The 56,467-nt window shown below is 66.0% G+C and carries 54 protein-coding genes (2 of these 54 running past the window's edge); 29 read left to right on the top strand and 25 right to left on the bottom strand.

Annotated elements, in window-relative coordinates:
• The 4 genes in view from ACFYRU_RS30425 to ACFYRU_RS30410 are tightly spaced (at most 34 nt apart) and all read right to left on the bottom strand, a layout consistent with a single transcriptional unit that may run on beyond the window.
• Positions 1-1,663: the 5' portion of an ABC transporter substrate-binding protein gene (locus ACFYRU_RS30425; protein WP_387664707.1), read on the bottom strand. 26 nt of this gene lie to the left of the window's left edge; 1,663 of the gene's 1,689 nt are visible here — the first part of the coding sequence; its start codon is at positions 1,661-1,663; its stop codon lies off the left edge, out of view.
• Positions 1,664-1,697: 34 nt separating this feature from the next.
• The gene (locus ACFYRU_RS30420) at positions 1,698-2,657 is read right to left on the bottom strand and encodes a carbohydrate ABC transporter permease (RefSeq protein WP_387664704.1); all 960 of its coding nucleotides are present in this window, start codon (positions 2,655-2,657) and stop codon (positions 1,698-1,700) included.
• Complete coding sequence (locus tag ACFYRU_RS30415) at positions 2,654-3,640, bottom strand: ABC transporter permease (protein ID WP_387664703.1); 987 nt, start codon at positions 3,638-3,640, stop codon at positions 2,654-2,656. The genes ACFYRU_RS30420 and ACFYRU_RS30415 overlap by 4 nt, the downstream gene beginning before the upstream one ends.
• 25 nt (positions 3,641-3,665) lie before the next feature.
• Positions 3,666-6,023, bottom strand: coding sequence for a glycoside hydrolase N-terminal domain-containing protein (locus ACFYRU_RS30410; RefSeq protein ID WP_387664701.1), 2,358 nt, complete (start codon positions 6,021-6,023; stop codon positions 3,666-3,668).
• Between the two features lie 138 nt (positions 6,024-6,161).
• On the opposite strand from ACFYRU_RS30410, the gene ACFYRU_RS30405 reads away from it, so the two are divergent.
• The 3 genes from ACFYRU_RS30405 to ACFYRU_RS30395 are packed head-to-tail and all read left to right on the top strand — an operon-like array spanning position 6,162 to position 10,225.
• A complete protein-coding gene (locus tag ACFYRU_RS30405) occupies positions 6,162-7,478 on the top strand; it encodes an L-fuconate dehydratase (protein WP_387664699.1) in 1,317 nt (438 codons plus the stop codon).
• Positions 7,475-8,203 (top strand): FadR/GntR family transcriptional regulator, encoded by a 729-nt coding sequence (locus ACFYRU_RS30400; protein WP_387664696.1) that lies wholly within the window; start codon positions 7,475-7,477, stop codon positions 8,201-8,203. The genes ACFYRU_RS30405 and ACFYRU_RS30400 overlap by 4 nt, the downstream gene beginning before the upstream one ends.
• 6 nt (positions 8,204-8,209) lie before the next feature.
• Positions 8,210-10,225, top strand: a complete 2,016-nt coding sequence (locus ACFYRU_RS30395) for a glycoside hydrolase family 36 protein (RefSeq protein ID WP_387664694.1) — start codon at positions 8,210-8,212, stop codon at positions 10,223-10,225.
• On the opposite strand, the gene ACFYRU_RS30390 is transcribed toward ACFYRU_RS30395, so the two are convergent.
• Both ACFYRU_RS30390 and ACFYRU_RS30385 read right to left on the bottom strand, forming a co-directional pair.
• Positions 10,215-11,801: an amidase family protein gene (locus ACFYRU_RS30390; protein ID WP_387664692.1), complete on the bottom strand. Its 1,587-nt coding sequence runs from the start codon at positions 11,799-11,801 to the stop codon at positions 10,215-10,217. The two genes, ACFYRU_RS30395 and ACFYRU_RS30390, sit on opposite strands and share 11 nt — an antisense overlap.
• A complete protein-coding gene (locus ACFYRU_RS30385; protein WP_387664689.1) occupies positions 11,798-12,079 on the bottom strand; it encodes a hypothetical protein in 282 nt (93 codons plus the stop codon). The genes ACFYRU_RS30390 and ACFYRU_RS30385 overlap by 4 nt, the downstream gene beginning before the upstream one ends.
• Before the next feature lie 78 nt (positions 12,080-12,157).
• Here ACFYRU_RS30385 and ACFYRU_RS30380 point away from each other — a divergent pair, with 78 nt between their 5' ends.
• Positions 12,158-12,733, top strand: coding sequence for an RNA polymerase sigma factor (locus tag ACFYRU_RS30380; protein WP_387664687.1), 576 nt, complete (start codon positions 12,158-12,160; stop codon positions 12,731-12,733).
• Positions 12,726-13,892 (top strand): hypothetical protein, encoded by a 1,167-nt coding sequence (locus ACFYRU_RS30375; protein WP_387664684.1) that lies wholly within the window; start codon positions 12,726-12,728, stop codon positions 13,890-13,892. The genes ACFYRU_RS30380 and ACFYRU_RS30375 overlap by 8 nt, the downstream gene beginning before the upstream one ends.
• On the opposite strand, the gene ACFYRU_RS30370 is transcribed toward ACFYRU_RS30375, so the two are convergent.
• Genes ACFYRU_RS30370 through ACFYRU_RS30360 form a run of 3 tightly spaced genes read right to left on the bottom strand, consistent with a single transcriptional unit; the run spans position 13,874 to position 15,222 of the window.
• On the bottom strand, positions 13,874-14,452 hold the full coding sequence (locus tag ACFYRU_RS30370; RefSeq protein ID WP_387664681.1) for a GNAT family N-acetyltransferase: 579 nt from the start codon (positions 14,450-14,452) through the stop codon (positions 13,874-13,876). The genes ACFYRU_RS30375 and ACFYRU_RS30370 overlap by 19 nt on opposite strands.
• A 10-nt stretch (positions 14,453-14,462) precedes the next feature.
• On the bottom strand, positions 14,463-14,912 hold the full coding sequence (locus ACFYRU_RS30365) for an Lrp/AsnC family transcriptional regulator (RefSeq protein WP_387664678.1): 450 nt from the start codon (positions 14,910-14,912) through the stop codon (positions 14,463-14,465).
• A 25-nt stretch (positions 14,913-14,937) separates the two neighbouring features.
• Positions 14,938-15,222: a hypothetical protein gene (locus ACFYRU_RS30360; RefSeq protein WP_387664675.1), complete on the bottom strand. Its 285-nt coding sequence runs from the start codon at positions 15,220-15,222 to the stop codon at positions 14,938-14,940.
• Positions 15,223-16,457: 1,235 nt separating this feature from the next.
• On the opposite strand from ACFYRU_RS30360, the gene ACFYRU_RS30355 reads away from it, so the two are divergent.
• On the top strand, positions 16,458-18,386 hold the full coding sequence (locus ACFYRU_RS30355) for a BTAD domain-containing putative transcriptional regulator (protein WP_387664672.1): 1,929 nt from the start codon (positions 16,458-16,460) through the stop codon (positions 18,384-18,386).
• Between the two features lie 497 nt (positions 18,387-18,883).
• Here the strand turns inward: ACFYRU_RS30355 and ACFYRU_RS30350 are convergent, their stop codons facing one another.
• From ACFYRU_RS30350 to ACFYRU_RS30335, 4 genes are all read right to left on the bottom strand, one after another.
• Positions 18,884-20,743 carry a BTAD domain-containing putative transcriptional regulator gene (locus tag ACFYRU_RS30350; RefSeq protein WP_387664670.1) on the bottom strand — a complete coding sequence of 620 codons (1,860 nt, stop codon included), beginning with the start codon at positions 20,741-20,743 and terminating at the stop codon, positions 18,884-18,886.
• Positions 20,715-21,911 carry an NAD(P)/FAD-dependent oxidoreductase gene (locus tag ACFYRU_RS30345; RefSeq protein ID WP_387664667.1) on the bottom strand — a complete coding sequence of 399 codons (1,197 nt, stop codon included), beginning with the start codon at positions 21,909-21,911 and terminating at the stop codon, positions 20,715-20,717. The genes ACFYRU_RS30350 and ACFYRU_RS30345 overlap by 29 nt, the downstream gene beginning before the upstream one ends.
• A 172-nt stretch (positions 21,912-22,083) precedes the next feature.
• On the bottom strand, positions 22,084-22,785 hold the full coding sequence (locus ACFYRU_RS30340) for a hypothetical protein (RefSeq protein ID WP_387664665.1): 702 nt from the start codon (positions 22,783-22,785) through the stop codon (positions 22,084-22,086).
• Between the two features lie 168 nt (positions 22,786-22,953).
• A complete protein-coding gene (locus ACFYRU_RS30335) occupies positions 22,954-24,195 on the bottom strand; it encodes a C40 family peptidase (RefSeq protein WP_387666053.1) in 1,242 nt (413 codons plus the stop codon).
• 297 nt (positions 24,196-24,492) lie between these two features.
• On the opposite strand from ACFYRU_RS30335, the gene ACFYRU_RS30330 reads away from it, so the two are divergent.
• On the top strand, positions 24,493-24,696 hold the full coding sequence (locus ACFYRU_RS30330; protein ID WP_387664662.1) for a hypothetical protein: 204 nt from the start codon (positions 24,493-24,495) through the stop codon (positions 24,694-24,696).
• 6 nt (positions 24,697-24,702) lie between these two features.
• Here the strand turns inward: ACFYRU_RS30330 and ACFYRU_RS30325 are convergent, their stop codons facing one another.
• Positions 24,703-25,164 carry a cold shock domain-containing protein gene (locus ACFYRU_RS30325; RefSeq protein WP_387664659.1) on the bottom strand — a complete coding sequence of 154 codons (462 nt, stop codon included), beginning with the start codon at positions 25,162-25,164 and terminating at the stop codon, positions 24,703-24,705.
• A 258-nt stretch (positions 25,165-25,422) separates the two neighbouring features.
• Here ACFYRU_RS30325 and ACFYRU_RS30320 point away from each other — a divergent pair, with 258 nt between their 5' ends.
• Genes ACFYRU_RS30320 through ACFYRU_RS30280 form a run of 9 tightly spaced genes read left to right on the top strand, consistent with a single transcriptional unit; the run spans position 25,423 to position 33,141 of the window.
• Positions 25,423-26,064 carry a riboflavin synthase gene (locus tag ACFYRU_RS30320; protein WP_387664656.1) on the top strand — a complete coding sequence of 214 codons (642 nt, stop codon included), beginning with the start codon at positions 25,423-25,425 and terminating at the stop codon, positions 26,062-26,064.
• Positions 26,052-26,552, top strand: a complete 501-nt coding sequence (ribH, locus tag ACFYRU_RS30315; RefSeq protein ID WP_387664653.1) for a 6,7-dimethyl-8-ribityllumazine synthase — start codon at positions 26,052-26,054, stop codon at positions 26,550-26,552. Before ACFYRU_RS30320 ends, ribH begins: the two co-directional genes overlap by 13 nt.
• Positions 26,553-26,575: 23 nt before the next feature.
• Entirely contained in the window at positions 26,576-27,025 is a 450-nt protein-coding gene (locus tag ACFYRU_RS30310) for a riboflavin kinase (protein ID WP_387664650.1), read from the top strand.
• Positions 27,012-28,343, top strand: coding sequence for a bifunctional 3,4-dihydroxy-2-butanone-4-phosphate synthase/GTP cyclohydrolase II (locus ACFYRU_RS30305; protein ID WP_387664647.1), 1,332 nt, complete (start codon positions 27,012-27,014; stop codon positions 28,341-28,343). The genes ACFYRU_RS30310 and ACFYRU_RS30305 overlap by 14 nt, the downstream gene beginning before the upstream one ends.
• Positions 28,340-29,425, top strand: a complete 1,086-nt coding sequence (locus ACFYRU_RS30300; protein ID WP_387664645.1) for a hypothetical protein — start codon at positions 28,340-28,342, stop codon at positions 29,423-29,425. The genes ACFYRU_RS30305 and ACFYRU_RS30300 overlap by 4 nt, the downstream gene beginning before the upstream one ends.
• Positions 29,426-29,427: 2 nt before the next feature.
• Complete coding sequence (locus ACFYRU_RS30295) at positions 29,428-30,399, top strand: isopenicillin N synthase family dioxygenase (RefSeq protein ID WP_387664642.1); 972 nt, start codon at positions 29,428-29,430, stop codon at positions 30,397-30,399.
• A 25-nt stretch (positions 30,400-30,424) separates the two neighbouring features.
• Complete coding sequence (locus ACFYRU_RS30290) at positions 30,425-31,078, top strand: LUD domain-containing protein (RefSeq protein ID WP_387664640.1); 654 nt, start codon at positions 30,425-30,427, stop codon at positions 31,076-31,078.
• Positions 31,079-31,102: 24 nt separating this feature from the next.
• Positions 31,103-31,858, top strand: coding sequence for an N-acyl homoserine lactonase family protein (locus ACFYRU_RS30285; protein WP_387664637.1), 756 nt, complete (start codon positions 31,103-31,105; stop codon positions 31,856-31,858).
• A 29-nt stretch (positions 31,859-31,887) separates the two neighbouring features.
• The gene (locus ACFYRU_RS30280; RefSeq protein ID WP_387664634.1) at positions 31,888-33,141 is read left to right on the top strand and encodes a cytochrome P450; all 1,254 of its coding nucleotides are present in this window, start codon (positions 31,888-31,890) and stop codon (positions 33,139-33,141) included.
• Positions 33,142-33,378: 237 nt separating this feature from the next.
• On the opposite strand, the gene ACFYRU_RS30275 is transcribed toward ACFYRU_RS30280, so the two are convergent.
• Complete coding sequence (locus tag ACFYRU_RS30275; protein WP_387664631.1) at positions 33,379-36,117, bottom strand: ATP-binding protein; 2,739 nt, start codon at positions 36,115-36,117, stop codon at positions 33,379-33,381.
• Positions 36,118-36,583: 466 nt separating this feature from the next.
• Between ACFYRU_RS30275 and ACFYRU_RS30270 the strand changes: the two genes are divergently transcribed.
• On the top strand, positions 36,584-37,348 hold the full coding sequence (locus ACFYRU_RS30270) for a hypothetical protein (protein ID WP_387664628.1): 765 nt from the start codon (positions 36,584-36,586) through the stop codon (positions 37,346-37,348).
• A 69-nt stretch (positions 37,349-37,417) separates the two neighbouring features.
• Here the strand turns inward: ACFYRU_RS30270 and ACFYRU_RS30265 are convergent, their stop codons facing one another.
• A complete protein-coding gene (locus ACFYRU_RS30265; protein ID WP_387664625.1) occupies positions 37,418-37,861 on the bottom strand; it encodes a hypothetical protein in 444 nt (147 codons plus the stop codon).
• A 603-nt stretch (positions 37,862-38,464) separates the two neighbouring features.
• Between ACFYRU_RS30265 and ACFYRU_RS30260 the strand changes: the two genes are divergently transcribed.
• Positions 38,465-38,908, top strand: a complete 444-nt coding sequence (locus ACFYRU_RS30260; protein ID WP_387664623.1) for a hypothetical protein — start codon at positions 38,465-38,467, stop codon at positions 38,906-38,908.
• A gap of 62 nt (positions 38,909-38,970) precedes the next feature.
• Here ACFYRU_RS30260 and ACFYRU_RS30255 read toward each other — a convergent pair whose 3' ends face one another.
• Positions 38,971-39,513: an HAD family hydrolase gene (locus ACFYRU_RS30255; RefSeq protein ID WP_387664620.1), complete on the bottom strand. Its 543-nt coding sequence runs from the start codon at positions 39,511-39,513 to the stop codon at positions 38,971-38,973.
• A 674-nt stretch (positions 39,514-40,187) separates the two neighbouring features.
• Between ACFYRU_RS30255 and ACFYRU_RS30250 the strand changes: the two genes are divergently transcribed.
• The gene (locus ACFYRU_RS30250) at positions 40,188-41,747 is read left to right on the top strand and encodes a BTAD domain-containing putative transcriptional regulator (protein ID WP_387664618.1); all 1,560 of its coding nucleotides are present in this window, start codon (positions 40,188-40,190) and stop codon (positions 41,745-41,747) included.
• Here the strand turns inward: ACFYRU_RS30250 and ACFYRU_RS30245 are convergent.
• The 4 genes from ACFYRU_RS30245 to ACFYRU_RS30230 form a co-directional block, all read right to left on the bottom strand.
• A complete protein-coding gene (locus ACFYRU_RS30245; protein ID WP_387664616.1) occupies positions 41,728-42,135 on the bottom strand; it encodes a hypothetical protein in 408 nt (135 codons plus the stop codon). The genes ACFYRU_RS30250 and ACFYRU_RS30245 overlap by 20 nt on opposite strands.
• A 296-nt stretch (positions 42,136-42,431) precedes the next feature.
• Complete coding sequence (locus ACFYRU_RS30240; protein ID WP_387664613.1) at positions 42,432-42,998, bottom strand: OsmC family protein; 567 nt, start codon at positions 42,996-42,998, stop codon at positions 42,432-42,434.
• A gap of 12 nt (positions 42,999-43,010) precedes the next feature.
• The gene (locus ACFYRU_RS30235; protein WP_387664611.1) at positions 43,011-44,237 is read right to left on the bottom strand and encodes an NAD(P)/FAD-dependent oxidoreductase; all 1,227 of its coding nucleotides are present in this window, start codon (positions 44,235-44,237) and stop codon (positions 43,011-43,013) included.
• A gap of 135 nt (positions 44,238-44,372) precedes the next feature.
• A complete protein-coding gene (locus tag ACFYRU_RS30230) occupies positions 44,373-44,873 on the bottom strand; it encodes a GntR family transcriptional regulator (RefSeq protein ID WP_387664609.1) in 501 nt (166 codons plus the stop codon).
• 249 nt (positions 44,874-45,122) lie between these two features.
• On the opposite strand from ACFYRU_RS30230, the gene ACFYRU_RS30225 reads away from it, so the two are divergent.
• Positions 45,123-46,157 (top strand): SDR family oxidoreductase, encoded by a 1,035-nt coding sequence (locus ACFYRU_RS30225; RefSeq protein WP_387664607.1) that lies wholly within the window; start codon positions 45,123-45,125, stop codon positions 46,155-46,157.
• Entirely contained in the window at positions 46,157-46,741 is a 585-nt protein-coding gene (locus ACFYRU_RS30220) for a hypothetical protein (RefSeq protein WP_387664604.1), read from the top strand. Before ACFYRU_RS30225 ends, ACFYRU_RS30220 begins: the two co-directional genes overlap by 1 nt.
• On the opposite strand, the gene sigE is transcribed toward ACFYRU_RS30220, so the two are convergent.
• Together sigE and ACFYRU_RS30210 are read right to left on the bottom strand one after the other, a co-directional pair.
• A complete protein-coding gene (gene sigE / locus ACFYRU_RS30215; protein ID WP_387664602.1) occupies positions 46,684-47,292 on the bottom strand; it encodes an RNA polymerase sigma factor SigE in 609 nt (202 codons plus the stop codon). The two genes, ACFYRU_RS30220 and sigE, sit on opposite strands and share 58 nt — an antisense overlap.
• Positions 47,293-47,511: 219 nt before the next feature.
• Positions 47,512-48,273 (bottom strand): IclR family transcriptional regulator, encoded by a 762-nt coding sequence (locus tag ACFYRU_RS30210; protein WP_387664599.1) that lies wholly within the window; start codon positions 48,271-48,273, stop codon positions 47,512-47,514.
• Between the two features lie 177 nt (positions 48,274-48,450).
• Between ACFYRU_RS30210 and ACFYRU_RS30205 the strand changes: the two genes are divergently transcribed.
• From ACFYRU_RS30205 to ACFYRU_RS30195, 3 genes are read left to right on the top strand one after another with little or no spacing between them, the layout of a single operon-like run.
• Entirely contained in the window at positions 48,451-49,188 is a 738-nt protein-coding gene (locus tag ACFYRU_RS30205) for an MIP/aquaporin family protein (protein ID WP_387664597.1), read from the top strand.
• Between the two features lie 19 nt (positions 49,189-49,207).
• Positions 49,208-49,807: a dihydroxyacetone kinase subunit DhaL gene (dhaL, locus tag ACFYRU_RS30200; RefSeq protein ID WP_387664594.1), complete on the top strand. Its 600-nt coding sequence runs from the start codon at positions 49,208-49,210 to the stop codon at positions 49,805-49,807.
• Positions 49,807-51,504: a dihydroxyacetone kinase subunit DhaK gene (locus ACFYRU_RS30195; RefSeq protein WP_387664591.1), complete on the top strand. Its 1,698-nt coding sequence runs from the start codon at positions 49,807-49,809 to the stop codon at positions 51,502-51,504. The genes dhaL and ACFYRU_RS30195 overlap by 1 nt, the downstream gene beginning before the upstream one ends.
• A 22-nt stretch (positions 51,505-51,526) precedes the next feature.
• Here ACFYRU_RS30195 and ACFYRU_RS30190 read toward each other — a convergent pair whose 3' ends face one another.
• Positions 51,527-52,492, bottom strand: a complete 966-nt coding sequence (locus tag ACFYRU_RS30190; protein WP_387664589.1) for a sigma-70 family RNA polymerase sigma factor — start codon at positions 52,490-52,492, stop codon at positions 51,527-51,529.
• Between the two features lie 132 nt (positions 52,493-52,624).
• Here ACFYRU_RS30190 and ACFYRU_RS30185 point away from each other — a divergent pair, with 132 nt between their 5' ends.
• From ACFYRU_RS30185 to ACFYRU_RS30175, 3 genes are read left to right on the top strand one after another with little or no spacing between them, the layout of a single operon-like run.
• Entirely contained in the window at positions 52,625-53,200 is a 576-nt protein-coding gene (locus ACFYRU_RS30185; protein ID WP_387664586.1) for a dihydrofolate reductase family protein, read from the top strand.
• Positions 53,201-53,227: 27 nt separating this feature from the next.
• Entirely contained in the window at positions 53,228-53,998 is a 771-nt protein-coding gene (locus ACFYRU_RS30180; RefSeq protein ID WP_387664583.1) for an alpha/beta fold hydrolase, read from the top strand.
• 36 nt (positions 53,999-54,034) lie between these two features.
• Positions 54,035-54,472, top strand: coding sequence for a LacI family DNA-binding transcriptional regulator (locus tag ACFYRU_RS30175; protein WP_387666050.1), 438 nt, complete (start codon positions 54,035-54,037; stop codon positions 54,470-54,472).
• A 1-nt stretch (position 54,473) separates the two neighbouring features.
• On the opposite strand, the gene ACFYRU_RS30170 is transcribed toward ACFYRU_RS30175, so the two are convergent.
• Positions 54,474-55,370 carry a family 16 glycosylhydrolase gene (locus ACFYRU_RS30170; RefSeq protein ID WP_387664580.1) on the bottom strand — a complete coding sequence of 299 codons (897 nt, stop codon included), beginning with the start codon at positions 55,368-55,370 and terminating at the stop codon, positions 54,474-54,476.
• Between the two features lie 171 nt (positions 55,371-55,541).
• Between ACFYRU_RS30170 and ACFYRU_RS30165 the strand changes: the two genes are divergently transcribed.
• A complete protein-coding gene (locus ACFYRU_RS30165) occupies positions 55,542-56,231 on the top strand; it encodes an NAD-dependent epimerase/dehydratase family protein (RefSeq protein ID WP_387664578.1) in 690 nt (229 codons plus the stop codon).
• A protein-coding gene (locus ACFYRU_RS30160) for a GNAT family N-acetyltransferase (RefSeq protein ID WP_387664576.1) crosses the window boundary here: on the top strand, positions 56,228-56,467 show its beginning. It continues 279 nt past the right edge of the window; only the first 240 of its 519 coding nucleotides appear in the window; the start codon lies at positions 56,228-56,230; its stop codon lies off the right edge, out of view. Before ACFYRU_RS30165 ends, ACFYRU_RS30160 begins: the two co-directional genes overlap by 4 nt.

Raw genomic sequence — 56,467 nt, 5'->3', positions numbered from 1 at the left:
CCGCCTGCTGGATCTCCAGGTAGCGCTTCAGGCCGAGGCTGTCCAGACCCTTCACGTACGCGTCCCAGTCGGTGTCGAGGTTCTTCGAACCCGTGATGAACTGGAGCGCGTTCTGCTGCACGTAGTTCTGGATGTTGGTCTGCAGGGTCGCCAGCTCGTTGGCCTGCGCCGGGTCGGGCCAGACCTTCCAGAACGGGTAGATCTGTGCCTTGTCCTCGTGGCCGGCGTACAGCTTGGTTGCCTCGAACAACTTACGCTCGTAGCCCGACTGCGAGTAGATGTCGGTGCCGATCGCCTCGGAGTTCCGGAAGTGCGCGGTGTTGTTGTACTGCGCGAGTGCTCCCCAGCCGGAGTTGAGCGGCTTCGACCCCGGCTTCTGCGGGATCTGCTTGAAGATCGGCTTCAGCGACTTGTCGAGCGCGACGTCAGCGGACCCCGGTTGGGTCCAGCCCTTGCCCTCCATCCCGAACTGGCCGTTGATCTGACCGGGATCGGTGAAGATGTAGTCCAGCATCTTGATCGCCTGGATCTGCTGTTCCTGGGTCGCCTTGGATGTCAGGACGAAGGTAGCGCCCGGGACACTCGGGAAGTTGAATCCGGTGTAGTTCTTGCCTTCCGGACCGGTCAGCGGCGGTACGGCGTCGTACTGCTTGTCCCGGCCGTCGGCCGAACCGGTGTTCACGAACTGGCCCGGGTGCAGGACGGTCGCGGAACCGAGGACGACCGAGCCGGCGCGGTTGCCCTGCTGCGAGAGCGCGTCGCCGTTCTGGGTGAAGGCGCCCTTGTCGATCAGGCCTTCCTTGTAGAGCGAGTTGATGTACTTCAGGCCCTCGCGCCAGCCGTCCTTGTTCGCCTGCAGGTCGACCTTGCCGTCCTTGAGGACGAGGGTCGAGTCGTTGTTGCCGCTGCTCGTACCCTGCGGGTCGTAGATGAAGGCGTTCATGAAGTACGGGATCAGGGAGTTCCCGACCGAGGCGCTGAGCGGGATCTCGTCGGCCTTGCCGTTGCCGTTCGGATCCTGGGTCTTGAACGCCTCCAGCACCTTGCGCATGTCCTCGGTCGTCTTCGGCTGCTGCAGTCCGAGCTTCTTCAACCAGGCCGAGTTCATCCACAGCTTGTCCTGGTACGAGCAGTGGAAACAGTCCACCCACTGCGGCATCCCGTAGATCTTCCCGTCCGGGGCCGTCGCCATCGCCTTCCACTCAGGCGTGGAGTCCATCGCCTTCTTGATGTTCGGCGCGTACTGGTCGATCAACTGGTTCAGCGGTACGACCACGCCCTGCTGCGACAGTTTCAGCAGGTCGACCTGGGTGAACTGGTCGACCCACGGAATCAGCAGGTACAGGTCCGGGTAGTCGCCGCTGGCCAGCGAGATCTGCCGCTTCTCCTTGGCCGGACCGCCGTCGAACGTGGTGGTCTGCCACTTGATCGTGATGTTGAACTTCTGCTGGATCAGCTTGGTGAAGTCGTTGGTCGCGAGGTTCCAGTCGGCCGACTGCGGCGAGAACACGCTCAGGGTGACCGCGGGGTTGCCGCTGATCGTCGGCAACGGCTTGTTGCTGGAATCGTTCGAGCTGCCTCCGGAACAGGCCGCGAGGGCGAGTGCGAGGAGGCTGGTGCCGACGATCGCGGCACGCCTCCGCCTACTGAGTTTTACGGACATGAGTTCCTCACAGGAGTCGGGACAAGTCGGAGGATCAGCCCTTGACGGCGCCGATCAGGATTCCCTTGGTGAAGTAGCGGGCGACGAACGGGTAGATCAGCAGCACCGGCACGCTCGCCACCACGATCAGCGAGTACTTGAGCAGGTCGGCGAGCTGCTGGCGCTGGATGACGACGGACGCGTCGACGGCGCCACCACCGGTCGTGTTCAGGATCAAGATGTTGCGCAGCACGAGCTGCAACGGGAACAGGTCCGGGTTCTTCAGGTAGATCAACGCGTCGAAGTACGAGTTCCACTGCATGATCGCGTACATCAACGCGACCACCGCGATCATCGGCTTGGCCAACGGGATCACCACCGACCACAAGAACCGCAGATCGCCGCAGCCGTCCAGCTGCGAGGCCTCCACGAGCTCGTCCGGGATCGCGGTCCGGAAGTACGTCCGGGCGATGATCACCTGCCAGACACCGATCGCCTGCGGCACGATCAGCGCCCAGCGGGTGTCCAGCAGACCGACCGACTGCACCACCAGGTACGTCGGCACCAGACCGCCGGTGAACAGCATCGTGAACAGGATCAGCGTCATCACGACGTTCCGGCCGACCAGCGTACGGCGCGACAGCGGGTAGGCGATCGCGATCGTCATCGTGACACTGACGACCGTGCCGACGACGGTGTAGAACAGCGAGTTCAGGTACCCCTGGACGATCTGCGGGTTCTCGAACACGGCGTGGTAGCCGCGCAGCGAGAACTCCACCGGCCAGAACAACACCCGCCCCGACGACACCGCCTCCGGACTGCTGAACGAACTCGCCACGATGTACAGCAGCGGCAGCAGCACGACCAGCAAGAACACACCCAGCAGCAGGTACACGCAGAACAGGAAGATCCGGTCGGTGCGGGGTTCGCGGATCCGGCGGGCCCTGGCCTCGCGGCGCTCGACCTTCCTGCCCTTGTTGCCCGCGGCCGGTCGTTGTTCGATAAGAGTCGTCATGACCACAGTCCGTTCCCGGTGACCCGCTTGGCGATGGCATTGACGATCAGCAGCAGGGCCAGGTTGATCACCGAGTTGAACAGGCCCACCGCCGTCGCCCCGCTGAAGTCGGCGTTCAGCAGACCCGTCTTGTAGACATAGGTCGCGATGATCTCGGACTCGCTCAGGTTCAGCGGATTCTGCAGCAGGAACGCCTTCTCGAAACCGATCGCCATGATGTTGCCGACAGCAAGTACCAGGATGATCACCGCGGTCGGCAGGATGCCCGGCAGGTCGACGTGCCGGATCCGCTGCAGCCGGGTCGCGCCGTCCACCCGCGCGGCCTCGTGCAGGGCCGGGTCGATACCGGCCAGCGCAGCCAGGTAGATCACCGCGGAGTACCCCGTGGTCTGCCAGACGTCCGACCACACATAGATATGCCGGAAGTAGTTGGGATTGCCGAGGAAGTCGACCGCCGGCACCCCGAAGAACCCCAGGCCCTCGTTGATGAGCCCCAGCCGCGGCGACAGCACCAGGATCGTCATCGACACGACCACGACCGTGGAGATGAAGTACGGCGCGTACGTGACCAGCTGCACGGTCCGCTTGAACAACCCGTTGCGGACCTCGTTCAACGCCAGCGCCAGAATGATCGCAAGCGGGAAACTCGCCGCGACCGTGTAGACCGACAAGATGAAGGTGTTCTTCACCAGCGTCCAGAACACCGGGTTCTGGAAGAACAGGTCGAAGTTCTGCCAGCCCACCCAGGGGCTGCCCCAGATGCCCTTGATCACGTTGTAGCTCTTGAACGCCAACACCGCGTTCGACATCGGGATGTACTTGAAGATCACGAACCAGACCAGCGGTACGACCATCAGCAGGTACAGGGTCCAGTGCCGCGACAGACTGCGCCGCAATCCCTTGATCCCGGGACGTTCACGTCGCCTGCGCCGCCGTACCGGAGTCTCGCCGGCCGGCGGCCGGACTGTCGTCAGTGTTGCCATCGAACCTCCTCCTCGCTGTCCGTGGTCAGGCCGGGTGCACGCGATGACCGACGCCGGCGGTCAGCCGGACGCGCACGCGGTCGTTGCCGTACCGGACCGTTCGTTCCTGATCCCGGTCAGCGGTCAGGACTGCTTCGGTGCCGTCGGCTGTCCAGGCGATGTCGACCACCACGCCGCCGCGCGCCCGGAGACCGGTGACGCGACCGGTCGGCCACGCCGCCGGCAGCGCGGGCAACAGCTCGAGCTCGTCGGTGTGGCTCTGCAGGAGCAGCTCGGCGATCCCCGCGGTGGCTCCGAAGTTGCCGTCGATCTGGAACGGCGGATGCGCGCAGAACAGGTTCGGGTAGACACCCGCGCCACTGCCCGGCCGGCCGGTCGCGGAGTCGTCGGCCGGGCGCAGGAACGCCTGGACCAGACGGTGTGCCGCGGCCGCGTCGCGCAGCCGCGCGCGCAGACAGATCTTCCAGGCGAGCGACCATCCCGTGGCCTCGTCGCCGCGCAGGTCCATGGTTCGCTGCGCGGCCGCGGCCAGTTCCGGCGTTCCCTCCGGAGTGATCGCCTCACCGGGGTACAGGCCGACGAGGTGCGACATGTGCCGGTGCTGCGGATCCTCCTCGGGCAGGTCGGCCGCCCACTCCTGCAGTTGCCCCTGGCCACCGATCGACGGCTCGGGCAGGCGTTTGCGGGCCGTCGACAGCTCCGCGACCAGCGGATCCACGAGGTCCAGCAGACCGGCCGCCTGCTCGACCCGGCCGAACAGGTCGGCGATCAGCACCAGGTCCATGGTCGACGACACCGTCACCGAGGCGGGCTGTCCGTCGGCGGCGATGTAGTCGTTCTCCGGCGAGGTCGACGGCGCCGTACCGAGACTTCCGTCCGGCAGTTCGGTCAGCCAGTCGAGGCAGAACTCCGCCGCACTCTTCAACGTCGGCCAGGCCTCGCCGAGGAAGGCCAGGTCACCGGTGAACTCGTAGTGGTCCCACAAGTGCCGGGCCAGCCAGGCACCGGCCAGCGGCCAGTTCGACCACCGCGGGTCGCCTTCCACCGGATACGTCCAGCACCAGGCGTCGGTGTTGTGGTGCGCCGTCCAGCCACTGCAGCCGTAGCGTTCCGCGGCGGTACCGCGACCTGCCTGGGCGAGCTGATCGATAAACCTCAGCAGCGGCTCGTGGCACTCCGGCAGACCGGTCGTCTCCGCCGGCCAGTAGTTCATCTCGGTGTTGATGTTCACCGTGTAGTTCGAGCTCCACGGCGGACGGAGGATGTCGTTCCAGATGCCTTGCAGGTTCGTCGGCAGGCCGCCGGGGCGTGAGCTCGCGATCATCAGGTACCGGCCGTAGTTGAACAGCAGTGCGGCCAGCGCCGGGTCGTCGGTTTCGTCCGACCGCGCCACGCGCTCGTCGGTCGGCAGTTCGGCGGCCGGCGTCGCCGGCAACTCGAGCGACGAACGCCGGTAGAGCAGTCGGTGGTCGCGCTGATGCTCGGCCAGCAACTCTTCGTACGGGCGGTCCGCTGCCGCGCGTACCGTGCGGTCCGCGAGCGTCCAGCACTCCTCGCCCGTACGGACCGGTGTGGCTTGCGGGCCGTCGTACCCGGTCGCGCTCGAGAGGAACAGCGTGAGTTCGGTGAACCCGTGGATGGTGAGGGCGTCGTTGGTGGCGCTGAGCTCACCGTCGGTCGTGGCCCGCAGCGCGATCGCGGCCTCCATCCCGCGGTCCGGCCCGTCGGAGTACCGGATCGGCTCCGGCACGTCGCGGTGCGGTGGGGCGACGTCCGCCGGCGCCTGCAGCAACAGGCCGAGTCCGCCGTCGACAGCGTGCGGCCGCGACTGCAGCTTCGACGTCAGCCGCGCCGTCAACTCCAGCACGGGTTCGGACGCCGTCAGCCGGACGACCAGCGCATCGGCGGGTGCGCTGACGAAGGCTTCCTGCCGTACGGCGACACCGCCGAGGTCGTACTGCGTCGTCGCCACTGCCGCGTCGAGATCAAGCTCCCGGCCGTATTGAGTCACGTCGTCGGTTTGGGGTGCCAGCTCGAGCAGCAGATCGCCGAGCGGAAGGTACGCCTGCGAGTAGCCGGAGTGAAAGCCACCGGCCAGCTCGTGCGCACGACGGACATCGCCGGCCCACAGCGCCTCCCGGACTTCCTGAACCGCCTCCGCTCCGGTAGCCCCGAGCGGTGTGGACAGCAGGCGCGCGGTCTCCGGACCACCGGACCACAGCGTCTCGTCGTTCAGCCCGATCCGGTCGGTGCCGGTACCGCCGAAGCACATCGCGCCGATCCGGCCGTTGCCGAGCGGCAGCGCCGCCAGCCAGTCCGCTGCCGGCCGGTCGTACACCAGCCGTTGGCCGCCGGTCGGATCAGCGCTCACCAGGTCGCTCATATCCAGCCCTTTGTCGAGATGACGAGGATCGATTAATCCCATGAATTTCCCGGATCGTAGCGCTCGTGAGCGAGGTGGTCCATACTGAACGCCATCCAAGATCCAGAAAGATCCCATCTATTTACAGGTGAGGCCGCCATGCCCCGTATCACCTCGGTCGAGGCCGTCGACGTCCGCTTCCCGACTTCGCTGACCCAGGACGGGTCCGACGCGATGAACAAGGACGGCGACCACTCGGCGGCGTACGTGGTCCTGCACACCGACGCGGACGGCCTGTCCGGGCACGGGTTCACGTTCACGATCGGCCGCGGTACCGATCTGTGCGTCGCCGCGGCGCTGCAGCGCGCCCAGCCCCTGATCGGGCGCGACGTCGGCGAGCTCTGCGACGATCTCGGCGCGGTGTATCGCGAACTGCAGTCGGACACGCAGCTGCGCTGGCTCGGCCCGGACAAGGGCGTCGTCCATCTCGCGCTGGCGGCGGTGATGAACGCGGTCTGGGATCTCGCCGCCCGGCGCGCCGAGGTCCCGCTGTGGCAACTGCTGTCCGAGATGTCGCCCGAGCAACTCGTCGACGCCGCCGATCTGCGGTACCTGACCGACGCCCTGACCCGCGAGCAGGCGATCACCCTGCTGGCTTCGCGAGAAAGTGGCCGTAGGCAACGGATCGCGGAACTCGAGAACACCGGCTACCCCTGCTACACGACGTCGGCCGGCTGGCTCGGGTACTCCGATGCCAAGCTCCGCAGGCTCTGCGAGGAAGCCGTTGCCGCCGGCTACAACTACGTGAAGCTCAAGGTCGGCGCCGATCTGGACGACGACATCCGCCGGCTGCGGATCGCCCGCGAGGTCCTCGGGCCGAAGGTGCACCTGATGATCGACGCCAACCAGGTGTGGGACGTGCCCGAGGCGATCGAATGGGTGAAGGCGCTGGCCGAGTTCGATCCGCTCTGGATCGAGGAGCCGACCAGCCCCGACGACGTCCTCGGCCACGCCGCGATCCGCAAGGCGGTCGCGCCGATCGGCGTCGCGAGCGGCGAGCACGGGATGAACCGCGTGCTGTTCAAGCAGATGTTCCAGGCCGGCGCGATCGACTACTGCCAGCTCGACGCCGCGCGACTGGGCAGCGTCAACGAGATCCTCGCGGTGTACCTGCTCGCCGCCTGGTTCGGGGTCCCGGTCTGCCCGCACGCCGGCGGGGTCGGGCTGTGCGAGCTGGTCCAGCACCTGGCGATCTTCGACTACGTCGCGGTCTCCGGATCGCTCGACCACCGCGTTACCGAGTACGTCGACCACCTGCACGAACACTTCGTCGAGCCTTGCGTGGTGCGGAACGGCGCGTACGTGCTGCCGACGGCGCCCGGTTACAGTGCCGAGATGTACAGGCAATCGCTCGACACCTATCGCTTTCCGGACGGCAGCTACTGGACGGAGCGTGCCGTGGGCGCGTCGACATGAGCGCCGTCAAGCCCGCCGTACCGGAGCGAGCCTCGCAGACCGACGTCGTGGTGCAGAGCATCCGCGAGATGCTGATCGACGGCCGGCTGCTGCCCGGCGGGCGGCTGCCGATCGAGAAGGAACTCGCGCCGGCCCTGGGCGTCTCGCGGAACGCGCTGCGCGAAGGCGTCCGCGCGCTCTCGATCATGGGAGTGCTCGAGACCCGGCAAGGCGACGGTACGTACGTCACTGCGCTCGACCCTTCGATGCTGCTCGCACCGATGGGCTTCGTGGTCGACCTGCAGCATGCCAGCGGCGCGCATCACCTGCACTCGGTCCGGCGGATGCTCGAGACCGAGGCCGCCGCGCTGGCCGCTCTGCAGATCGACGGCGACGCGCTGTCCGCCGCGACGGAACTCCTGCGCCGCAACGAGATCGAGCTGACGCTGGCCGAACCGAACCACGAGACGGTGATCGAGAACGACATCGCGTTCCACCGGATCATCGCCGAGGCCGCCGGCAATCCCGTACTGTCCGCGCTCATCGACGCCCTCGGTGGCCGGACCATGCGCGATCGGCTGCGCCGTTCGATCGCCCAGCCCGGAGCCGACGAGACGGCCCACCGGGAGCACCTGTCGATCCTCGCCGCGCTCACCCTCGGCGACCCCGACCGGGCCCGGACCCGAATGGCCGCCCACCTTTTCACCGTCGAGGACTACCTCCTCGAACGCCGTACGACGGATTGAGAGTCTGTGGACAACCTGCTGCGCTGGACTACGCCCGACCTGACCCTGGCCTTTCTCCTCGACGACGGACCTGTCCGGGTGACGGCTGCACCGGACCTCGAGGCACCGACCCAGCCGCTCGTCGAAGTGGAGGCCGTCGGGTCCGGGCGATCACCGAGCAGCAACCGGCACGTCGACACGGTTCTCGGGCAGCAGTTGCGGTACGTCCGGCACGAACAGACCGCGACGACCCTGCGCATCGTTCAAGAGGCACCGGGTACCGGACTGCAGATCACCAGCGTGTTCGAGTCCGGAGCCGGAGTCCAGGCCTGGACCGAGGCCTCGGTGACCGGCGCGGGTGCGCTCGAACTGACCTTCCTCTCCTCGCTTGTGGTCGGGCTCCCGTCGGTCGACGCCGACCTGTACTCGGCCTCGAACAGCTGGATGGCCGAGTCACGCTGGTCGGTCCGATCACTGCGCTCGGGCGAACTGGCCGACATCGTCAGCGATGCGCACCAGCACGTCGCCAGGAGCCGGCACGCCGAGACGGGTACGAACTCGTGGTCGACCGGAGAGCGACTGCCGATCGGCGTGCTGACCGGCCGGAGCACGCCGTACGCGCTCGGCTGGCAGATCGAGCACAACGGCCCGTGGCACTACGAGCTCGGTGAGAGCCGGCGCGGCGGCTACCTGCTGCTCAGCGGCCCGACCGATCAGGAACACCAGTGGAGCGTCACGATCAGCGCCGACGCACCGTTCGTCACGGTGCCGGTGTCCCTGGTCGCCGGATCGGATCGCGACGGGGTGTTCGGTGCGCTGACCCGCCAGCGGCGCGCGGTCCGACGCGTCCGGCCGGCGGACAACCCGATGCCGGTGATCTTCAACGACTACATGAACACGCTGCTCGGTGATCCGACCACGGAGAAACTCCTGCCGCTGATCGACGCCGCCGCGGAGGCCGGGGCCGACTACTTCTGCATCGACGCCGGCTGGTACGCCGAAGGCGACTGGTGGAACACCGTCGGCGCCTGGCAACCGTCGACCACCCGCTTCCCGAACGGCCTCGCCGAGGTGATCGACCGCATCCGCGACCGCGGCATGGTGCCCGGACTCTGGCTGGAACCCGAAGTGATCGGCGTCCGCTCCCCCATCGCCGCCGAACTGCCCGACGACGCGTTCCTCACCCGCCGCGGCACCCGGGTCTCGGAGTCCGGCCGCTATCTTCTCGACCTGCGCAGCCCGGTCGCGCGCAAGCACCTCGACGAAACCGTCGACCGGCTCGTCGCGGAGTTCGGCGTCGGCTTCTTCAAGTTCGACAACAACACCATGACCGGACCGGGCACCGACAAGGGCGGGACCTCGCTCGGCCACGGTCTGCTCGAACACAACCGGGCGCTGCTCGACTGGATCGACGACCTGCACGCGCGTCATCCCGGCCTGCTGATCGAGAACTGCGCGTCCGGCGCCCAGCGGATGGACTACGCGATGCTGTCCCGGCTGCACCTGCAGTCGACCTCGGACCAGGAAGATCCGTTGCGCTACGCACCGATCGCCGCCGCGGCGCCGGCCGCCGTACTCCCCGAACAGGCCGGCCACTGGGCGTACCCGATCACCGGCACGACCCGCGAGGAGTTCACGTTCGCCCTGGTCAACGGCATTCTCGGCCGCCTGTACCTGTCCGGTCACCTGAACCGGATGACCACGGCCGAGCTCGACCTGGTCCGCTCGGCGCTGGCCGCGCACCGGGTCGTACTGGAGGACCTCGACACGCTCGTACCGACCTGGCCCCTGGGGCTTCCGGGATGGAACGACGAATGGGTCGCGCTGTGCCTCCAGGGCCGCGACACCTCGTACCTGGCGATCTGGCACCGCGGTCCGGGCCCGGCGTCGGTCACCCTCGACCTCCCGACGGCTGAGTTCGCGCCGCACTTCCCCACCGACACCGGCGACTGGACCTACACCTGGGCCGACGGCAAGCTCACCGTCGCGACCCAGGTCGCCGAACCGTCGGCCCGGGTTCTCCGCCTCACTGCTACTGCATGAGGTCGGGCACCTCCTCGGCCAGGATGCGGCCGCGGTCGGCCCGGGCGAGAGTGCGGGCTGCTGGTACGACCGGGTCGGCGGGACGGCGGTGGTGCCAGTCGGTACTGGCCTGGTAGGCGGCGGCGACGGCCAGCAGGCGGTCCTCGCCGTACGGCTTGCCGCCGAGGATGGTACCGATCGGCAACCCGGCCGTGGTGAAGCCGATCGGTAGCGCCAGTTCCGGCAGGCCGAGCGCGTCGAACGGGGTCGGGGAGGTCTGGACGACGACGTCGCACTGCGCGAACAGGTCGTCGAGGACCCGCTCGAGCAGCCTTAGTTTGGCGCGCTGACCGATCAGGTACTCGTTCGCGCCGAGCAGCGCGCCCTGCAGCCAGCCGGTCACGGACACGCCGAAGCCACGCAGGTCCGAACGCAGCATCGGCAGGAACGGCTCGCTCCGTTCGGGCAGCCGTACGTTGTTGAAGGCGGCGTTGGTCAGCAGGTCCCACTCGTCCGGCATGGTGACGTCGACGACCGACAGGCCCTCGATCCCGGCGAGCACGCCGAGCGCGGCGGTCCGGGCGGCAGCGGCTTCCGACGTACCGCTGGTGTACCCCGGAATCACGCCGATCCGCGTCCGCCAGCGCGACCTGACGCGACCCGCCCGGACGATCGGGGTGGCTGCGGTCACCAGGTCGGGCACCGGCGGAAGCCCTTGGGTTCTGGGGTCTTCCGGGTCCTCCCCGGCCATCGTCGTCAGCATGATCGCCGCGTCCATCGCGTCCCGCGCCAGGGTCCCCGGGTGGTCCCGGGTGTAGCTGAGCGGCACGATGCCGTGCAGCGAGACCCGGCCCATCGTCGGCTTCAGCCCGGTCAGGTTCTGCGCGTTCGAGGGCGCCGTGATCGAGCCGCCGGTCTGCGTCCCGACACTCGACGTCGCCATCCGCGACGCGACCGCGGTCGCGGAACCGGACGACGAACCGCCAGGATCCGTACTCGGGTCGGCCGGCGTCCAGGCGTTCACCGTGGTGATCCGGCCGTCCGGAGTGGTCGCGCGAGTCGTTGCCAACGGCCCCATCTGGGTCTTGCCCAGGACGATGCCACCGGCCGCGGTCAGTCGCCGGACCGCGGTCGCGTCGTACGGCGGCACGAAATTCTGGAACAGGTACGAGTTCGCGGTCGTGGTCACACCGGCGGTGTAGTAGTTGTCCTTGATCGCCAGCGGGATGCCGTGCAGCGCGCCACCGCGGCGACGCCCGAGCGACCGGGCCCGCGCCAGCGCCTCGTCGGCCAATACCCGGTTGAACGCCTGGTACGTCGAGTCGAACGCCTCGATCCGGTCCAGATGCGCCTGCACCAGGTCCTCGGGCGTCAGCCGGCCCTTGCGGATCAGCGTGGCGGCCTCGGCGATCGTCAGTTCGGTGAGGTCGACCGACCGAGCGGGGGCCTCGACGAGCGCCGGCGGCTCTGTTGCCGCGGGCGCCGCGTGCGCGATCGACGGCAACGCGACCGAACCGACGGTCGTCGCCGCGGCCAGCGCGCTCGCGCGGTACAGGAACGACCGCCGGTCGACCTGGTCGTCCTGCGGCGCGCTCATCGTGCTTCCCGGACGACGTCGATGGACGGGTACAACGCCGGCGGTGCGGCCTGCTGGGCGAGCGCGGCATCGGCGGCGAACGTGTACGAGCTCAGCGGCAGCACGGTCGTCCGCATGAAGTCCCGCAGGCTCGCGAGCGCCGTGTCCCGGCCCGGGCTCCCGGTCTGCGGATCCGGCGCCTTCCCGGCCGGCAACTGGTCGAGATCGATACCGATCGTGGCCAGCCGCGCCCTGATCATCGCGTCCAGCTCGGCATCCGTCGGCTGACTGAGACCCATCCGAGTCCCCTCCCGGTCGTGGCGGCAACCTTGTCGGGAACATTTATGTCACCCCTGTTCGCACCTGACATTTCCCCGATGTCACCATCACGTTGCAACCGGATGGGCCTGCCGGGACTCGTGCAGGAAAAGAGGTCGATCCAGGGAGTGGTGATGGCGGACGGCGACAGGGTGCGCGAGCTGTACGACGGGTGTTACCGGCGGCTGGTCGGGCAGTTGTTCGCGGTCTGCGGGGACTTGGGCGTGGCCGAGGACGCGGTGCAGGAGGCGTTCGTACGGGCGGTCGAGAAGCCGCGGCGGTTCGCTCAGCTCGACAACCCGGAGGCGTGGTTGCGGACGGTCGCGCTGAACGCCGTACGCCGGCGGTACCGGCGCGCGGCCAAGTTCCAAGGGCTGCTCTCCCGCGTCGACGTTCCCGAGACCGTGGTCGCCGGGCTGTCCGCGGATCGGGTCGCGCTGGTCGAGGCGTTGCGGCAACTGCCGTACGAACAGCGCGAGGCGATCGTGCTGCACCACATCGCCGACCTGCCGGTGGGTGAGATCGCCGTACAGCTGCGGGTTCCGTTGGGAACGGTCAAGGCGCGCCTCTCCCGGGGCAGGGCGCGGTTGGCCCCGCTGGTCCAGGAGTTCGCCGAGGAGGTCAACCATGTCTGAGCTGAAGGAACTGTCCTGGGAGATCCAGGAGACTGTCGAGCCGCCGCCGTTCGAGGTGCTCGAGCGGCGAGGCAACCGCCGGCGTCATCGTCGGCAGGCGCTCACCGGAGCGGGTGTCGTCGGGGTGGTGGCGCTCGCCGTGGCGGCCGCCGTGTTGCCGCTCGGCAACGTGACCGGTACGGAGAAGCCGCCGGCCGCCGCACCGATCCCGGTCGACCAGGCGGCGGAGAAGCTGGTCCACGACAAGAAGTCGGGGGCGTTCGCGGTCGCGTTCGGCACACCGACGCGGTGGGCCTCGGTGTGGTCGTCGCCCGCGCCGGGATACAAGTACAACTGCGCCGCCGTGCTGAGCCGCGACGGGGTACGGACCACCGCGCCGGTGCGCCAGACCGGGTACGTGGTCGTGCGGGACGGCGACGAGGTGATGGCGGTGTCGATGCCGACGAGCATGAAGGGGACCGACCCGACCTGGTCCCAGTCGCTACTGGTGCGGCTGACCGATCAGGGCCGGATCGAGAAGAAGCTGCGCTGGGCTCGACCGACCACCGAGTTCGGCGACTCCGACGTACTGATCGCGTCCGGCACGCTCCGGGCGCTCGATCCCGAGACCGGCATCCTGCGCGAGGTCAAGATTCCCGGCATCGACAACGCCGGCCAGCCGTTCCGCGACTCGACCGGACGGTGGTGGGTGGTCGCCGCCAGGAACAGCGGTGTCGCCAACATCTACTGGACCGACGACCACGGCAAGACCTGGGGTCACTCCGTCATCAGCCCGGGGCGGATGGGCGGCTGGTTGGGCGTCAGCCCGAACGGCAACACGCTCGTGGTCGTCCCCGGCATGAAACCCGGCCAACCGGTCGGCCAGGTGCCGCTGCGGTTGTCCACCGACCGCGGCGCACACTGGACAACAGTGGCGACCCGGGACGCGCCGTACCTACAGTCGCCCGTTGCCTTCGACAACGGCACGGGACTCGCGCTCTACCAGGGCAAGAAGCGCGCACTCCTCCGCCCCGGCGCCGGCAAACCACTCACCCCGCCGACCGACCTGGGCCAGCTCGAAACAGTCGGCGACTTCGTCTACGGCATGCAGTACAACGGCAACAACGTCATCACCAGCACCAACCACGGCAAAACCTGGAACTACTTCGTACCTCGCTGAACCATGATCCAGACCGGTAGCCCTAGCACGTTCACTCGTTCGGCCACCGTCCAGCCTGCACGTTGGTACATCGCAACATTCCTTGGGTTGGACATTTCGAGGTACGCGGGCATACCGGTCTTGGCTGCCTCGTCAAGGCCCGCGGCCATCACCGCTCGGCCCCACCCCCTTCCCGCATGGGCAGGATCCGTCGCCAGGACACTGAGGTACCAATGAGGCGACGGCATCTTGCCGTGCACGATCTCACCGTACGTTTGGAGGCGAGCTGTCGCGCCGGCTGACAGCGTCGGTCCCGGCCGATCCGGCAAGTCCTCTTCCCCGACCTCGGCCGGCCGATCCCACAGCGCGATCGACGACCCGCCGTCGACCACCCACGCCGTTCCCCGCGCGACGCACTTGTCGAACAAGGCACCGGAAAAAGCCGCGACGTCGCGGGCATGGGACGCCCGGACAGGAAACAGGAACCGGAATGCGGCATCGGCCTCGAACACTGTCGCTATCGTCGTCAACACCCGCGCCCGTTCAGCCGGCGACGCCAATACCACCTTGGCTGCGATCACGGTGCCGAGTTCAGTTCCCCGTCGGCGCGTAGACATGCTCGAAGACCAGCGATGTCTCAGTGTTCACGACGATCGGATGCGTCGCGATACGGGTGCCGACAACGTCACGAAGGGCGTGCACCGACTCGGCAGCGACGTGCGCAAGGTAGTCGATCGGGCCAGTGACATGAAACGCGGACAGCACACCCGGCAGTGCGCAGAGGCAGGCGAGAAACTCGTCGGCCTTGCTGCGCGAGTGCGGAGCGGTCCGGATTCCGACAACGGCCTGCAATGGTAGTCCGAGCGCACGGGTGTCTACGTCCGCGTGATAGCCACGGATCACACCGCTCCGCCGGAGCGCCCGGACTCGGCCCAGACAGGTCGACGGAGCGATCCCGACCGCATCCGCCAGAGCGTTGTTGGGCATCCGGCCGTCAGCCAGGAGCAGCCGGAGAATCTGTCGATCGATCTCGTCGAACAAACGAACGTCCAAGGTTCTCAGGCCATCAGGCGACATCTACCGCGGCCGGCGGCTCGACAACCTGTACCTGCACGTGCCAGCCCACGACCAGCTGCCGACGGACGCCGTGCACGTCGACATGCGAGGGGCAGATCCGGCCGTTGATGGCGGCCCGCCACGCCCGAGCCTCGAAATGAGACCCACGAACCTCGACCGTGATGGTGCCGTCCCGTTCGATCAGGGTGTAGTTCATCTTGGCCAGTTGAGGGCTGTTCGCGATCAAACTCCGCACCCAGACCAGGTCGGCGACCAAGCGTTCCATGTCACTCACGTCAGTCCACCTTCAGACTTCCGAGTTTGCCGCTTCTTCGATGCCCCAGGCCGCGGCCTTCTGTCCACAGCTTGACTCGGACCACTGAAGCCGAGCTGCAGACTTCCTGACTCGGGCTAGTTGACCTGAGCGGTCGCGGTAAGCGTCCGGCGTACATCCGCAGTCTCACCGACTGCCAGGGTGTAGCTGTGCTTGGCGAAGGAGTTCGACGGGAGATCTCCACAGGAGAAGGGAAACTCGGCGCTCGAATGAGCGGGATAGGTCCCATAGATGCCAGGTCCGTCGACCGAGACCGTCACGAGATCGGCACCCTCCACGTCCCACTCGAGCACGACCGGCTCTCCTGGGAACGACGTGCTCGGACCGCTGCTCGAACAACTCGGCTTCGACCTGATGCGGAAGCTGGTGATCCTCGCTCGACTCGCCCCGAGTGGGCTACTGGCCGGCGGACTCATCTCGGGACTGCTCGGATTGCCAGCAGGCTTGCTTGCCTTCCGCTCTGCCGAGGGTGTGGCAGCGGAATGTTGCTGTTCACGCGATACAGCACTCTGTACCGGCATCGGCGCCGCAGTGGAGACCTGCGCGGCTCCACCAGCGCCGGAGTGATCGTGCGCAGCACATCCGCAGATTGCCAACAAGCCGACGAGCGATGCGATAGAGATCGCACGATCCAACAACGAACACCTCTACTGAAGATCAGAAACGACGGCCGACACGGGCATCTCACGCTGCCAGAAGTCACTGAAGCCACGCTGATTTCAATCCTGACTCGCTCCGTGGTCCCTGACGGTCCGGCCGAACGATTCCTCTCGGGCAGTGCTCGATCACTGCGCGTGTGAATCACCCTGTGGTCGGCCTGAATGCGTACTGAAGTTCCGTACTGAGCACGGATGCGCCGCCTCCGCTCTCGACGTGTCATCGAGAGACAAGCGATCGCTGGAGGCGAGATGGCCATCTGTTTCAGTTCCGCACCAAGGCCCGCGGCATGGCTGAGGTTCTGTACCGCGCAACGATCGAGGACGTCTCGAGCACTGGTGTCGCATCGAGGAGCCCTGCACTCCGAACATCGCAAATTGCCGAGTCGGCGTTACACGAACCATCGCGGATAGACCGTGTTGGACCGCCTACCAGCAGCCGCCTAAGCCCACACCGCGATTTCGCATCCGCCGATCAATTCGACCCAACCCACAGCCGACTTTCAGTAGTAGCGATCCCCCTGCGATCGAGGAGTCACGATGACAACACTTCCCCGAGGCGATACCCGCCTCGACAGCCAGCCCCAGCACGGCCCGGACCTGCACGTTGCAACCACGCTGGATCTTCCAGACATGTCGGCGCCGGCCGCCGAGGGGGCGAACCTACAGATCAGACTGCTCGGTTCGGTCGACGTTGTCCTCGACGGCACTGTCCGAGACGTTCCTGGAGTCCGGCGCAAGGCTGCTCTTGCAGCTCTCGCGCTGCGCATCGGTCATCCGGTCAGCAACGACTTCCTGATCGACGTCGTATGGTCAGGCGACACTCCTTCCACGGTCGTCAATACGCTGCAAAGCCACATGTCCTACCTCCGCCGCATCCTCCGGCGCCCTGGCTGCATCGTTGCCAGCTCACCTGGATATCGTCTCGACCAGCGACGAGTCGACACCGACCTTCGCGCCGCGGAGCGCCTGATCCAGAGCGCCGAGCAGACGACCGATCTTCGCGAGAAGGCAACGCGCTTGCAGGCCGCATTGGACCTTTGGCGTGGCAAGCCGCTCGACGAGATCGGCGGCCAGCCCTGGATCGACGAGCAGTGCGAACGAATCGAACGGCTTCACTACGAAACCGCCAAGTCGCTGATCGAGACTCGACTCGCGCTCGGCGAACACAGTGCCCTGATCGGCACGGTCGAGGAAATGATCGAGCACCACCCCTTCGACGAGGACCTCTGCAGTCAACTGATGACTGCGCTGTACCGTTCCGGGCGGCAGGCTGACGCCCTCGCGGCCTACCGCGAGCTCCGTATCCGGCTGAACGATGAGCTCGGTATCACCCCTGGCCGTAGGCTCCGCGACCTGGAACAGGCGGTGCTTCGCCAGGACCCGACCCTCGATGCACCGTCGAAGCGGTCCGTCCCGGTCATCACCGCGGCCAGTCAGCTACCACCTGCCGCCACGAGGCTCGTCGGCCGTCAGCAAGAGATCGAGCAGCTCGAGCGGATCCTCGACCGCAGCCACCGCCAACCGCTCGGCACAGCTGCTCCGGTGATCGCTGTTTCCGGAGCGCCGGGCATCGGCAAGACCACGCTCGCGCTCCATTGGGCCCACGGAATTCTGCCGTCGTTCCCCGACGGCCACCTTTTCATCGACCTGCAAGGATTCGATCCTGCGCACCCTCCGCTCACACCGACCCAGGCGTTGCAATCCCTCATCAGCACGCTCGGTCATCCGTCGGACCACATTCCTGACGAGCTGAACGCCCTCGCTGGTCTTTATCGGACCTTACTCAACGGCAAGAAGGTCTTGCTCCTTCTCGACAATGCAAGAAACGCTGACCAGATCCGTCCGCTGCTGCCCAGTACACCGGACAGCCTCGCGATCGTCACGAGCCGAAATGATTTGACGTCGCTCGCCATCACGAACGGCGCTCAGCTGTTGCGGGTCGGCCCGCTCAGTACTACGGCCGGCGTTGAACTGCTGTCCGGCAAGCAGCACCACCCCCTGGCGCACAATCACCGGCCCGCCGCAGAACACATCGTGAAGATCTGCGGCGGTGTGCCCCTGGCTCTCGCGATCGTTGCCGCGCGCCACCACACGCACCCCCATGAGCAGTTGCCTCAGGTCGCCGCCCAGATGTCGTCGCCGGGTGCTGCCTTCAACATGCTGTTGACCGATGATCTCAGCGTCAATCTCTGGGCAAGCTACAACACGAGCTATCAGCGACTGACTTCCACGACCCAGCAGGTGCTTCGGCAACTGACCGCGTCGGACTCGTCCGAGGCCGGCGGCACCGTCAGACTGTCCGCCTCGGTTCCAGCGCCTGTCCATCGAGCTCTGAGCGAGCTCACCAGAGCAAGTCTCATCGAGCAAACGGCTGCGAACTCTTTTGTCCTCTCCCCTCTGTTCCGGGCGTACGCGGCCCAACTGGGCGGCGAAGACTCCGAGTCGATCCTGAAAGAGCCCGCATAGATCCCGCTTTCAAACTGGTTCTACAAATCACATCACTTCGATCAGTAGCCAGTTTGCAACTCTGGGCTGAAGTGGCGTCGGTCCGCGCCTGAAGTAGACCGCGCACCAGAACGCCTTCAGGGCGTCTTCAGGACACTGTGCGATGGTCGTGTCATTCACCCCAAGGGGGAGAGATGGAGCCGGTCGCCTCCGGCTCCATCTCCCTGGCAGGGCCGCGGTCCCCCACCCTCAACCGCAGCCCTGTCAGGTCCTCCCGTGCCAGCGCGCCGGCACAGGAAGTTTCAGTATTCCGCCCGCGTTCGGAGCCCCCTCACCCGTACGACCGCCTCGTTCGTCTCGATAGGTGCGAGTCGTCACACGACTGGTAGCCGGACAATCACGCTTCGCAATCAAAATTTTGGCGACGGGAACTGAAGCGGTCCTGGATTGGGCCTGAAGCGACCTGTCCCTATTCGCAGGTCCGAATCGAATCACTGCGCCGCGGCCATGGCGAACCGTTAGGAGCTCGACGGTCCCTCCGCGCCGAGCTCTGCCGCGTAGCTGAGTACCAGGGAATGGATGCGGTAGCGATCCGAAGCGGCCTGATCTACGAGGCTGGCGCGGACAAGCTCCCCGAGTCCGGCACGGACGACCGAGCTCGGCAGGCCGATGTCCCGCAGGTCTGAGTGGCCGAGCTCCAGTCTGGCCTGCCGGCCGATCGCCGCCAGAACCGCAGCGGCCGCGGTGCTCAGCGTCGCGCAGGACAGATCCAGGCGATGCCGCAGGCTGCTCAGTGGTTCGCCGCCGTCGATGACGTCGAGCGGCTTCCCGCCGAACCGGATTTCGTTGGCGATGTCATCGATCCCGATCCAAGGGTTTGTGTCGATCCGCATAGCGACAATGGCGAGCGCGAGGGGCAGACCGGAGCAGAACCGGATCACCTCGTCCAACTGGGCCGACGAACCTGTCACTCCGCCCTGGTCGCGATGGTTACGTTGGGTCAGAAGCTGCTTGCTGGCGTCAGGAGCGAGGGTCGGCAGCCGGATGAGGCTTGCACTGTGGGTCACGGACAAGGAAGAAACGTCGGCGCGGCTGGTGACGATCGCGACCGAATCCTGTGAGTTCGGGAGCAAAGGCCGAATCTGCTGTGCATCCCGGGCGTTGTCGAGCACCACAAGCACGTTCCGGCTCGCCACGACGGTCCGATACGCCGCCATCAACCGATCGAGGTCGTCCGCAGCTCGGGAATCGTGCCAGCCGAACGAGTGCAGAAAGTGCTTGAGCGCGTTCGCCGGATCCAATGGCGTCGCGCTGACATCGAATCCGCGAAGATCGACATACAGTTGCCCGTCGGGAAAGTCGTTCGCGAGCCGATGCGCCCAGTGCAGCGCGAGGGTGGACTTGCCGACCCCAGGCATGCCAGTGAGCGCGATGGTTGCGGCGCGCCCACCTGACTCGGTGCTCCGGGACCGAAAGAGCTCGGTGTTGAGGGCATGGAGTTCTTGGTCGCGACCGACCACGTCGGCCCCGAGGGGAGGCAGCTGCGCAACCGTCGCCGCCACGCGCGGCTGGGCGGATATGTACAGCGGGCCTGCCGCCAGATCGAGCGCAGGGTCCTGCCGCAGGATCGCCCCTTCGAGATCGCGGATCATCCGTCCCGGCTCGATCGCAAGCTCCTCGATCAGCCTGAGACGCAGACTCCGGAAGACGGCCAAGGCATCGGCTTGCCGCCCCGATCTGTAGAGCGCAAGCATCAGCTGACCATGCAGATCTTCGTCGAACGGCTGGCGGCCGACAAGCTCTTCGATCACCGGGATCAATGAGGTGTGCTCGCCTTGATCCAGTTCCGCATCGACCAGGGCCTTGGTAGCAATGGCGTGGATCCGCGACAGCCGCTCGCCTTGTTCTTCGAGCCAGGGATGACCGGTCAGGCCGCCGAGCGGCCGCCCTCTCCACAAGGACAGGGCCTGCCGGACCAAGGCTGCGCGGGCCCCAGGATCGCAGGTTCCCCGAGCGTCGGCGAGCAGTTGTTCGGCCACCTGGACGTCCGTCGAACTTGGACCCAACCTGAGACAGTAGCCAGGTGGAGCTGCGACGATCGCGCCAGGTACGCCGATCAGCCGGCGCAGGTACGAGACATGGCTTTGCAGGGTGTTCTTGACTGTCGCGGGTACGGAATCGGACCAGACGACGTCGATGAGAAGGTCGATACTCACCTTGTGACCGGCTTGCAGAGCGAGCGCCGCGAGGATCGTCTTCCGGCGGATTCCCGGTATCTCCTGCAGCCGTCCTCCGAGCAACAGTTCGACCGGCCCGAGGAGCCTGACCTGTGTGCCGTCGGCGCTCACGTCACCGCCGCCCGACGAGCGGCGCCTCACCTGCTGATAGTGATGCCAGAAACTCGGCCTCGGCATCAAGCGCAGCCGCGAGCTCGATCTGCAGTTCCACGAAGCGTTCCGGGGCCGGGAATTCGGTCAGCGATCGGGTGAGATCCAGGGTCGGGCGTAGCTGCGCGTCCCGAACCTCCTGATAAGCGGCCATTGCCTCCCGCTCGCTCGTTGCATCGCAGAGACTCCGGTCGAGTGCCGTCCCGAGCAGCTCCGCATCCCGAAACGCATCGGTAATTCCGTGACCGGTAATGGGATCCCGGTGATAACCGGCATCCCCAACGAGCGCCCATCCGCGACCGTAGGGGCGCCGGACGAAGTTCGGTAGATCGGCGGCACCCCTGACCGGTTCCTGGATACGGCCCTGGCGAACTCGGCTGCCCAGCGTCGGCGCCATTGTTGTCAGCTCGTCGACGAACTTCGCCGGTCGTCCAGCGCCCGCAGACCGAAGCCCTTCGACCGTGGCGGACGGCTTGATGATCCACACACACCCTTCGTCGTCGTTCGTGGGGAAGACGCCTGCGTACGCTCCAGGGGCGATATGGAACTCATAGTCGGTCGCGTCCATATCCGCGACATAGGTGTAGAACACGCTACAAGTCGATCGGAAACTCTCGACTAGGTCCGCATCGACCCAGTCGGCAACTCGCGATCGCATGCCGTCGGCCCCCACAACCCAGCGCGCGCCGATCTCCAGCCGAGATCCGTCCGCGGCCCGAGCCACGATCCCCTGAACACGACCGTCGTCGGCACGGACAAGGCCGTCGACGGTGGTGCCCAGCTGGAAACTGGCGCCGGCGGTCGTCGCGGCGTCAACGAGAATCCCGTCGAGGACGGGACGCCGCGGGGCTACCAGGAGGTCGACTCCTGCTCGGTCCTTGATGCGGCGCCGGGTCAGCTCACCCCCTGATCCGAGGGTCGCGTAATGCACGGCCGGTGCACCGCTGGCGATGATCGCGTCGAGCAGGTTCCATCGCGACAGTTGCACCACACCGCCTCGTGCCAGACCATGCGTCGAGAGTGTCTCTGTCGGTAGGTGTGATTTGTCTACAACGACGACGTCGTAACCGCGTCCAGCCAACAACATCGCCAGGGCAGCCCCGGCACACCGGCCGCCGACGACAACGACATCACATGTGAGCTGCTTCAACTCCGCCACGCACCCTTCTGAACGCGCTCGTACCGCATCCGTACAGCGCTGCCGGCACGACCCAAGACTGTGCGCGTGCTTTTCACCACTAGAAGGGAGTCACAAGACGCTAAGCCGCAGCAGCGCTCGAGGATCTCACCAAGCCCTGAAGAGTCGCTGATCCGGCGCTGATCCAGCGACCTCAGACGACGCAGGTACGTTCGACCGAGCGGCGGAGAAACAGCCCCAGAATCAGTCCGTACACCAAATGCCCGGCCAATGTCGCCACGAGTCGGCTCGGTGTCACTTCGAACATCATTTCCTGTCCCCGCGGCAGTGCGACGGCCGTGATCAGCAGACCTGACCAGATTCCGACCCCGTACAAGGTCGACAGAACGAGCGGACGCGCATCGACCAGACCGGGTCGGAAACGGCGGATCACGCCGCAGAACGTGAAGTACGCCATCCCGATGCCTCCGCCGTCCCCGGCGTACCGCCAGAGGTAGCCGAGGAGAGCATTTCGCCCGGGCTGTCCACTCACCCATCCTCCGAGCCTGGGAATGAAGTCCGGCATGACACCGAGCCAGACGAGTGGCAACCGCAAGCAGTCGTAGGCAGCGACCGCCACGAGTCCAGCCAGCAGTCCACGAAGCGCCCACCGGGTTTCGGGCGTACGGCGGCTGAGTAAGAACGCTACGACCAGCACGGCTGGAACGACAGCAAAGACAGCGAGGTCCCTGAGATCCAACAGGCCGGACACATGCAGTGGGATCGACGAGACAGGCAAAGCCCCGACGACGAGCAGGACCGGACTGTGCCAGGTGATACCGGGCCTGTCGGGTTCGCCTCCGTCCACCAGACGTCTCTTGTCGATCAAGTGCGATGCCAACGGGCGCAGCGTCATCGGGCGGCCTCCACAGGTGGGCGGGGCTGCAGTCACCTCTGGCGTTCATTGCGCATCAGTGCGGCAGCTACCCGGGGATCCCGACTGTCCGCCGGTCACTGGGCCGCCGCTGGAGCGTCACTGAGGTCGCTCGGAATATCACGTTCTGTAAGTTGTGCCTGCGAGTGGTCAGGGCTGGATCCCCTGCTGTTGGGGAACAGAACTGGTCGTCGGCGTCGCCGACTCACTTGACGCTGACGGAGTCGGATCCGACGCCGGCGTCGGCGGTTGCGACGGTGGCTGCGACGACGTTGGCGGCTGCGAGGGCGTCGGTGTCGGCTGCGGCTGTGTTGGCGTCGGAGTTGGCGTCGGCGTTGGGGTCGGCGTTGGGGTCGGCGTTGGCGTCGGAGTTGGCAGCGGTTGCGGCTGTGTTGGGGTCGGCCGCGGCGAAGTTGGGGTCGGCGTCGGGTGCGGCGGTTGCGGCGGCCGTGTTGGTGTTGGGCTGGATGATGGGTCCGGGGGTGTGGTTGACGGTGGAGGTGAGCTCGGATGGCTGGTCGAAGGCCGCGCGGGCGGCGGCGTCGGTTCGGCGGGCCTGTTCGATGTGCTCGGCCGGCCAGGAGGGGGTGGCAACTCCAATGCCTGCAGCAACGGATTGCGCCGCCTGGTGGAAGCACCCGGAGCTGACGTCCGCGGCGTGAGCATGGGAAGGGCGTCGCGTGCCGCAGGCTGTCCCGCTGGAATCACCCGGACGGCTCGGATGAGGTTGACGAACGGCACCCTCGTAAGGCGTACGACATCGCCGGTCTTCGGCGCGTGAACGGCGGTTCCCGAACCGGCATACATCATGACGTGATGGACGGTCGCCAGATCCGTCACGTCATAGGCGTAGAACAGCAGGTCACCCGGCAGAAGCGCATCAACTGGTACCGCCACGCCGATTTGTGCCTGCTCTGCGGATGTCCGAGGAATCTCGAGGCCGGCGTACGCATATGCCTGCTGTACCAAACCGGAGCAGTCGAACGCATCCGGCCCAACGGCCCCCCAGAGATAGGGCTTGCCGAGCTGCGCCAGAGCGTAAGACAGTGCACGTTGCGCGGACGTGGCGGCGGTCACCGGACGCGCGGGCAGAGACCGGCCACCGATCTCTGTCGCCGGAGGATGTACGACCCGTGGGCCGCTCTGTGGCTGCTGCTCCGGCGCAGCGGATGGTGGTGAGTTCCTCGGAGCGCGCGGTGTGCGAGAGGGTTTGAGGCTGTCTCGCTCTGCCTGACCGTTCGGGGCTTGCGCCACGACAACACTGCCGAGGGCATTGCGTGCGGGAGGCCGCGAAGAAGCCGCCGAGACATTCGTCAGCTCGACGCCGGTACCACTCTCGAGCGTCAGCGCCCGCCACGGCCCGATGGTCACCCCGAGCGTGACCACGAGCATTGCCATCGCGCGCGCGATCCGCACAGTCGTTCGGTGTCGCTCGGACCCGACAAGATCTTTGTCCATGTAACCGCACCACCAAGCTGCCCGAGTCCAACACATCAGGCCTCGTCCCGGCTTGCAGCATTGCAAATCGCAGCCGAATCGGCCTGAACCAGCCCTGGAACAGAACCCGGAGAATGCATCGCGGATATCAGGATCAGGTCAGCTTTTCTTCACACCTCGAGAGCACGATTGTGATTGAACACACGCCAGGCGGCAGTAACCACAACGCCGCCACCAGCGAGGAGAAAACCCATGGCCAGCTTGATCTTCCAAGGGCCGGACGCCCACAGCGGCCAGATCATGACACCCGCCCGATGCGACCGCTGCGGCGCACGAGCGAACCTCGAGGCCGAACTCGACAATGGTGTCCTCACGTTTTGCCGGCACCACGGCCGTCAGTATTTCCAGGCCTTGCTCACGGCCGGTGCTCGCCTTTTCGAGTATCCAGTGAGCTGATGGCGATCAGTCGCTCAGTCCATCGAGGCAGTTTGCGATCCGGCGCAGTGCAGCCGCCGTACGCTGTGCCTCCGCGCGGCTGTGTTTTCCTGCTCCCGCCAGCCGTACGGCGATCAGTGCCAGCTCGACGGTCACCTGATCCACAATCGCACGCGATGGGCCATGACGTGCCGGCTCCTCGTCGCTGGAAACCTGTTCCAAGATCGCCAGTTCGCGGGCTTCGGGTCCTTGCTGCCCGTCCGTCAGCTGGAAGGTCACGACGTCGCCCCGGCCGATTCTGGATCCCAGCGGAACGGCCGACTCGTGGAAGAAATAGTCCACACCTTCGTCGTTGGTGATGAACCCGAATCGCTTGCGCTGGCTGAACCACTTGACCGTCCCTCGATCAACGGCTGAGTCTGCGTCGAGGTCGGCGGAGAAGTCGGACGTCTCGCTCGAATAGTCTGGAACCAGTTCCGGATCTTGCATGAGGTTGCTCCGCGTGGTGGGTGGAGGGTTGAGCTGTTCCTCACGACGCTACTGACGGTCTCTGAAGCTGTGCTGGACAATAGTTGAAAGGCACACCTCACCTCAGCCTGCTTCAGCGCCGAGTCAGAACCGCTTCAGGACTTGGGGTAACGCTGATGTTCAGCGTCGCCCCGCGCTTCCACAGACCGGCCTCGGCGGCGTTCTCGACAACGATCCGACGAGCGCGGCCGAACCACATCTGTGAGGCGGTTGGTCAGTATGTTCACCGGAATCGTCGAAGAAGTCGGCCACGTCGTGGCGCTCACGACGCAGGACGTCGGCGCCCGGCTGCACGTCCGCGCCCCCACCGTTGCGAGCGAGGCGTGGAGAGGTGACTCGATCGCCGTGAACGGCGTCTGCCTGACGGTGACCAAGCCGGTCACACATGACCGGAATATTTTCACCGCCGACATCATGACCGAGACCTTGCGCTGCACGACGCTCGGATCCCTGCGAATCGGCGATGCCGTGAACCTGGAGCGAGCTGTCCGCGCCGACGGCCGGCTCGGCGGCCATATCGTGCAGGGACACGTCGATGCGACGGCGGCGCTGATGTCCAGACAGAAGTTCTCGCAGTTCCGTCTCATGCAGTTCTCATTGTCTGCGCAGGTCGCGAGGTACGTGATCCCCAAGGCATCCATAACCATCGACGGCGTGAGCCTGACAGTCATCGAAACGACCGATGACTGGTTCACGGTCAGCTTGATTCCGGAGACGCTCCGGGCAACGACCCTCGGCGTCCTCAAGGTCGGTGAGTCGGTCAACCTCGAAGCAGATGTCTTGGCCAAGCACCTCGCGGCGCACGCGGAACGGTTGCTGCCGAGCATCATTCGGACAGGAGGATCCGGATGGCACGACTAGGTGCGCCGACGACAAGTCTTCCTGCTGCTGCAGGGATCAAAGTCGGCATCGTAGGGGCACGCTGGCACGAGGCGATCGTCGATGACCTGATCCGGGGCGCTGAGCTGGCTTTGACCGAGTCCGGAGCGACGGACATCGTCCAGCTGCGCGTCGCAGGCGCATTCGAACTGCCCGTAGTCGTCGCGGACCTCGCCAGAACCGGATTCGACGTAGCTGTAGCACTCGGCGTCGTCGTTCGGGGCGAGACACCCCACTTCGACTACATCTGTCAGGCCGTTTCAATCGGTCTGACAACCATCGCAACCACGTTCGGAGTACCAGTTGGCTTCGGCGTGCTGACTTGCGAAACGGTGGAGCAGGCCCAAGCCAGAGCCCGCTGGCCCGCTCGCGACCAGAACAAGGGGTACGAGGCAACTGTCGCCGCCCTCGCGGCACGGCTGGTTCTCAGCGGCGTCGGCGCGTCCACGCCTTCTCCACTTCACGCTTGAGGTCACGGATCCGGGGGGGCACCATGCCACTTCAACCGCCAGCTGCGTCTGCTGTCCCGCTCACCGAGGTAAGTCTGCGTGGAGATGTCGTCCGCGGTGACGGCCGGGGACGGGAGCTCGGATTTCCGACCGCGAACATCCGCGCTGTGTCACCCTCCGAGGTACCGGCCGACGGTGTCTACGCAGGCTGGCTGCAGGTCTCATCAGATTGGTTCCCTGCCGCCATCTCGGTCGGAGCCAATGTGACGTTCGATCAGGACGACAGACGCATCGAGGCGCACGTCCTGGATCGCACCGATCTGACGCTGACCGGCCGCCACGTGACAGTGCGATTCGATCGCCGACTCCGCGATATGAGGAAGTTTCGCCGCGTCGCAAACCTGATCGAGCAGATGCAACGCGACATAGACATCGCTCGGCGCTTGCTGGCTGAGCACGAGCCCGTACGGGAGAACTTTGATGACCAGATCTGATTCCGCCACCACGGATCGGCACAGGCTCGACAGTATCGACGACGCCTTGACGGACATCTCCGCCGGCCGTCCTGTGATCGTCGTCGACGACGAAGATCGTGAGAACGAGGGTGACCTGACGGTCGCCGCTGAACTGGCCACCCCGGAGACGCTTGCGCTGTTGATCAGATACAGCTCGGGACTGATTTGCGCACCGATGGTCGGCGATGATCTGGATCGCCTGCAGCTGCCTCCGATGACGGTCGTCAACGAAGACCCGAAGTGCACCGCGTTCACGGTCTCGGTCGATGCAAGGAGTGGCGTGAGCACAGGGATATCCGCTCCCGACAGGTGCCACACCGTGCGGGTGCTCGCCGACCCGGACACCCAGGCGACAGGGTTGTCGCGACCTGGCCACGTCTTCCCGTTGCGAGCTGTCAACGGGGGCGTATTCGTCCGCGGCGGTCATACCGAAGCCGCGGTCGATCTCATGAAACTGGCGGGACTCAGACCGGTGGGAGTGATCGGCGAGGTCACGAAAGACGACGGGCGGATGGCGCGGCTGCCCGATCTGCTGCAGTTCGGACGCCGGCATCGGCTGAAGCTCGTCTCGATCGACGATCTGCGCGCATATCGGCGCCGGAACGAGCGCCTGGTCAGGCGAACGACGGAGGCCAAGCTACCGACGCGCCGGGGACCGTTCCGCGTGGTTGGCTATCAGGACCTGATCTCCGGCGTCGAGCATCTTGCCCTCGTCGCCGGCGATATCGGCGACGGCCGTGACGTCCTCGTGCGGATCCATTCCGAGTGCTTGACCGGTGATGCGCTGACATCGATCCGCTGTGACTGCGGATCTCAGCTCGACGCGAGCCTGGACGCAATTTCGCGGATCGGCAGAGGTGTTGTCGTCTATCTGCGCGGACATGAAGGTCGCGGCATCGGCCTGCTCGAGAAGATTCGCGCGTACGGCCTGCAGGACGACGGCCTCGACACCGTCGACGCCAACCTGCACCTGGGGCATCCGCCGGATGCGCGGCGATACGAGGCTGCGGCACATGTCCTTGCTGATCTCGGAATCACCGGCGTCCAATTGATCAGCAACAACCCCGCGAAGAGCGAAGCGCTTCGGGACTGCGGGATCCACGTCGCGGAGGCCATTCGGCTGCCGGCCCACGTCACGCCGTTCAACACTGACTACTTGGTCACGAAACGAGACCGTCTCGGGCATGAGATCGTCGGGCTGCCCGAGAACACGGCGATCGATCGCTTGCAGCAATCGAACGGCGTTGCGCTCAGTACCGCGGCCGACGTCGCGCATCCGATCAGGACGAAGTCATGAGCACGGCGTCGGATGCGATGTGCGATGCGCTCGACCGGCTGAGCAACAGGGGTTACGAGTTCGCCGGCCACTTCTCGAATCACGGTCCGATGGTCGCGGATGCGCTCGTCGCCCTGAACGCTCCCGAGACCGTCGCCCTGTGGTGCGACGCGTACTCTCGCCGCTTGGGCGATCCTCCCACGTCGACGCGCCCGATCGACGACCGCGGCGACGCCTGGCGGCTGGCCCTCGGCGACTTCACCCGCGTCGTCGACTGGAGCGACTACTTCGCGCGCCGGCTGACGGAAGCCGACTGGGAGTCGGTGCTTCGTACCTGGTGGCCGCGGCTTCTCCCCGGAGTGGCCGCCGCCGGGACCCACGGCATGATCCGAACCGCACACGCCGTCAGAGCGCTCGACCGTTGTGAGTCGGTCGCGCCGGAACCAATTCTCGTTGCCGAGCTCGCGCGCGGACTCGGGTACTGGGCGTCGCGGTATCAGACCGTACCTGGCAATCCAACCCTCGCCGGTCCACAGGATGCACTGAGCGCTCTGCGGCTCGTGCCGCACGCGCCCGATGACGCCACCCCCTTAGGACGAGGGATGATGGGTCACCTGCTGCTGACGGGTGGCACATCAGGATTCCTGGCCGCCCTCGACAGCTACGGCAACCGCGAGGACATCAACAGCGCACTCAGCCGGTTGACGGCCGCGGGTGCGAATATCCTCCTCGAGCGAATGGACCTACCTGTCGTCTTTGCCCATCTGGTAACGGCACCGTCAGCGATCCGGTTCGTGCTGCCGCACCTGTCCGCGGAGCTGCATCACCAGACTCTCGTAGAGATCTGGAAGGTCATGGCCGGTATCACAGCGTCATTCGGACAACCGCGCCTGCCACGAGTCTCAACGGTCGATGCCGACTGGTCGGACGACCTCATTGACTCAGCGGTCGAACACGGCGACGAGCACGTCGTCAAACTCGCCGACGCAGGTCTCCGGGAGTACTCACTCAACCCTGATCCGGTCTACGCCCAAGCGGCGTTCCACGCCGCGCGGCACCTCAAACCACTGCGACGAGAACGCCTTGTCGGTAGGAAGGCCTGATCATGAGCAGAACCCGGCTCGAGAGGATCTTCATTCCAAGCATCGACGTCAGCCGCGCGGCGACGTCGGAGACCGCGCGGCTTGCGGCTGCGCAAGACATTGACCGTGCCTGCCGCGAAGCCGGATTCTTCCTTCTGACAGAGCACGGCCTGGGAGGTCTGCTCGAGGATGTCTGGAACACCTCGCAATCGTTCTTCGCCCTCCCGGAGCACATCAAGCGCTCCTGCCGGCCCTCCACCGGCAGCATGCTGGGATATCGGCCACCGCGGAGTCTCCGGGCGTCAACCTCGTCGGCTCCCGATTCCCCGTTCGACCTCAAAGAGCTCTTCTCGATAGGCAACGACCGGCCTTGCCAAGCGGTCGAAACGACGTATCCCGAGTACTACCCCGTCAACGTGTGGCCGGATCAGTTGCCGGCCTTCCGCACCGCGCTGACCGACTACTTCGCCGCGATGCGGTCGCTGGTCGGAGTAGTCGGACGCCTTTTCGAGCTGGCCCTCGGACTTCCCGACGAATTCTTCGCAGCCCGGTCGCACGACCAACTCAGCATGCTGGCGACCATCCACTACCCGCGGCTCGAAGAAGAACCGGAACCCGAGCAGCTCCGCTTCGGCGCCCATCGCGACCGCAGCTGCTTCACCATCCTTTCGACCACCGCGGCAGGACTGCAGGTACAGGACTCGACCGGGCATTGGCATGACGTCCCGTTCGAGCCCGGCGCCCTGATCGTCAACATCGGTCGCATGCTGTCGAACTGGGTCTCCGGGCGATGGACCGCTCCGATGCATCGCGTGGTGTTGCCCACGGACACCACACGGGCAACCGAGCCTCGGCAGTCGCTCGCGTTCTTCTACAGTCCTGATCCCGGTGTCAACCTGGAACCGCTCTTCGGCCCCGCCGCCGATGACGATCACCGGCCGAGCAGCCCGACTGTTGCTGACCACATGCGATCAATGCTCGGTCTTTACCAGTGAACCTCGTCGTGTACGGAGGACCCACATGAGCGCGAATGGTTCGAGAACGACAGTCCACCGCCTCGAGCGCGTGGTGACCGGACTGGCCGCACGCAACGTCGCGGGGCATGTCGTCGACGACGCACCCCAGGCACGAGCGCTGCTGCAGCAGCTGTTGCCTCCCGCGAAGCAGATCTTCACCGCGAACAGCATGACGCTTCGGGATGCCGGAATCCTTGCGGACATCGACGAGTCAGGTGATCCGAGATCGTTGCGAGCGTTTCTCCCCGAGTTCTCCGCTGATCTGCGGACCCAGATGACCAGCCATGTCCGTGAGCAGATCAGAGTTGCCGCCTGTCCACCGGTCGTCGTCGGCAGCCTGCAGGCGATCACCGAGGACGGCATCATGGTGGCGGCCTCTGATCGCGGCACGATCCTCGGGGCGTACGCGGCCGCAGCGGAGCACGCGTTCTGGATCGTCGGCGAACAGAAGGTCGTCCCCGATCTCGAGGCAGCCCTGCTCCGCATCCGGTCGTACTGCCTACCGCAAGCAGCAGATCGGATCCGGACCGCGATGCCGGAGTACTGGAAGCTCGCCAACGCCGACGCCGCGTTCATCGGCCGAATTCTCATCATGGAACGTGAGTTCGTCGCCGATCGCAGCACCGTCATCCTGGTCCGCGACTCACTCGGCGTATAGCGACCGGACGACCAGGAGCAGCCAATGCCTACCCGCGTCTACATCCTCGACAGCGGATCGCTGCAGATCACCGAGGCGCAGATGCTCTGGAACCGCGGGTCACCGAAACGGCTCCGGGTTCCCTGCTATTCGGTGCTGATCGACCACGCTTCCGGCCTGTACCTCTTCGACACCGGGTTCGATCTGGCTGCGGTACAACGGAACTTGCCGAGCACTCGTCCCCGGCAGTCCCCGAACCAATCGCTCGTGCAGCAACTGCGCCTTCTCGATATTTCACCTGATGACATAGGCCACGTCATCAATTCTCACTACCACTTCGATCACTGCGGCGGAAACGCACGCTTCGGCTCCGCAACCTTCGTATGCCATGAGCGCGAGTACGCCGCTGCCTTGCATCCTCACGAGTTCGAGAAGTCCAGCTATATGAACTCGACCTTCCTCGAGCTGCTCGACAGGACGCGACTGACCACGGTGTCTGGCGATGTCGTCCTCTCCGATGGCATCTGGCTCATCGAGACCACCGGTCACACTGCCGGACATTACAGCCTGATGGTTGAGCTCGCCGGCCGTCGGCCGATGCTCTTCACTGCCGATGCGGCGTGGACCGAGCAGAACCTGACCCTCGACTGTATCCCGAGCTTCCATTTCGACCCGTTGGCCGCAACGCGATCGATTGCCCGGCTGCGGAAGTTGGCGGCCGAGTACGACGCCGAGCTGTTCTTTCCGCATGACCCAGTTGCCTTCGAGCAGTATCACAAGGCGCCGATGTTCTACACCTAGCCGCACGCAAGGCGAAGGAGAGTGACCGGATGCTCGACAACACAGCCGTTCAGGTTCACCAACCGACGCGGCCCTACGACCCGTTCGACGGGCCACAGCTGGCCGACCCGTACCCACTTCTTGCCGAGGCCCGCCAGAACGCGCCGGTCTTCTACAGTCCACGGCTCGAGACGTGGGTCGTGACTCGCTATCGCGACATCGCGGCCATCCTCGGCGCTCCGGACAGGTTCAGCTCAACGAAGTCGATCCACAACGTGACTGTCGACCTTCCGCAACCGGTCATCGAGGTACTGTCCGGAGGTATTCCGTACGCCGGTGGGCTTGTCGACATGGACCCGCCCACGCACACGATCGCCCGGCGCCTGTTCAACAAAGCATTCACACCGCGGAACGTGGCCGGGATGACGCAGCTCATCGAAGCGCAGACGCGCAAGCTTCTCGACGAGGCCGTGGCCCCGCCGGTCGATCTCGCCACCCTGCTCTCTCACCCACTGCCTGTCATGATCATCGCGGGTCTCTTCAAGGTTCCGGACGAGAGGCTCCAGGACATCAAACACTGGTCGGACGAGTGGCTCCTGCTCAACGCCCAGCAGGCGTCCGTCGCACGGCTCGTCGCCGCTGCATCGGCTGTCGTGGACTTCCAGCTCTACATCGCCGAACTCATCGAGGCGCGCCGGCTGAACCCCCTACCGGCCGACCTACTGACCGACCTGCTGAAAGCAAATGCCGAGCGGGAGGAACCCGTGGGCATCAACGTGCTGGTCGGAGTGATCATGACGATGCTTCTCGCTGGGCACGAAACGACCAGCGGCTTGATCACGCACTCGATCTACCAGCTCTGCTTGCATCCTGATGCGATGGCTGAGGTTCTTGCAGATCCAGATCTGGTGGACAGCGTACTGACCGAAACGCTGCGGTTCGACCCGCCGACGACGGCGATGTACCGGACCGCGAACGTCGACGTCGAGATCGCCGGCATCCGTCTTCCGGCCGGTTCCCACCTGCACCTGTCGTACTCCGCCGGCAACCGCGACCCAGAGGTGTACTCGGACCCCGACAGGTTCGACATCCACCGAACTGACACCAGCTCGCATCTGGGCTTCGGCCACGGCATCCATTACTGCATCGGTTCGGCACTCGCACTGCTCGAAGGGCGGATCGCGCTGTCGGCGATCCTCGAGCGGTTCGCAGGACTTCGCTTGGCAGCCGGCTACGAACGTCACTCGGTGCAGAGCGCGACCATCCGCGTGACACCTTCCTTGGTGGTGGAGTGGGACTCTTAGGAGGCGGCGGACGGCTCGGAGACTGGCGTTCGTCTCCGAGCCATCAACTGGCCCGTGAGGAAGAGGCCAGGCCACCGGGACGGTGCCGACTCGCGCGGCACCTCGGTGACTACACCGGACCTGGACAGCGAGCGACCAGCATTTCCGCCCACACCGACCGCCCGCTGTCCAGGGTCGCCGGACACACTGCTCGGAGCCGCTGAAGCAACGCTGATGTCGACCTGAAAGTTTGGGTATTCAGGCCCGACCGGAGAGGGCCCGGGTGCGGGCTTCCTGGTAAGGACACCGAAGGCGAGCAAAGGTCGCGGCTATCTGGGGCAGACGGTCATGCTGCCCGCGCAGGATCGCAGCACCGCGGTCGATGATCGTCTGCGCGATCGGATTGCCACGCACAGCGTCTGTTGCCCGGTCCAGCCGTCGCTCGGCAATTGGGAGATCCGCGAGGACAGCAGCCTCAGCCCACATCGCCGCGTACCAAGGACGCCACCGTGCTCCCGTGATCCACTGCCCGGACGGAACGCCCGCGGACGGCCGGAAGACGTCTGGGTCGTCGATGTCGACGACCAATCGCTCCACCGCGGTCTGGGCATCACCTTTGTGCAAGGCGAGCATGGCGTCGAAGATCGGCGCCCACCCCCGGCCCCAACGATCCATCTGATGGGGTTCGATGCCAGTGGCGATGGTGAGGTCTGCCCAGAAAGCTCTCCGATCGTCATCTCCTTGCATGCCATGCACCGTCGAAACCGCGTAAGCGGCCTGGCACAACGCAGCGGCGGCCGGCCGGCCGGCACGTTCCCAGCCGACCCTGAAGAGTTCCCCATTGGCGACGACTCTGTCGAAATGGCCGGCGAACGCGTCAACTGTGATGAGTCTGGAGACGCCGATGTGGTTCTCCCCTTGATAGAAAGGCAGCCTGGCCAACGCATCCGCATGCGATGCCGCCGCATTCAAATCACCGGCCGCCAGAGCAGTGTCGGAGGCCATCAGCAGCGCGTCTCCCAGTTCATAGCCCAGCGCAGCCGTCACAGGCTCCTTCGCGAGTTGTTGCACGCGACGATTGGCAACGTCCATTGCTTCCGTCAGCTCGTGGTTCGCGAGCCTGATCATCGTCAACCGATCGAGGGCTGCGCTGACCAAGAACGGGTCCTCAGATTGCTGAGCCAACTCGACGGCGTCCACGGTCTCGGAGATGGCCTTCGCGTTTCCGAAGTCCCGGGCGACGGCGATCGCCGCCTGGGCATCGGCCGAGCCAGGGTGCAGCGCGTCTGCCCGCGCAACGAGATCCTTTGCTTCGGCGATCGGATGAAACGTTGCCATGATGCCCGGCGTGCGAACGATGTACATGCCCATCGTCGCCAGGTCCCGGGCTGCGCCGTCAAAGTCGCCGGCCAGCTCTGCGAGGTTGGCCGAAGCAGCAAGGAGCTGGAGTGCGTCATCGCCGGCGAACCGCGTCGCGGCCACCCCTGCCGCTTGTCGCAGACAGCCGATCCGCCCTTTATGTGATGCGGATCGGGTGGCCGCTTGCTCGTAGCGGTTCTGAGCCTGGCTGAGATTTCCCCGGGTGAAGAGCAGGTCGGCGTATCGAATGCCCATTTCGGACCTGTCGCAGGTCGACTCGTCCAACCCCTCAGCCCAGTCGAGAGCAGTGGCCACATCGTTCGTCACCCGGTCGAACCGATCGCGCCACGAGTCGTTCCGCGGAGCCTCGTCGAGGACCTGAACCATCGCCTGACACCAGTGCAGGTACCTCCGCCGGGTGTCATCTTTCTCTCCGCTGGCATCCAACTGGTGAACGCCGTACTGGCGGATCGTCTCAAGCGACCGGTAGCGCACCGGCGTTCCTCTGTCGACGACGACCAAGCTCTTTTCTGCCAGGCGAGCTAGTCCGTCGACGACCGCGCCCGTGTTGTTCTCGTATCCGGCGACAACGGAGGCGGCATCGACGTCGAACCACGAGGTGAACAAGGCCGTGCGCCTCAGCAGAGCTTGCTCGAGCGGGGTCAGGAGATCGTAGCTCCAGCCGATCGCGCTCAGTAGAGAATGATGCCGATCCGTCCCGTCGGGTCCGACCGAGAAGAACCGGAGCCGGTCCGCGAGGCCGGCCTCGAGGCCGTCAAGACCCATCGCCGGGTATCGCGCGGCCGCTAGCTCGATTGCTAACGCAGAACCGTGCAGCGCATCGCACAACGCAGCGACTCGGTCCTCGTCCAGCCGTTTCTGCGCTCCTGTCGCAGCGGTTCGATCGCGGAACAGCGCCACCCCGTCGTCACTGGACAGCGGAGGCACTGGAACGGTCCACTCCGACGAGATCAAGAGCCGCGATCGGCTTGTGGCAAGCACGCGAACGTCAGGACAGTCGAGCAGAATCTGCTGCACACAGCCGCGGATTGCGTCCAGGAGATGTTCGCAGTTGTCGAGTACGAGCAACGATTCTCGGGCGGCAAGCGCTGCGATCAGAGCATGCTCCGTCGAGCCGGTGTTGTTGTCGGGGACGCCGACCGCGTCAGCGATCGTTCGCGTCACCAACCGGGAATCCGTGATCTGCGCCAGATCCACGAACCATGCGCCGTCCTCGAAGTCGCCGGCCAGGTCGCCCGCGACGCTCAGGGCAAGTCTCGTCTTGCCGATACCTCCTGGGCCGACGGCAGTCACAAGCCGGTGTCCCGTCAACGACGACCGCAGCTGCGCTCGTTCGGCAGCACGCCCGATGAAGGCTGTCGTCATGGCGGGCATCGCTCGGTCACGGCGAGTCCCCGCCAGCAAACCGGGCGTTGACTCGGCGTACCTGGCCAGGCTCCGACGATCGCGATGCCCCAGTTTGCGGAGCAGAGTTGAAACGTGCGTTTCGACCGTTCGCTTTGAAATAAGGAGCGTATCGGCGATCTCGGCATTGGTCAGATGGTGTGCGATCAGAGCGAGTATCTCTACCTCGCGCATCGTGACGTTGGCGTTGGTCAATCGTTTCGCAGTCGCCACAACCTCAGTGTCCGACCCTGTACAGTACCGTGCAAGACGGTCCCGAAGCTGGCAAACCTTTGCCCTCTCCACACCGAGACCGCCAACCGACTATCCACGACGCCATGCTCACGCTCCCCGAACTTCTCCTTGCGAGTCAACGATAGCCACATCGAGACTGCAGGGTTGGGCATTTTGGCTCCCACGCTATGGATGTCCAGAGTCCGCGATCCACCTAGCACAACCCGCTGAAATAGGGCTGAAGTGATCCTGAATCGCACAGTTCGTCGTGAAGGTGAAGCTGTCGGCGCGCCGTTGCCACGCTAGTCCGAGTGGCTTGTGCGAATCTCGTTCCAAGCGTCGGCGTCGCCTCGCAGACGATTGCTTCCTGCACGGCCGGTTCAGGCGTGCTCGTCTGCGGATAGGGAACTCTGAGATGGATGGATCCAGGTGGCCTGCGACACCAGAAGACCTCGTACGACTGAGGTTGCTGAACCTGGTCGGCGAACTCGGAACAATGGACTGTACCGATGAGCGAGCTCGCCGTGCGAGCGGGCTGAACAGCGCGGATCTGGCGGTGGCCTGGTGCGACCTGTGTCAGCTCGGAGCGGTGATCCTCGACCTGCACGACGGTCGTACTAACGGCGCCGTCCGGTTGTCGACGAACGCCGGGACCGAGTACCGCGCCCGGCTCAGGCGAGTTGCGGATCCGGTGACCCGCGCCTGGACCTTGCGGGGTGCGTTGATCGACTGGCTGGCGTCAGGAACCTCGGGATTCCGGTGCCTTGCCGAGTTCGACCGCGATCCCCGTTCGGTTCTGGAAGGTTTGCGCCAAGCTGAGCACAACGAGCTTCTCGAAACTGCACAGTTCCTTGCCGGCCGCGGTTTGGTGGAGCTGATCGACACATCCGCCTCTCAACTGGCAAAGGTCAAGATCACGGCGGACGGACATACGCTAGCCACTCGCTGGCAGGGCAAGGATAAGGAAGACATCGTCAGTGCGGAGGATCGCCGGGCATTTGATCAGTTCGTCGGCGGACTGCGGCGGCTGGTCACGGCGGACGACATGCCTGATGAGCGCCGCCGTGAAATGATCGTGCTCGTGGACCGACTGGCAACGGCGGCCGACGCCGGTGATCGGCAAGCGCTCCGGAGATACTGGAAACATGCCCGGAGCCCGCTGCAGACTGCCGGGCCTACCTTGGCCTACTACCTCGCTGATACCGCAGTACCACCCGTTCTTTCCGACTAGGTGATCCCCGCGGTGGCGGCTGGCGTCAATCGTCGCCAGCCGTCACCGCAGGTTGTCTTGTCGGAGGAGTCAGATCACTCGCTGCGGATTTGCTCGGCCGTACTTTCCAACCGATGGCACCACGAGCAATAGCAGGGCCAGAAGGTTCGCCAGCCCAGCGACCGCTGCCGCGGCGAAACTGATGCTCGGCAGTACCTCGTGCTCTCGCAGCAGCAGCGGCGCTGCAAGGAGTTGCGTCAGCAGGACGATCGCGAAGGGCGACCGCCGCATCCGCCGGCTTTTGATGGTCCACAGCGTCAGCGCAAGCACCAGGGTTGCCCCACCATCGCAGACGGCGGCCTTCACCAGCAGCAGATGGTATCCGTGTTCGATCTGCCTGCTTAGGGCGGCATCAAGCGGTCCGCCGTCCTGCACGAAACCCGAGAACGTCCTGTACACGTACCCGGTGATCGCAGCTTTCCCGCTGGTGAGCACGGCGATCGCGCCAACTGCTTCGGCAATGATGCCCAGCACAGCGGAAGAAAGCAGAGCGGTCAGGGCTGGTGGACGCCTCGTGGCAATCACACCAGCGCTGGTCGGGTGACTCAAGGTAACTCCCCCTTCGAATTCGATGACACAGGTGGCCCCCGCCTGCTCGGGGTCAGGCGGGGGCCGAAGCGAGCGGTCAGACAGCCGCTCGAGGCGAGCGTTTCACTCGCTTCTGAAGGCCACCTGGAACACCTCTGATGTAACCGGCCACGAACCCGGCGGCGGAGCATGCCGGTGGAACGGGCTTCAGTACGAAGTCAGGCAGTCCGAATATCTTGAGGTCCAGTCCGGTCTGGCCCGATCCTCCGGATCCGGCATGCCGGCCGTGCGCACAAGATCTGAATCCAGAGACGGAGTTACACAAGAATGAAGTATGGAAAGACGACGCTTCTCTGCAGCGCGGCGTTGATCCTGACGGGGTGCGGTCCGTTGACGTTGTCTCACGGGCACCCCCGTGAGGTGGTCACGACCACCGTGGCTGTCCCTTCCGCCACGACCACAGACGCTCCGACGGCTCCCGCGTCATCGACCGAGCCGTCGTCGGGTAGCGATGGAGTTGCCATCACGCCTACCGGGACCGTGCTCCCGGTGGGCAAGACAGCGACCGTGCTGTACCCGACGAAGTCGATGGGGAAGGTGTCGACGAAGCTGGCGACCACTGTCGTGACGGCTGAGAAAGGCTCGATCGACGATCTCAAAGGATTTGATCTCGACGCGCAAGCCAAGCTGAGCGTTCCATTCTACGTCACGATCAAGTTCCGCAATGTTGGCGCGAAGACGATGGATCCGGCCGGTATCTTCGGTTTGATCGAGGCGCACAATGAGGCGGGTGACGAGCTCGGTGAGCTAGATCTCATCGGAGATTTCAAGAAGTGCGACGGGATTCCACCGAAGCAACTCGCGGTCGGGGAATCGTTCACCGAATGCGCGGTCTATATTGCTCCCAAGAATCAGGCTCTCGACAATGTCGTCTTCGGTTTCTATCTCGACACTGAGCGAACCGAGATCACCTGGACCACCAGGCACAGCTAGGCCCGATCGAGTTTTGCGAGACCGCGGACAGTTGCGCTGTCCGCGGTCTCGCGCGTTGGGACTCAGGCGACGACCTGGTTCCACCGGTCCAGCAGACCCGGGAGCTCCGACAACCGTTGTACGGTCACGTCCGGGGTGCCGTCGGTGTGGCCAACCTGATCGGCTGGAATCACCGAATGCGGAACGTGCGCGGCGCGCATTCCGACGTTCTGCGCGCCCCACACATCATCGAACAAGCGATCACCAACGAACAAGCACCGTTCGGGAACCTTTACGCCAACCGATCGCATCGCAGCCAGAAATGCTTCCGGATGCGGTTTGGTGTACCGGATCTCACTTGAGTACACAGCTCCGTCCAGGAGATCAAGGACACCGTCGCGCGCAAAGATCTCGTCATGCCGGCTGCGTGGCCAGAGTGTGTTCGACAGGACACCGATGCGCAGGCCGCGCGCCCGGAGCTCCCGCAGGGTGGGCAGCGCATCTGGTTCCAGCTCTGTATGTGGGTTCCATTGCCGTTCGTATTCCGCCATACCAGCAGGCGTCAGCTCCACTCCGGCCAGGACGCATACTTCGTGCAGATTACTGCTGAGATGGTGTTCGTGCACGCCGCCAGACAGATCTCTCGGCGGTTGTCAATCGTCGCGCAAGCTCATTGGACCGACCGGCGTCGAGAACCTTCTGCGACAGACCTCCAGACCGAGCACAGATCCATGACACGCGATGTAGTCAGCGTCCCTCCCAGTCGAACAAGATCGCTTCGATCGGCTCTCTGGTGGCATATGTCATTTGCATTCCTTGTCAATTGAGCTGAGGGCCACTCTGCTGCGACGTTCTGAGTCCTCGCTTGCATCATGCTGAAGGGGTCATTGCCTGGAGTGACTTCAGCGATCTGTCAGTGCCGCTTGCGCTACCCGAGCGAGGATGGGCCCGCCACGCTGACCGCCCGGGCGAGCCCAGTCATCCGACTCGGCTACTCTCGCACTGCCCGGTCCGGCCTCGTGGCGCATCGGGGGACTCCGCTGAGCGGAGAGGACCCGGTTGGGCCGGCGCAGCCCAGCCGGGCTCCTCCGAAATCATGCTCAGAGCGGTGACTTCAGCGGCGCGTCAGCGGTACATCAGCAGCGTGAGCGAACGTTCTTGCTCATCACGCTGAGTTATGATTCTTGCTGCGTCAGGAGGTGGACTAGCTGTCCGCGCCGTACCGTGCTCTGGGCCTCGCGCAAGGTTCAGAGAGATGTATCCGCCCTGTGTGTCTGCCGACTGAACGAGCGATGGAGCGGTGACCGATGAGCGCGTGACCATCAGGCTGCTCGGGCCGATCGACGTGGTCAGGGGCGGCGTGCCGCGATCGGTGGCCGGCAAGCGACGCAACGCGGTGCTCGCGATTCTCGCGTTGAACGTGGGGCAGGTCGTGAGCGCCGAACGACTGATCGCCCTCGTCTGGGGTGATTGTCCACCAGCGACGGCGATGAACACACTCCAGAGCACGGTGTCGTTCTTGCGCCGCCAACTGGACCTTGGCAGCCTCCTCCGGGCAAAGTCACCCGGCTACGTCATCACGCTCGGTCGCGAAGGTGTCGATGCGATGGTCACCGAGCAACTGATCCGCGAGTCGCGAGGCCTCCGCGATCCGCAACTCGTGGTGCAAAAGCTCAGCACGGCGCTGGACATGTGGCGAGGGCAACCACTCGCAGGTCTCACCGATGTGGCTGTTCTCGATGATCATGCCGCTCGGCTCGACATGCTGCATCGGACCGCGACGCGGTCCTTGATCGATGCGCGGCTGGCCCTCGGGGAACACGCCATCGTGGTCGGCGACCTGGAGCAGGCGTGTGCTCAGGATCCCCTCGACGAGGAGCTACATACCAGGCTGATGCTGGCCTTGTACCGTTGCGGGCGGCAAGCAGACGCACTGTCGGCCTTCCATCGCCTGCGCCACCGGCTGGAAGAAGACCTGGGCATCAATCCGTCGCCACGCGTCCAGGACCTTCATACGGGGATCCTCCGCCAGGACCGATCCCTGGACATCGGGCCACCCTGGTCCGATCAGCTCACCGTGGCGACGCCGGTCGTCGTACCCGCACAGCTCCCACCCGTACCGCTGTCGTTCGTCGGCCGTGAACACGAGCTGAGGCAATTGGACAACGTCTCCGCACGCTCGACCGATCCGAACGAGCGGCCGGCCCGAAGTGTCGCCGTCATCAGCGGCATGCCCGGCATCGGGAAGACGATGCTCGCTCTGCACTGGGCGCACTTGTGCATCGAGAGCTTTCCGGACGGGCAGCTCTACATCGATCTGCAAGGCAGCGGCGAGTCTGCGCCGGCGCTCAGTTCGTTCGATGTACTCGGCACGTTCCTCGGAGCACTCGGTGTGCCCTTCGAGCGCATCCCCCACGATCTGCACTCTCGCGCTGGGCTGTACCGGAGTCTGATGGCCAAGCGGCGGACCCTGGTCCTGCTCGACAATGCTCGCGACGCCGAGCAGGTCATGCCGCTGCTCCCTGGGATGACCGACGGCCTGGTACTCATTACCAGCAGGGATCAGCTCGTGCGGGTCATCATCGCGATCGATGCGTGCGTCCTCCCGCTGCGTGACCTCACCGACAGCGAAAGCTACCGGCTACTGGTCGCACGCCTCGGCACCGCTTGCTTGGAGGCTGATCCCGCAGCCTCCCGCTCAGTCATCGCGATGTGTGGCGGCCGGCCGCTCACGCTCGCGTTCGTCGCAGCCCGCGCATTGAGCGAGGGCGCGACGTCATTGCACCGTAGGGCATCCGATCTTGCGGCCGAGGCCGGCCTGGAGCAGTCGATACGCATCCCTAGGGCAGGGTGTACTTGATGGTCCTCTTGACATGCGGGGCACCGGACATGTTGTCGATCGTGTACGAGTGCGTCGTTTCCTCGCCGTCGTTGCACGGAAACTCCATGCTCACCGTGTCGACAGCAGGGAAGGTGCCGAGCTTGCCGGCACGACGACCGTGGCTCTCGTAGTAGTTCGGTTCGTCGTCGGAGAAGGCCACGGTGGACGTCCCCGCAACCTTCCACGCGATCTGGATGTCAACCGCTGGAGTTCCTGGTGAGGTTCCGGACTTCGGCACCTCACAGCGTGGCTGTCGCACCACCTTGAAATAGACGATGCGCGCCGGCTGCGAGGGCGTCTTCGGCGTGGCAGGCGTCTTCTTCAGGGGTATCAGCTTCGTTTTGTGGCCACCAGCCGGCGTCTTCACCGGCCCCGGAGGCTGTGTCGCTCCGTGTCCTGCTCCCTGCTTTGCCGCCGACTTCGCCGGTGACCGGTCACTGCAGCCAGAGAGCAGTACGAGAAGCCCTACCAGCAACACGGCGACCACCGCGCCTGAGCGAGGCCTTGCCGAGTACGTCACGATGTGCCCTCCCGAGTTCGATCCAAGGCCGACGATGACGCATGCCCCTGAATTCAGGCTGGAACAACCGGTGATCCAGCCTGACCGGGTGCTGCTCCGTGACAGGCCAAGGGTGTCGTACACGGAGCAGCGTGATCCCGCGATCAGTTGGTTTCGACCTCGATAGACACAGGTACGCCGTTCGTCATCACGTCGTACACCGCGGAGCGGGCCCGCGACTGGTCGACGAGGGCTGCGAGCTTCTCGGCTTCCGCCTCGCCCTTCACGTGGAAGACCACCCGAACAGCTTCGTAACCGTTGCGGACCGACGGATCGAGGCCGAGGATACCGAGCAGGTTGATGTCGCCTTCGACGGTCGACGTGACCTCGCCGAGCTCGATTCCGCGCGCGGCCGCGATGTTGGCCAGACCACTCGTCAGACACGCGCCCAGGGCGTGCAGCAGGTGCTCCGCGGGAGTCGGCCCGTTGTCGTTGCCCACCAGCACCGGCGGGTGGTCCGCATCGAAGGTGAAGTCACCGGAGCGCTGGTGTTCCTGCCCCGCGCCGTAGTACCCGTTGATCGTCCCGCGGTTGTGGGTTCCGCTGACCCACTGGTTGGCCACCCGGAACTGGAACTTGGCGATCTCCGGGTTCGCCTTGACAGCGTCAAGAGTCGCGAACAGGGTCGGTACGTCGACCCCGTTCAGGCCTTCCTTTGTTGCTTCCGACATCAATGATCCTCTCTAGAATTGCGAAGAATCGCACTTCGCAAACTCAGGTGGCGCCGCTGCTGCGGCGCCGAACACCGGGGGCAAGGCGGCGAGGAAGTCTGCTTCCGCGTCCAAGGCCCTGCTGAGCCCGATCTGCAACTCGACGAAGCGGTCCGGCGGCGGGAACTTCGTCAACTTCACCGTCGCGTCCAGGACGTCCGCCGAATACGCGTCCCGTTGCTGCTGGAACTGAGCCAACGCGTCACGTTCGGCCTCAGGGTCGCGAAGGCTGCGGTCCATCGCGGTGGCCAACAACTCCGCGTCGCGAAACGCGTCCGTCATGCCGTGCCCGCTGATGGGATCGCGGTGGTAACCCGCGTCGCCGACCAACGCCCAGCCGGCGCCGTAGGCGGAACGGACGAAGTTCGGCATGTCGATACCGCCGCGCACGGGGGCCGCAATCGATCCCGATCGCACTCGGCCCCCGATAGCCGGAGCCGCCTCTTCGAGCGCGACGGTGAATGCCTCGGCCCGCTCCGACCCGGCCGAACGGATCCGGGCCGCGGCGTGCGAAGGGCGGAACGTCCACACGCACGACTCATCGCCATGAGTCGGGAAGACACCTGTATAGGCACCGGCTGAGACCTGCAGCTCGAAATCGCTCGCGTCCATACCTCGGACGTAGGCGTAGTACACCGAGGACGTCGATCTGTACGACGTCAGCGCACGAGCTCCGACATAGCCGGCAACCCGGGATCTCAGCCCATCAGCTCCGACGACGAAGCGCGCACTGAACTCAAGACGTTCACCGGTCGCGGTCTCGGCGGTGATGCCCACAACTCGGCCGTTCGCTGATCTAACCACGCCGGTCGCGCTGGTAGCGGTTCGGATCCGCGCGCCGGACTTCGAGGCCGCGGCGGCGAGCAGGTCGTCGAGTACGACGCGACGCGGCGCGACGACAAGATCCACACCCGCCCGGTCCTTGACCCGGCGCCGTACGACGTCGTCATCCGTACCGAAGGTCGCGAACCGGACCGCGGGGGCGCCGCTGGCAAGCACCGGCTCGAGAAGCCCCCAACGGGACAGCTGGACAACCCCGCCACGTCCGATCCCATGCGTCGAGTTCGTGTCGCTCGGCAGTCTGGCCTTGTCGATGACGACGACGTCGTGGCCCCGGCGCGCCAGCAGCATAGCCAGCGAGGCTCCGGCGCAGCGCGCGCCGACGATGACGACATCGCAGTGCTCACGCCAGACTTTCACTCCAGCATCGCGAGCGTCATCCCAATCCCCTGCCATCTGCCATGAACCTCAGCATGGCGGCGAACGATGAAATTGGTCTGACGCAGACCTGAATCGGCTTGATCGGCATTTCGGAAACCGTCACCCAGGAGCTCGTCAAGCGACCGATGAATGCTCTTCGCCGGCACTGTTGGCCACCACGGCTTTCCCCGCGAGGCGGTCGAACCTGATCAAACCCTCGCGATCCAGATGCAGCAGAGCGGCGCGGACGGTACTGAGTCGTGTACCGCAGTTGGCCCCCAGCGTCTCGACATCAGGCAAGGAGTCACCCGACTTGTACTCACCGACGTCGATGCGCGCTCGCAGGTCTTCCGACAGGAGCTGCCAATACGGCTGGCCAGAACGCTGGCGATAGAACTCTCCGGCCACCACCGAGCCTTCCTTCTCCCAGCGTGGCCGGACGTCAGCCAGCGCCCTGCACTCGGTGAAGACAGGGCATTCGGTTCGACACAAGGCCGCAAGCTCTCGGGCGAGAGAGAGCTTCAAGCGTTCGGAGTCGAACCGCGCATCCAGTCTGCAAGGAATCGCGCTGCCGGCCTGCCAAGCCCGATCGACGGCAGAAGAGAAGCCTCGCTCGAGGTCCGTGGTGGCGTTCATGGTGGTCCTCCAATACCGCGACAAACTTCCGCGCCATGCGTTGCCCCTTCCAGTCTTGACGGCTCGCATGAAGCAGGACTGATGTGCAGCTGATTGGGCAGGTCCAATCGAGGCAGTAGCCACCGGCACTGAGATTGAACTGAAGCGCCGCTGAATTTCTTGAGCGTCTTGCGCGCTTCGATCCGCGTTGACACACTCCGTTGTCGGAAACCGGAGCGTTGGTAAGCGCGCAGATCGAAAGGTACAAAAATGGCGGCTGCAAAGGTTCTGGTGACGGGCGCGACCGGTTTTCTTGCCGGACACTGCATCAAGGACCTGCTGGAGCACGGCTACGCGGTCCGTGGAACAGTGCGAAGTACCGGCCGCACCGACCTGTCGTACCTCGAACGGATCGCCAAGGAATCGGGCGGCGAGCTCGAGCTCGTGCCCGCCGATCTGACCGCGGACGGCGGATGGGATGCCGCCATGTCGGGGTGTGACTACGTGATGCACGTTGCCTCGCCGCTGCCGGCGAAGGTACCGAAGGACGAGAACGATGTCATCCGGCCGGCGGTCGACGGAACGCGCCGGGTCGTGCGGGCGGCAGTCCGGAGCGGATCTGTCCGCCGGGCGATCCTGACGTCTTCCACTGCCGCGATCACCCAGGGACATGGGCCGGCGGACCGTGTCTACACCGAAGCAGACTGGAGTATCGCCGACACCCTCAGCCCTTATCCGAAGAGCAAGTTGTTCGCGGAGAAAGCAGCGTGGGAGCTGGCCACCGAAGCTGGATTGGAGCTCGTCAGCATCAACCCGGATCTTGTCGTCGGTCCGCTGCTCCATGCCGAGGGACGCACCTCGATAGAACTGATCAGGCGGCTGATGAGCGGCCGGCTTCCCGCGGTCCCACCGATCGGCTTCGCCGTGGTGGACGTGCGCGATGTTGCCGCCGCCCATCGCCTCGCGCTGGAGACTCCGAAGGCCGCCAACAACAGGTTCATCGTCGCGTCGCCGCCTGCTCTGTGGCTCGGCGAGATCGCAACGATCCTTCGGGAAGAGTTCGGGCCGCGTGGCTACAAGATCCCGAGCCGCAGGCTGCCTTACTGGCTGATGTGGCTGATGGCCCGGTTCGATCCGGCGATCCGGCTTGCTCTGACGTACTACGACCTCCCGATCCGGATCGACGCACGAAAGGCGCAGGATCAGCTCGGATGGACTCCTCGATCGGCAGCACAGGCGATCTGCGCGGCTGCTGAGAGCCTGATCGATCACGGCCTCGTCCAGCAGCCGTCGAGGAGACGTTGATGAGGGGTACCGAGGGATCGCTACGTCACGGAATGCGGGATCTCATCGACGAGGTTCGGGAGACCTCAAGGCGCTCCGTGGCTGCGGACGAAACCGCTCGCTCGGTTGCCCGCTGCCTCGAGCCGTTCCTGACCGTGCCGGACCTGGTGCCGTGCGAGTACCGAGCCGGCTACAGCGACCGATATCGCCAGCACCTGGTTCATGCCGAGGACGACGGCAGCTTCTCCGTCGTGGTGCTCGTCTGGGAGCCCGGGCAAGCTACACCGATTCATGATCACGTCGCCTGGTGCGTCGCCGGGGTGTACCAGGGTCTCGAAACAGAAGTGCGGTTCGTCTTGGCCGAAACAGGAGCGGAACCGGTGCTGCGCTGGGCCGGAACCACCCAAAATCCCGCTGGCACGGCCGTTGGGTTCGCACCTCCCGGAGACATCCATCAAGTCCGGAACGCGAGTTCGTCAACGGCGATCTCGATCCATGTCTATGGTGCTGACCTTCGCGAAACGGGCACCAGTGTGCGGAGGACTTATCAGCTTCCGGTCGATGCCCGGGCTGCGGGGCCATCGGCTGACGGGCCGCAGACCTGAGTTTGCCCGGACCGCGGGGCCCGGTGCTCGAGGTGCTTGCGCAGCATCGACCGGCCGCGGTGGATCCGGCTCCGGACGGTGCCCAGCTTCACGTCCAGCACGTCCGCGATCTCGTCGTACGTCATGCCCTCGATGTCGCACAGCACGACCGCGGCGCGGAAGTCCTCGGGCAGCGCGTCGAGCGCGTCCTGGACGTCGTGGTCGAACAGATCCGAGTCAAGCTTCTCCGCCGGACCCGCATCCCCGCCAGGCAGCCGGTCGTCAGCATCATCGGGCAGACGGTCGAAACGGATCCGCTGCTTGCGGCGGGCACCGTCCAGGAACCGATTCGTGGTGATCCGGTACAACCAGCCCTCGAACGTGCCCGGGGTGTACGACGACAGCGAGCGGAACACCCGGACGAAGACCTCCTGGGTGAGGTCCTCGGCGTCGTGCTTGTTACCGGTCAGCCGGTACGCCAGCCGGTAGACATGCGCGGAGTGCGTCCGCACGATCTCGTCCCACGACGGCAGCACGTACGTAGTGGGCACGGTCGGGGTGTCCAGCGACATCACTCATCGCCTCCCTGCATCCTCTCTCGACGATGAGCGTGCCGGCCGTGGGCCGGCTTGCGCTCTGAGACTCGGGCAGGGAACAGCCGGCATTCGACGCCGTTGTCGCCAAGACACATTGGACTCGCCACCTGTTCCCCGCCCAAGTTCGAGAAGAAACTATGCGACGCCACTGCAGCGAACCTGGCAAGATCCTGAATCGAACCGCGTACTGCCAGTTCAGGGCAGACGAGGGCCGGGCCAGGTGGGGGCGCCCAGCTCCCGGGAGATGGTTCGGGCGGCTTCGCGGAGGGCCTCGCGGACCGGGGGGTCGGCCGGCCAGGCGGTGGCGGGGACGACCACGCCGATCGCCCCGGCGACTCCGTCGAAGGCGTCGAAGATCGGGCTGGCCAGGGCGCACTCGCCGAGGACGGCTTCCTCGGCTTCGACGGCCACGCCGGTGGTGGCGGCTTCGGTCCACTGGGATTCGAGGGCGGCCAGGTCGGTGAGGGTTTCGCCGGTCATGCTGCGGAGCGGCATCGCCTCGCCGATGGCTTTCTGGGCCTCGGCGCTGAAGGCGCTGATCGCCTTGCCGAGGGCGCTGGCGTGGGCGGGGATCACGATGCCGGCCTCGGGCATCTGCCGGCTGCCGTCCGGGCGGGGTTCGTGGTGGATGATCACGATCTCGTCCAGGAGCAGTACGCCGGTACGTACGGCGAACCCGGTGCGGCGGGCGAGTTCGGCCGCCCAGGGCGCGGTCCGCGACCGCAGCTCGAGGGTGTCGAGGTACACGTTGCCGAGCAGCAGTACGCGCGGGCCGAGCATGTAGCGGCTGGAGCCCCGCTCCTGGACGACCATGCCGTGCCCGACCAGGGTCTTCACGATGCCGTGCACCGTCGAGGCCGGCAGGCCGAGCGCCCCGGCGAGCTCGGTCAGCGTCATCCGGCGGCTGCCCTGCAGCGCGCTGAGTACGCGTACGGCCCGGTCGACCGACTGAATCACCAAGCCTCCTCGGCTCCCGCGCGGCGTGCCCGCGCCGCTCAATTGTGCCCGCGGCTCCCCGCGGCACACCGAAGACTACGCAGCCCACCTCTTGTCAGTCAGCCTCCGGCGCGATAACTTCCCGACACACATTCGACATTATCGAATGATCATCGGTATCACCGCAAGGAGGCAGCCATGGCGGACGAACCATCCATGACCCAGAAACTTCTGACCGAAGGCGTCGGTACGGCGTTCCTCGTCTTCGTCGGCGTCGGCGCGGTGCCCGCGACGCTGATCGTCAACGGCAAGGCGCCGTTCACGATGGCCGATCTCGGGATGATCTCGTTCGCGTTCGCGACAGTCGTCGTCGCGACCGTCTACGCCTTCGGCCACATCAGCGGGAACCACATCAACCCAGCGGTCACCATCGGCCTCGCGGTGACGAAGAAGTTCCCGTGGCGCGACGTACCCGGCTACCTCGCCGCGCAGGTACTCGGCGCGATCGTGGGCGCGGCGGCGATCCTGGGCGTGCTCGGCCACAAGGCCAGTGACGTCGGCCTCGGCGTCGCGTCGTACTCGGGGATCCCTACCGCGCAGGCCTTCACGGCGGAGTTCGTCGGTACGTTCGTCCTGGTCGTGACCGTGTTCGGCGTGATCCATCGCAAGGCCGCGGCCGGGTTCGCGGGCGTGGCGATCGGCCTGGTGGTGTTCGCCGCGATCATCCCGGTCGCCCCGGCAACGGGTGCGTCGATCAACCCGGCCCGCACCTTCGGCCCGATGCTCGTACAGCAACTGGCCGGCGGCACCGTGCACTGGAACCAGCTTCCCGTGTACTGGGCCGCGGAGCTCCTCGCCGGCGCCGCCGCCGGCCTCCTGTACGGCGTCCTCAGCCGTACGCCGGCAGACCGCCCCGTCGAGCGCGTCGCCGCCTGACCCGGCCGCGGAGGATCCGATGAACGCTGCTGACTGGCTGCGTGAATTCGCCCGGCTCGTGGCCGAGAACGAGGACGAGCTGACCCGGCTCGACGCCGCGATCGGCGATGCGGACCACGGCGCGAACCTCACGCGCGGTCTGACCGCCGTCGTCGCCGCGCTCGACGCAGGCGATCCGCCCGGCCCGCTGCTGACCGCGGCCGGCCTGACCTTGATCTCCACCGTCGGTGGTGCCGCCGGACCACTGTTCGGCACCTTCTTCCTGCGGATGGGCAACGCGCTGGGCGACGAACCCGACGTCGAAGCCCTCGCCACCGCATTGCGTGCGGGGCTGGACGGCGTTGTCCAGCGTGGCAAGGCAGAAGCGAAAGACAAGACGATGTACGACGCCCTGGCGCCCGCCGTCGAGGCCGTCGAGAAAGCCGCCGCCGCGGGCCAGTCGTTGCCAGAGGCAATTGCCGCCGCGAGCACAGCGGCCGACGAGGGCTGTGCCGCGACCATTCCGCTGGTAGCCCGGAAGGGCAGAGCCAGCTACCTCCGCGAACGCAGCACCGGACACCAGGACCCCGGCGCGACAACCGTTGCCCTTCTCTTCCGATCCCTTAGGAGCAGTTGCTGATGACACACTTCCTTCCCGCGGCCGACGCCGTGACGACCGCCGCCCGCGGTCTCGCCCTGGCCAACCCGGGCCTGATCGAGCTCCACAGTGATCCGTTGTACCTGCGGGCCACCTCCGGCAGTCCCGGCCGTACCGTCGCACTCGTGGCCGGCGGCGGATCCGGGCACGAACCCTTGCACACCGGTCTGCTCGGCGCCGGCGGCCTCGATGCCGTCTGCCCCGGCGAGATCTTCGCGTCCCCACACAACCGGCAGATCTACGAAGCCGGTACCGCGGTTGCCAAGAGCAACGGTGTACTGCTGATCGTCAAGAACTACACCGGCGACGTGATCAACTTCCAGATCGCGGCGGAACGCCTGCGCCACGACGGCCTACCCGTTGCCACCGTCCTGATCGACGACGACCTGGCGACCGACAACAAGGACACCGCCACCGGCCGTCGCGGTACCGCCGCCACCGTCGTCGTCGAGAAGCTGCTCGGTGCCGCCGCCGACCAGGGCGCCGAGCTCGACGACCTCGCCACGCTCGGCGCGGAGATCGTGGCACGCTCGCGCAGCCTCGCCGTCGCCGCCCGGGCGCAGACCTCGCCGGCCACCGGTGAGCCCGCGTTCACGCTGGATGCCGGAACCCTCGAGTACGGCGTCGGGATCCACGGCGAACGCGGTACCGGGACCGTCGAGCGCCGTCCCGTCGGCGACCTGGTCCGCGGGATGGCTGACGACCTGCTCGCGGCACTGCCCGCCGGACCGGAGCAAGTACTTGCCATCGTCAACGGTCTGGGCGCCACGACCAGCCTGGAACTGCACGCGATCGGCTCGATCCTCCACGACGAGTTGACGTCCCGCGGCGTCCGGCAGCTGGCCGTCGTACCCGGTACGTTCACCGCGGCATTGGACATGGCCGGCTTCTCCCTCACCCTCACCCGGATGAAGCCGGAATGGGTCGAGCTGTGGACCGGTCCGACGACCACGCCGCTGGTGCTACCCGACCTGCTGCTGACCGAGACCACAGCGCAATCCGCAGTCGTCGAAGCGTCGACCGGCCCGGCTCGGACCGACACGGCGCCGCCGAGCCGCGCGGTTCTCGACCAGTTCGCCAAGCTCGTCGCACAGGTCCAGGACAACCTCACCGCCCTCGACCAGCTCGTCGGCGACGGCGACTTCGGCGACAACCTTGCCGGTGGTGTCCGGCAGGCCCAGACCCTGAACGACGCCGGAACCGACGGGATGACCGCGCTGGCCCAGGCGTTCCTCGACGACGTGGGCGGTACCAGCGGTCCGCTCTTCGGGCTCCTCTTCCAGCAGCTTGCGGTCGTCTCCTGGCCGGACGACGACGCGCCGGACGCCCGAGCGGTCGCCGCGGCGGCACGCGCCGGCCTCGCCGCGATCCACCGCGTCGGCGGTGCCGAGGTCGGCGACTGCACCCTCGTGGACGCACTCGCGCCGGCCATCGACGCCCTGGACAACGCAGCCTCCGAGCCCTTCACGACCGCCGCCGAAGCCGCCGTCCGAGGCGCCGCCGGCACCGCCTCCCTGGCCCCGCGTCGCGGTCGCGCCAGCTACGTCGGCGACCGCGCTCTCGGCGTCCCCGACCCCGGCGCCCTCGGCGTCGCGCTGCTGTTCACCGCGCTGTCACGCGCCTACGAACCCAACGAAGCCACCAGGCTCCCCGACCCGCAGCGCCTCACCGCCCACTGACACCATGAGCTACCGGCGGCCGTCAGGTCGCCGGTAGCGTTCGGGGTAGGCCGAAGCGAGGTACCACTTCGGGGGTGAAGCAGGTGATCGCGGTGATGTGGTCGCCGGACGTGGTGACGACCAAGAGGCTGTAGGCGCGACCTTCGAAGTACAACGCGACGGCGGGTTGGCCGTTGGCTCGGGTGGGGACCACGCGATAGGTGAGGCCGGGGCGGAAGGTGACGGCGGCGAGGACGCGGCGAGCCGTAGCGGCACCGCGGTACTCGAGCATCACCGGCGGCATGCTGAGTCGTACGTCGGTGACGAGCAGGTCGACGAGGGCGTCCAGGTCGGCGCGTTCGAGGGCGTCGGTGAAGCGGGCGACCAGTCGGTGCTCGGCGGCTGGGTCCGGTTTCAGGACCGGATCGGACAGGTGCTTGTCGACGGTGGCGCGGGCGCGTTTGAGCGCGCTTTGGACTGATTCCTGAGTGGTGTCGAGGATCTCGGCCGCTTCGGTGGCGTGATAGCCGAGGACGTCGCGGAGTACGAGTACCGCTCGCTGGCGTGGCGGCAACAACTGCAGGGCGGTCACGAAAGCGAGGGAGATCGCCTCCCTGGTCTCGTACCGCGCGTCCGGCCCCGGATGCTGGTCGAGTAGAACATCCGGGTACGGCTCCAGCCAGGGCGGATCGCCGGCGCCGGCGGGTTCGGGGAGCGAGGGTAGCGGCACGGCGATGCGGGGACGTCGGCTGTCGGCGCGCAACATGCTCAGGCAGCGGTTGGTCGCGATCTTGTACAGCCAGGTCCGCAGCGAGGACCGTCCGACGAAGTCGCCGAGGTTACGCCAGGCAGCCACGAACGTCTCCTGTACGGCATCCTCCGCGTCCTGCAGTGATCCGAGCATGCGGTAGCAGTGCACCTGCAGCTCGCGGGAGTGGTCCTGGACCAGGTCGCGGAACGCGTCGTGGTCGCCGGCCCGCGCCCGGCTGATCAGATCGGTCGTCTCCACCGGTAGTCCGTCCTTTCGGTTCGCCCTACCTGTATGGACTCCGCCGGACCCGCGAACTGGGCGGTCCCGCGGCGCCCAATTCCGGCGCGCGGCGGCGTCTACCCGCTTGAACCAGTCGTTGGAGGAGCACACATGGGAAAGATCGTCATCAGCTCGAACGTCACGCTCGACGGCGTGGTGCAAGATCCGGACGGGGAGGAGGGCTTCGAGCGGGGTGGGTGGTTCCACCAGTTCGTGGGGACCAAGGACCTGGAGGCGTGGGTGGCCCGCGAGACCGAGGAACTGCTGGGTGTCGAGGCGTTGCTGTTCGGCGCACGGAGCAGTGAGTGGTTCGCCTCCCGGATGCTGAGCGCGGAGGCCCGGGTGAGCCGCGAGTGGGCGGACCAGGTCAAGAGCCTCCCGAAGTACGTCGTATCGTCCTCGCTCGACGATCCGCAGTGGAGCAACGCCACGGTCGTCGGAGTGAAGAACCTCGCGGAGCTGAAACGGACCGTTGACGGCGAGATCCTCGTCTACGGCAGCTACCAACTCGTCCACACGCTGATCGAGCAGAACCTGGTCGACGAACTGCGGCTCGTCGTCTTCCCCGTCGTACTCGGAACCGGCCGCCGCATCTTCGACCGAGGCACCAAGGGGCTGCGCCTGACCGAAACCCGCCGAATCGGCGACGGCCTGGTGTTCTACGCCTACGAATTCGGTCAGAGCTGACGGCCGAATGCGCTATCGTCCACTGGCATGCGTGGGAAGACGGGTCATCTCGCCTGGTACCGGACCGATGAGGCGGCGGTCGACGTTGCCTTCCTGCACGGGTTTTCGGACTCGGCCCAATGCTGGGAGCCGCTGATCGCGGCGATGCCCGGGGTTCGGGCGCTTGCGATCGACGCGCGGGGACACGGGGAGTCGGGGCTTCCGGAGGAGCCGATTCGGTACGACGGGCATCGTGACGACGCCGCGAGCGTACTGTCGGAGCTGCCCGACGCGGTGGTCGTGGTCGGGCACTCGATGGGTGCGATGGCGGCCGCACACCTGGCCGCGGCGAGACCGGACCTCGTCCGCGCGGTGGTCCTGGAGGACCCGCCGAACGGAACTGCGGATCCACAGGACAAGCCCTGGTCGGAGCCGGCCTGGCTCGCCGAGCTGCGCGCTCTCGACGTGGCGGAACGCATCGCGCGTGCGGAGCCGGGGTGGTCCGAGGACGAGCTGGAACCCTGGGCGGTGTCGAAGGGCCAGGTCAACCCGCACCTTTTCGACCTCACGTTCCGCGACGGCGTCCCGCTCACCGACCTCCTCGCCAAGATCACCTGCCCAGTACTCCTGATCCACGGCGACACCGACCGCGGCTCACTGATCTCCCACGAGTACGCCGAACGCTGCGCCCAAGCAGCAGGCGGCGACTTCCGGGCAGCACACCTCCCCGGCGCCGGCCACTCGGTACGCCGCGACAACCGCCCGCAGTACCTGGCCGAACTCACCAGCTTCCTCGAGGGGCCCGGCCGCCGCGCCTGACACACACCACGGAGGCGCCCACCAGATGGTCAGCGGATCGGGATCATCACCGGCCCGGTCGACACCCCAGGCGGTGTCGACCGGCTGGCCGGCTACCACGACGTACTCGGGCAGCCGGACCGGAAACTCATCGCACACGGCGACTACAGCCAGGCCTCCGGGGCCGCCGCGATGGAGGAACTGCTCGGGCGCGTCCCGGATCTCGACGCGGTCTTCGTCTGCAGCGACCTGATGGCGCTCGGCGCGATCGCCGCTCTGCAACGAGCCGGCAAGCGAGTCCCGGAGGACGTCGCGATCGGCGGCTTCGACGACTCCAAGGCCGCGGTCAGCTCGACACCACAACTGACAACGATCCGGCAGGACTTCACCCGGGTCAGTACCGAAATGGTCCGCCTGCTCCTCGACAGCATCGGCACCGACACCCGCTCCGCCGTCATCCTCCCGACCGAACTCGTCGTTCGCGACTCGACCTGAGTCAGCGCTGCCAGACGCGGACGTAGTCGATCGACTTCTTGGCCGAGACAGTGGCCGGGTTGGGGTCGTAGTTGGTCTTGGAGTACACGTACAGGTCTTCGATGATGTTGGTGTTCTCGGACGGGGCGCCGGCCACCGTGCAGACCAGGCGGCCGTCGATGTAGAACTTCGTGCCCTGGGCCGAGATGTCCGCGCCGTAGACGTGGTAGTCGGCGGCCGGGTCGAAGTTCAGGTCCACCTCACAGCCGCCACCGGCGTTGGCGTGCGACGTCAGGTAGAGGTGGCGCGGGTTGTCGCTGTACTGCTCGTACACGTCGGTTTCCTGCCAGGAGTTCACGCCCGCGGCCTGCCAGGTCCAGAACCCCGGCCAGAAGCCGCGCTTGTCGGAGACTGGGCTGCCCTGCGCGTTCACCACGTCGTACGTCAGCTTGGCGCGCGACTCCATGAAGCCGTACTTGAACGTGAACCCGCTGCTGCCGGTCGACGTCAGCAGACAGGACGTCCAGTCGTACGTCGTACCGGACGGCGCCTGGTACCGCTCGCGCTTGGCCGTCATCGTGACCGCGCCGTTGGACTCGCTGCAGTTCCGGTCCAGGCTGTACTCGAGCTGCTGGTTGTTCTTGTTGCCGCGGCCGGCGTCCGGCAGCGCGCTCGAGTTCCCCTTCCACTTCGTGCCCCAGTCGACCGCCGTACCGTTGAACTCGTCCCACCACTTGACGGTCCAGCCGGTGCCACCACCGACGGGCTGGACGCCGGCCGGCGGATCGTCGGCGCGCACCCGGGACGTGGCTGCCCGCGGATCCTTGTCATCGGCAACCGCCGAATGGGCCGCGAGCAACGAACCGGACAGCGCGAGCACGCCGGCGATCGCCGGGGCCGCGAACCTGGTACGAAACATGAGGATTCTTCTCCTTGTGACTGCGCCGGACCGGCCGGCGACGAGGGGGCGGACACACGGATTGCGGTAGCTGGAAACTCTGGCAACAGGATGGAAACGATGCAGCAACACCTTGCCACGGAATCCGCGGATGTGCCAGCATCTGAGTCGTCCTCAGGAGGTGGGAACGCGGTGCGGGTTGTCGTCACCGGTGCGGCCGGAAACGTTGCGCAGCAGGTACTTCCGGCGCTCGAGCAGCGGTACGAGCTCCGGCCCGTCGACCTGGCCGACGGCGATCTGAGCGACGCCGCCGTCGCCGGGCGACTGGTAGCCGACGCGGATGCGATCGTGCACCTGGCCGGCAACGCCCAGCCGAGCGCGTCCTGGGACGAACTCTTCGCGCCGAACATTGTTGCCGTTGCCAACATTCTGGCGGCGGCGCGGAAGAAACGCGTGGTGTTCGCCAGTTCGGTCCATGCCGTCGGCCAGTACCGCGAAGGCATCGTCGACTCCCACAGTCCGGCCGCGCCCTGCTGTTCGTACGGAGCGAGCAAGGCGTACGCCGAAGCCGCCGCGAACTCGCATTGCTACCAGTTCGGTGGTTCCGCGATCTGCCTTCGGCTCGGTGCCTGTACGCCGGAACCGCCCGCACTGGATGCACTCGAGCACTGGCTTGGTCCGGAGGACCTGCAGCAGTTGGTGATCCGCGCCCTCGAGACACCGGTGCGGTTCGCGATCGTGCCCGGCATCTCGGCGAACACCGGCAGCCGATGGTCGACCGCCAACCCGATCGGGTACAGCCCTACCCAGGACTCGGCGAACCACCGGCACCTCGTCGAGACCGCCACCGGATGGGCAACCTGTGAAGGAGCAGCGGTATGACGATCGAGCTGATCGCCGAGACGGACCTGACCGAGGAGCAGGACGCGCCACTGCGGGAACTGCTGGCGAAGGCGTTCCCGAAGCGCGCCGACCACTTCCGCCGGCAGTCGTGGTGGCTGGCGCGACCGCAATGGCGGTTGATCCTCAGCGACGGCGGCGTACCCGTGGCGCATCTCGGGATCGAACGCCGCCGGGTCGGCGTCGGCGACGAGGACGTGTACGTCGCCGGGATCGGG

The sequence above is a fragment of the Kribbella sp. NPDC004536 genome (assembly GCF_042873835.1).
Lineage (GTDB): Bacteria > Actinomycetota > Actinomycetes > Propionibacteriales > Kribbellaceae > Kribbella.
The sequence above is the reverse complement of the archived record's forward strand: the minus strand, read 5'-3'. Positions and strand labels throughout refer to the sequence as shown.

What these genes read in the sequence shown, in the direction of transcription:
- ACFYRU_RS30230 (WP_387664609.1), bottom strand. Translation starts at nt 44,873, where the DNA reads ATGAACGCCACCACGGACCTCGAGCGAGGCTTCTCTTCTGCCGTCGAT.
- ACFYRU_RS30195 (WP_387664591.1), top strand. Translation starts at nt 49,807, where the DNA reads ATGACACACTTCCTTCCCGCGGCCGACGCCGTGACGACCGCCGCCCGC.
- ACFYRU_RS30390 (WP_387664692.1), bottom strand. Translation starts at nt 11,801, where the DNA reads ATGAGCGCGCCGCAGGACGACCAGGTCGACCGGCGGTCGTTCCTGTAC.
- dhaL (WP_387664594.1), top strand. Translation starts at nt 49,208, where the DNA reads ATGAACGCTGCTGACTGGCTGCGTGAATTCGCCCGGCTCGTGGCCGAG.
- ACFYRU_RS30280 (WP_387664634.1), top strand. Translation starts at nt 31,888, where the DNA reads ATGCTCGACAACACAGCCGTTCAGGTTCACCAACCGACGCGGCCCTAC.
- ACFYRU_RS30380 (WP_387664687.1), top strand. Translation starts at nt 12,158, where the DNA reads ATGTCACCATCACGTTGCAACCGGATGGGCCTGCCGGGACTCGTGCAG.
- ACFYRU_RS30385 (WP_387664689.1), bottom strand. Translation starts at nt 12,079, where the DNA reads ATGGGTCTCAGTCAGCCGACGGATGCCGAGCTGGACGCGATGATCAGG.
- ACFYRU_RS30225 (WP_387664607.1), top strand. Translation starts at nt 45,123, where the DNA reads ATGGCGGCTGCAAAGGTTCTGGTGACGGGCGCGACCGGTTTTCTTGCC.
- ACFYRU_RS30180 (WP_387664583.1), top strand. Translation starts at nt 53,228, where the DNA reads ATGCGTGGGAAGACGGGTCATCTCGCCTGGTACCGGACCGATGAGGCG.
- ACFYRU_RS30295 (WP_387664642.1), top strand. Translation starts at nt 29,428, where the DNA reads ATGAGCAGAACCCGGCTCGAGAGGATCTTCATTCCAAGCATCGACGTC.
- ACFYRU_RS30320 (WP_387664656.1), top strand. Translation starts at nt 25,423, where the DNA reads ATGTTCACCGGAATCGTCGAAGAAGTCGGCCACGTCGTGGCGCTCACG.
- ACFYRU_RS30340 (WP_387664665.1), bottom strand. Translation starts at nt 22,785, where the DNA reads ATGACGCTGCGCCCGTTGGCATCGCACTTGATCGACAAGAGACGTCTG.
- ACFYRU_RS30375 (WP_387664684.1), top strand. Translation starts at nt 12,726, where the DNA reads ATGTCTGAGCTGAAGGAACTGTCCTGGGAGATCCAGGAGACTGTCGAG.
- ACFYRU_RS30305 (WP_387664647.1), top strand. Translation starts at nt 27,012, where the DNA reads ATGACCAGATCTGATTCCGCCACCACGGATCGGCACAGGCTCGACAGT.
- ACFYRU_RS30300 (WP_387664645.1), top strand. Translation starts at nt 28,340, where the DNA reads ATGAGCACGGCGTCGGATGCGATGTGCGATGCGCTCGACCGGCTGAGC.
- ACFYRU_RS30220 (WP_387664604.1), top strand. Translation starts at nt 46,157, where the DNA reads ATGAGGGGTACCGAGGGATCGCTACGTCACGGAATGCGGGATCTCATC.
- ACFYRU_RS30400 (WP_387664696.1), top strand. Translation starts at nt 7,475, where the DNA reads ATGAGCGCCGTCAAGCCCGCCGTACCGGAGCGAGCCTCGCAGACCGAC.
- ACFYRU_RS30310 (WP_387664650.1), top strand. Translation starts at nt 26,576, where the DNA reads ATGCCACTTCAACCGCCAGCTGCGTCTGCTGTCCCGCTCACCGAGGTA.
- ACFYRU_RS30335 (WP_387666053.1), bottom strand. Translation starts at nt 24,195, where the DNA reads ATGCTCGTGGTCACGCTCGGGGTGACCATCGGGCCGTGGCGGGCGCTG.
- ribH (WP_387664653.1), top strand. Translation starts at nt 26,052, where the DNA reads ATGGCACGACTAGGTGCGCCGACGACAAGTCTTCCTGCTGCTGCAGGG.
- ACFYRU_RS30240 (WP_387664613.1), bottom strand. Translation starts at nt 42,998, where the DNA reads ATGTCGGAAGCAACAAAGGAAGGCCTGAACGGGGTCGACGTACCGACC.
- ACFYRU_RS30290 (WP_387664640.1), top strand. Translation starts at nt 30,425, where the DNA reads ATGAGCGCGAATGGTTCGAGAACGACAGTCCACCGCCTCGAGCGCGTG.
- ACFYRU_RS30185 (WP_387664586.1), top strand. Translation starts at nt 52,625, where the DNA reads ATGGGAAAGATCGTCATCAGCTCGAACGTCACGCTCGACGGCGTGGTG.
- ACFYRU_RS30415 (WP_387664703.1), bottom strand. Translation starts at nt 3,640, where the DNA reads ATGGCAACACTGACGACAGTCCGGCCGCCGGCCGGCGAGACTCCGGTA.
- sigE (WP_387664602.1), bottom strand. Translation starts at nt 47,292, where the DNA reads ATGTCGCTGGACACCCCGACCGTGCCCACTACGTACGTGCTGCCGTCG.
- ACFYRU_RS30205 (WP_387664597.1), top strand. Translation starts at nt 48,451, where the DNA reads ATGGCGGACGAACCATCCATGACCCAGAAACTTCTGACCGAAGGCGTC.
- ACFYRU_RS30285 (WP_387664637.1), top strand. Translation starts at nt 31,103, where the DNA reads ATGCCTACCCGCGTCTACATCCTCGACAGCGGATCGCTGCAGATCACC.
- ACFYRU_RS30325 (WP_387664659.1), bottom strand. Translation starts at nt 25,164, where the DNA reads ATGCAAGATCCGGAACTGGTTCCAGACTATTCGAGCGAGACGTCCGAC.
- ACFYRU_RS30420 (WP_387664704.1), bottom strand. Translation starts at nt 2,657, where the DNA reads ATGACGACTCTTATCGAACAACGACCGGCCGCGGGCAACAAGGGCAGG.
- ACFYRU_RS30355 (WP_387664672.1), top strand. Translation starts at nt 16,458, where the DNA reads ATGACAACACTTCCCCGAGGCGATACCCGCCTCGACAGCCAGCCCCAG.
- ACFYRU_RS30170 (WP_387664580.1), bottom strand. Translation starts at nt 55,370, where the DNA reads ATGTTTCGTACCAGGTTCGCGGCCCCGGCGATCGCCGGCGTGCTCGCG.
- ACFYRU_RS30410 (WP_387664701.1), bottom strand. Translation starts at nt 6,023, where the DNA reads ATGAGCGACCTGGTGAGCGCTGATCCGACCGGCGGCCAACGGCTGGTG.
- ACFYRU_RS30330 (WP_387664662.1), top strand. Translation starts at nt 24,493, where the DNA reads ATGGCCAGCTTGATCTTCCAAGGGCCGGACGCCCACAGCGGCCAGATC.
- ACFYRU_RS30405 (WP_387664699.1), top strand. Translation starts at nt 6,162, where the DNA reads ATGCCCCGTATCACCTCGGTCGAGGCCGTCGACGTCCGCTTCCCGACT.